The sequence below is a fragment of the Curvibacter sp. CHRR-16 genome (assembly GCF_018474005.1).
GTDB lineage: Bacteria > Pseudomonadota > Gammaproteobacteria > Burkholderiales > Burkholderiaceae_C > Allorhodoferax.
Map to the genome: position 1 here is coordinate 1 of NZ_JAHCSH010000007.1, position 57,671 is coordinate 57,671.

The window sequence follows — 57,671 nt, forward strand, 5'->3', positions numbered from 1 at the left end:
CGAGTCATTGCAGATTGGATTGGTTTCTACAACCACCGGCGCCCACATCAGGCACTGGGGATGAAAACACCTGCTGAGGCCTACGCATTAGCAGCATGACCTGTGCAGTTTCCGCTGGGTCAATACACGATAGCCAAACCGCCTGCGCTCAAGCGTGGTCTGTCGGATTCTCTCCTCAAGGCTGGCGTTGAGTGCACTGGCCACGGGTGGGTGGCGGTAGCTGTCTCGGGATAGCCCCACAAGGCGGCAGGCGTTGCGTTCTGAGAGGTGGTGCTCCAGCACCATCATGCGCACTGCCTCACGCTTGTCTTGTGGGGCTAACGCTTTACCCCGAAGACGCTCTTGAGCGCATGGATGTCCAAGTGCGCCTCGGCCAGTAGGCGCTTGAGTTTGGCGTTCTCCGATTCAAGTTCGCGCAGGCGCTGGGCGTCCGAGACCTGCATGCCGCCGTACTTGGCACGCCACTTGTAAAACGTGGCCTGACTGAAGCCACCGCTGCGGCACAGCTCGGGGATGACCATGCCCGCTTCGGCTTGGCGCAGAAAACCAATGATTTGCTCTTCGCTGAATCTGCTCTTCTTCATGTCCGTCATTCTCCTGGGTTGACGGACTTCTCTCGTTTACCGTGGTAAGGCTGGCAGGGGGCAGGTCAAAACCTGTCGCGGCCATGGAGTTAGCGAGCCTACCTATTACAAATGGAAAAGCCAGTTCTCGGGCATGACGGTGCCGCACCTGTCACAACTGCGTGAATTGCAGGATGAAAAAGTCCGTCTCAAGCGCATGTACGCTGAGCTAGCCTTGATGCACAACGCCTTAAAGGATGTTGTGTGCGAAGCGCTAGCCAAAGCTCTGACCCCGCAGCGTCGCGAGATGGTTGTCCAATCACTGATGGCCGACCACGGTATGAGCCAGGACCGAGCCTGCAGTGCCAGCGGCATTGCCCGCTCCACGCTGCGCTACCAGCCTGTACCACGCGACGACTGCGGGGTTATCACCTTCATTCAGAACCACATGGCACTGAACCCGCGCCATGGATTTGACCTGCTCTATGACAGCGCCCGCCACCAGAAACAGCTTTGGGGCAAGACAGTGCTGTGACGCGTGTACTGCCGAACCTGCCACGATGCGGCAAGAAGCGCCTGCCTGCACGAATCAAGCAGCCTCTGGAGACAGCGAGCCAGCCGAACCAGGGCTGGAGCTGCGACTTCATGTCCGATGTGCTGTGGTCAGGGCGGCGCTTCAGGACGTTCAACGTCATTGATGAATACAACCGGGAGGGGCTGCGTATTGAAATCGACACAAGCTTGCCAGCAGCGAGAATGATACGTGCATTGAATGAATTGGTCAAAGTACGTGGAGCGCCGCAGTCCATTCGCTAGGACAACGGCCCCGAGTTCATCGCCCATGCATTGTCTAAATGGGCGCAATCCTAGGGCATTGCTCTCAACCATATCCAACCCGGAAAGCCTACGCAGAACGCCTATGTCGAAATATTCAACAAGACCTACCGAACTGAGGTGCTGGACTGCTACGTGTTTGATTCCCTGCAGGAAGTGCGTGATATGACCGAGGTCTGGCTGCACTGATACAACCACCAGCGACCCCATGAGTCGCTGGGCCGTATTCCGCCGATCGAGTACCGTGTGAAACAATTGCCAAACCTCTAGTTCTGACTAGTTCAGGAATTCGAGGGGGCTTCACCGGGGCGATTCAGATTTCAAACCGCTCAGTTTATTCTGCTTTGAAACCATGGGGATTCATGGACTGCCAGCGCCATGTATCACGCATCATTACCTCTAGGTCACGCTTAGCCTTCCAACCCAGTTCACGCTCTGCTTTGCTTGGGTCTGCATAGCAAGTAGCAATATCACCTGGCCGACGCGGAGCCACACGATAAGGCACTGGTCGGCCACTGGCCTTTTCAAAAGCACGCACTGCGTCCAGCACGCCATAGCCCCGCCCTGTCCCCAGATTCCATACGTGGGCACCGATATAGGTATGTAAGGCCTCCAAGGCACACAAATGACCTTCTGCCAAATCCACCACGTGGATGTAGTCGCGCACTCCAGTGCCGTCTGGCGTGGGGTAGTCGTTACCGTACACAGCCAATTCCGGCAGTTTGCCGACAGCCACCTGCGCAATATAAGGCAGCAGATTATTGGGAATATCATTCGGATCTTCGCCGATGAGGCCACTTTCATGGGCACCCACTGGATTAAAGTACCGCAGTATGGCAATACGCCACTGGGAATCGGCCGCCGCTAAGCCCCGCAGTATGTCTTCCACCATCAGTTTGCTGCGACCATAGGGATTGGTGGGCTGGCTAACGGGACAAGTCTCTGCTACGGGCATTTGCGCCTGCTCACCATACACCGTGGCCGATGAGCTAAACACAAAGTTGAACACCCCCGCCTCAGCACATGCCTGCAGCAACACTTGACTGCCGTGGACATTGTTGTCGTAGTAGATCTGCGGTTGCGTCAAGCTTTCGCCTACCGACTTGAGGGCCGCAAAGTGCAGCACGGTATCTATCGCATGGTCTGCCAACAAGCAGTCTAGTAGTACACGGTCACGAATGTCTCCGTGCACAAAGATCGGTGCCCGACCTGCCAGACGCGCAACCCGCGTGAGAGACTCGGCTGTGCTGTTGCAAAGGTTGTCCAACACAAGCACCTCAAAACCGGCTTGCAGCAGAGTAAGTGTCGTGTGAGAACCGATGTAGCCAGCACCGCCAGTGACAAGTATCATCTTTCTATCAGAGAATAATTAAGCAAATTAATTATCACATCCTAGACGATCATATGGCTGTTTCGCAAATAAATGAGGGCGTCATGCCAAGCCTTCATCGCCTGCATAGGGGTTTTGCTCTTAAGTGAGGACTGTGCTGAAGCCCCCTCGAAAACCTGAGCCAGCCGGAAGTAGAGAATTCCAACCAACGCAGTCTCTACATGAAGAAATCCAGATTCAGTGAAAGCCAGATTGTTGCCATCCTCAAGGAGGTCGAACTGGGAGCAAAGGTCGGCGAAACCTGTCGCGGCCATGGAGTTAGCGAGCCTACCTATTACAAATGGAAAAGCCAGTTCTCGGGCATGACGGTGCCGCACCTGTCACAACTGCGTGAATTGCAGGATGAAAAAGCCCGTCTCAAGCGCATGTACGCTGAGCTAGCCTTGATGCACAACGCCTTAAAGGATGTTGTGTGCGAAGCGCTAGCCAAAGCTCTGACCCCGCAGCGTCGCGAGATGGTTGTCCAATCACTGATGGCCGACCACGGTATGAGCCAGGACCGAGCCTGCAGTGCCAGCGGCATTGCCCGCTCCACGCTGCGCTACCAGCCTGTACCACGCGACGACTGCGGGGTTATCACCTTCATTCAGAACCACATGGCACTGAACCCGCGCCATGGATTTGACCTGCTCTATGACAGCGCCCGCCACCAGAAACAGCTTTGGGGCAAGACAGTGCTGTGACGCGTGTACTGCCGAACCTGCCACGATGCGGCAAGAAGCGCCTGCCTGCACGAATCAAGCAGCCTCTGGAGACAGCGAGCCAGCCGAACCAGGGCTGGAGCTGCGACTTCATGTCCGATGTGCTGTGGTCAGGGCGGCGCTTCAGGACGTTCAACGTCATTGATGAATACAACCGGGAGGGGCTGCGTATTGAAATCGACACAAGCTTGCCAGCAGCGAGAATGATACGTGCATTGAATGAATTGGTCAAAGTACGTGGAGCGCCGCAGTCCATTCGCTAGGACAACGGCCCCGAGTTCATCGCCCATGCATTGTCTAAATGGGCGCAATCCTAGGGCATTGCTCTCAACCATATCCAACCCGGAAAGCCTACGCAGAACGCCTATGTCGAAATATTCAACAAGACCTACCGAACTGAGGTGCTGGACTGCTACGTGTTTGATTCCCTGCAGGAAGTGCGTGATATGACCGAGGTCTGGCTGCACTGATACAACCACCAGCGACCCCATGAGTCGCTGGGCCGTATTCCGCCGATCGAGTACCGTGTGAAACAATTGCCAAACCTCTAGTTCTGACTAGTTCAGGAATTCGAGGGGGCTTCAGTTGGTCTTGGGCGTTCGAGACTGTGTCAGGCGGCGCTCAATGCCCAAGACCTGACAAGAGTTGGTCAAACTCATGATTGCCCGTAGCTTGGCGTGCACAGCTTACAAATAGCCTGTTATTAAACTCCTTGCCGTTGTCGGTGAGTATCTTCTATATCCGTATAGAACAAGCCTTGTGCAGAGCATTCAAAAACAAACGTACAGCTTCGGCTATCTCATGGCTTTTGACCTGCACAAACACCCAGCGTGTAGCCTTATCAATGGCCGCAAACAGATAGCGCCTGTTGGTTTCATCTGGCATCTGACGCAGATAGTTCACATCCACGTGCATAAAGCCTGGTTCGTAGCTATTGAAAGCTTGATAGGGGTCTTTAGGCTTGAGGGAGTTGAGGTTATCCATTCCGTCCTCACAACAAAAACGGCCCCGAAGGGCCGTTTTACATGGCTAGCCAAGAAGCAACTCAGGCCACGGTCTTGGCGGTTTCTGCATACTCCTCGATCTGGTCGAAGTTCATGTAGCGGTACACACTGGCCTTGTCGGCGTCGATGATGCCCATTTCCTTGAGGTATTCCTCTTTGGTGGGCAAGCGACCCAAGCGCGATGCGATGGCAGCCAACTCGGCAGACCCTAAGAACACATTGGTGTTCTTACCCAAACGGTTGGGGAAGTTGCGGGTCGAGGTGGATATGACGGTGGCCCCTTCACGCACTTGGGCTTGGTTGCCCATGCACAGGCTGCAACCAGGCATTTCAGTGCGCGCACCAGCGGTGCCGAATGCAGCGTAATGGCCTTCTTTGATCAGCTCACTTTGGTCCATCTTGGTCGGTGGAGCGACCCACAGCTTGACCGGAATGTCACGCTGGCCGCCCAGCAGTTTGGCGGCGGCGCGGAAGTGACCGATGTTGGTCATGCACGAGCCGATGAAGGCCTCGTCGATCTTGGTGCCGGCGACGTCGGACAAGAACTTGGCATCATCCGGATCGTTGGGACAGCAGACGATGGGTTCCTTGATGTCAGCCAAATCGATCTCGATGACGGCTGCGTACTCGGCATCCTTGTCGGCTTCCAGCAGGTCGGGCTTGGCCAACCAGGCTTCCACCTTCTCGATGCGGCGCTGCAAGGTTTTGGCGTCGGCATAACCGTCGGCGATCATGTTCTTCATCAGCACGACGTTGCTGGTGAGGTATTCCTTGATCGGCTCGGGGTTGAGCTTGATCGTGCAGCCTGCAGCAGAACGCTCGGCCGATGCGTCGGACAACTCAAACGCTTGCTCAACCTTCAGGTCTGGCAGACCTTCGATTTCCAAAATACGGCCCGAGAAGATGTTCTTCTTACCCGCTTTGGCCACGGTCAAAAGACCGGCTTTGATGGCGTACAGCGGAATGGCGTGCACCAAGTCGCGCAGTGTCACACCGGGTTGCAAATTACCCTTGAAGCGCACCAAGACCGACTCGGGCATGTCCAGAGGCATCACGCCTGTTGCCGCGCCAAAGGCCACCAAGCCAGAACCGGCGGGGAACGAGATACCGATGGGGAAACGGGTGTGGCTATCGCCACCAGTGCCCACGGTATCGGGCAACAGCAAACGGTTGAGCCAGCTGTGGATCACGCCGTCACCGGGGCGCAGGGCCACGCCGCCACGGTTGGAGATGAAAGCAGGCAGCTCGCGGTGGGTTTTCACATCCACAGGCTTGGGGTAGGCGGCAGTGTGGCAGAAGGACTGCATCACCAAGTCAGCGCTAAAGCCCAAGCAGGCCAAGTCTTTCAACTCGTCACGGGTCATGGGGCCTGTGGTGTCCTGCGAGCCCACGGTGGTCATCTTGGGTTCGCAATACGTGCCGGGGCGAATGCCTTGGCCTTCGGGCATGCCGCACGCACGGCCGACCATTTTTTGTGCCAAGGTGAAACCCTTGCCACTGTCCTTGGGGGCCACAGGCAGGCGGAAAGCGGTAGAGGCTGGCAAGCCCAGGAATTCACGGGCCTTGGCGGTCAACGAACGGCCAATGATCAGGTTGATACGGCCACCAGCGCGCACTTCGTCCAGCAGCACATCGCTCTTGAGCTGGAACTCGGCGATGGTTTGACCGGCTTTGACGACCTTGCCGTCGTAGGGCAACACGTCCACCACATCACCCATTTCGAGCTTGCTCACATCCACTTCAATGGGCAAAGAGCCAGAATCTTCTTGCGTGTTGAAGAAGATGGGCGCGATCTTGCCGCCCAAAGTCACACCGCCAAAGCGCTTGTTGGGCACAAAGGGGATGTCTTGGCCAGTGGCCCAGATCACGCTGTTGGTAGCGGATTTGCGACTGGAACCGGTGCCCACTACGTCACCCACATACGCCACCAAGTGGCCTTTTTTCTTCAGGTCGTCGATGAACTGCATGGGGCCGCGCTTGCCATCTTCCTCGGGCTTGAAAGCCGCGTCGGGACGGGTGTTCTTGAGCATGGCCAAGTAGTGCAGCGGAATGTCGGGACGGCTCCACGCATCGGGTGCGGGAGACAGGTCGTCGGTATTGGTTTCACCGGGGACTTTGAAGACCGTGATGGTGATGCTCTTGGGCACTTCGGGACGGGTGGTGAACCACTCGGCATCGGCCCAGCTTTGAATCACTTCTTGGGCCTTGGCATTGCCTGCCTTGGCCTTGGTGGCCACATCGTTGAAGTAGTCGAACATCAGCAAGGTCTTTTTCAGACCTTCAGCAGCCACAGAGGCCACCTCGGCATCGTCGAGCAGCTCGATCAGGGGGTGCACGTTGTAGCCACCCACCATGGTGCCCAGCAGCTCAGTGGCTTTGGCCTTGGAAACCAAGCCCACCTGAATGTCACCGTGAGCGACAGCAGCCAAGAAGCTGGCTTTGACTTTGGCCGCATCGTCCACACCGGGAGGAACACGATGCGTCAGCAAGTCCAGCAAGAAGGCGTCTTCGCCAGCGGGAGGATTTTTGATCAGTTCGATCAGCTCGGCTACTTGCTTGGCATCCAGCGGCAGCGGTGGAATGCCCAATGCAGCGCGCTCGGCGGCATGTTGGCGGTAGGCTTGCAGCATCATTTTCTCCTTACAAAAAATCGGTCTTCAATCGTTTTTACGCGAAATAACTCTGGGCATGTGCGGGCATCACGCGTCCGCCATGGTGGGCGCGTTGCAGCACATGCCAAAAATAGCGGTAACTGGCCCTGTCATGCAGGCGACCCTGCACGGCAATAGGCGCCCAATCTGCCGCCTGCGCTATGCGCAGCACGTCAGCCGCTTGGGCAATCTCATCGTCACTGGGCGCAAAGGCCTGAACGATGGGTTCTATCTGGTCGGGATGGATGCTCCACATGCGGCTATAGCCCAATGCCCTATGGGCATGGCTGGCAGCGGCACGCAGCACATCGGGACGGCGAAACTCGGTCACCACGCAGTGCGACGGCACCTTGCCATACGCGTGGCAAGCACTGGCAATCTCCAGCTTGGCGCGCAGCACCAGGGGGTGGTGGAATTGATCCAGATCGGTCGAACCCAACCCCGCCACGCCCATGGCCGACTGGGGAATGGCTCCACCGTGGGCCGACACAAAATCCATCAAACCAAAGCTGACCGATTGCACGCGGGGATGGGCGGCAATCTCCCACACATGGCGCACTGCCAGCGGGGACTCGATCAGCACATGCAGGGGCAAAGGCGCTGCCAAAACGGCACCTGCTGCAATCACAGCGGCATCGATATGCGCCACTGCCGTTTGCACGTCGCGCACCGACTCCACCTTGGGCACCATGACGTAGGCCAAGTGCCCGCCTACAGCCCCGACAATGGTCTGTACATCATGGGCAAAGGCCGGGTGATCCAAGGCGTGCACCCGCACACCAATGCGAGGCACTTGCTCAATTGCTACAAATTCAGGAGCAGTCACAGCAGACTGGATAAGCTCTACAACGGTTTTTGCATGCCTAAGCTCATCCCCTACCGGCGCACCATCTTCGCAATCGAGCGTGACATCGAACACGCACACGCCCATGCGGGCCGCCCACTGCGCCTGCAATTGCAGGCTTTTTTCCATGCGCGCCGGAACGCCGCTGTAGTGGTCGCACACCGGCAAGACATGCGAGCCGCCTTGGGCTTGTAGCAGTACGTCTTGCGGATGGGTCACGCCAGCGGCTCCGGGTTGCTAGGGCTTACAGCAAGTGCTTGACGCCGTCTTTTTCGCCTTCGAGCTCAGCCAAAGTCTTGTTGATGCACTCTTGGCTGAAGGCATCGATAGGCAAGCCTTCGACGATTTTGTACTCGCCGTTGGCGCAGGTGACGGGGTAACCAAACATAACTTCCTTGGGAATACCGTATTCGCCATTGGAAGGAATGCCCATAGTGACCCACTTGCCGTTGGTGCCCAAGGCCCAGTCGCGCATGTGGTCGATGGCGGCGTTGGCAGCCGAAGCAGCCGAGGACAGACCACGTGCAGCGATGATGGCGGCGCCACGCTTGCCGACGGTGGGCAAGAAGAAGTCGCGGTTCCAAACGTCGTCGTTGATGGTTTCTTTGACCGACTTGCCGTTCACAGTGGCAAAGCGGTAGTCAGCGTACATGGTGGGAGAGTGGTTGCCCCAGACAGCCAGCTTCTCGATATCGCCCACAGCGCAACCAATCTTGGTGGCGATTTGGGACGCAGCGCGGTTGTGATCCAAACGCAGCATGGCGGTGAAATTCTTGGCTGGCAGATCGGGGGCCGACTTCATGGCGATGTAGGCGTTGGTGTTGGCAGGGTTGCCGACCACCAGCACCTTGACGTTGCGCGAAGCCACGGCATTGAGCGCCTTGCCTTGGGCGGTGAAAATTTGGGCGTTGGCGGCCAACAAGTCAGCACGTTCCATACCGGGACCACGGGGACGGGCGCCGACCAGCAAAGCGTAGTCAGTGTCTTTGAAAGCCGTCATGGGGTCGCTGTGCGCCTCGATGCCAGCCAGCAGCGGGAAAGCGCAGTCTTCCAATTCCATGATCACGCCCTTCAAGGCGTTTTGGGCTTTTTCATCGGGAATCTCGAGCAGTTGCAGGATGACGGGTTGATCCTTGCCCAGCATCTCGCCAGAGGCGATACGGAACAGCAGGGCGTAACCGATTTGACCAGCAGCGCCAGTAACGGCAACACGCACGGGTTTCTTGCTCATGATGAACTCCAATGAATGAGTAGTAGGAATAACAGCGTAGAAGTGTACCTGCGAACGAATAACAGCGTCAATTTATCTTATGTCTGATATAAGATATGATTCCAGTGACCCCTATCCTCTACAGACATGGCCAGCACACCCCCACCCTCCCACAACGCCAGCAACCCTGTTGCTGCAGGGGATGCTTTGCCAGCCAGCAGTGGCTTGGGCACCCCTGCATTCAGCCCTTTGTACCAACAAATCAAGGCGCTACTGTTACAAAGCTTGCAAAGTGGTGAATGGAAACCCAGCACCGCTATCCCGAGCGAAATAGAACTGGCTGGGCGCTACAAAGTCAGCCAAGGAACAGTGCGCAAAGCCATTGATGAACTGGCCGCCGAAAACCTGCTGGTGCGCCGCCAAGGCAAAGGCACATTTGTAGCTACCCATGCCGAGCAGCACGTGCGCTACCGATTTCTGCGCCTGATTGCCAACAATGGCGACACCGAAGGCCCGGCCGAGCGCCGCATCGTGGACTGCAAGCGCCTGCGTGCCAGCACTGAAATAGCCAAGGCACTGGCTATCAAACCCAGCGACAGCGTGCTGCAAATCCGCCGCGTACTCTCTTTTGCCGGACAGCCCACCATTTTGGAAGACGTTTGGCTGCCCGCAGCCCCCTTTAAAGGCCTCACTGCCGAGCGCTTGACCGCCTACCAAGGCGCGATGTACGAACTGTTTGAAAAAGAATTTGGCGTGCACATGGTGCGAGCGGAAGAAAAAATCCGCGCCGTACTGCCCGATGCGGAGCAAGAAAAACTGTTACATATCAACAGCCCAACCCCCTTGCTCAGCGTAGAACGCATCGCCTATACCTACAACGATGCGCCCATGGAATTCCGCCGCGGTCTTTACCTGACTGATACGCACTACTATCGCAACGAATTGAGCTAGCGGCATGCAATAAAATTTTGCCCCGTTGCCATGCGCAATTACCTATCAGTTACATAAACCCTGAAAGTACTTCATGTCCGAAACCACTCTTGCAACCAAGTCTTCCCGACCTGAGTTCCGCAACATCAACGCCCTGAAGGATTTGCCGACTTACCGCTTTCCAGCGGCCAGCATCGTCTCCATCCTGCACCGCATCAGCGGCGTCATCATGTTTGCATTGCTCCCTTTCATCATCTGGATGTTCGACACCTCGGTGTCTTCCGAGATTTCGTTCATGCGCTTTACCAGCCTGTTTGCTGCAGGCGTGGGTTTTGTGCCCGGCTGGTTCTTCAAGCTGGTGGCTTTGGCCATCATCTGGGCTTACCTGCACCACCTGATTGCTGGTTTGCGCCACCTGTACATGGATGCGACCCATTCCGTGAGCAAAGAGTTTGGTCGCTCCTCGGCCATCGTTGTATTGGCCAGTAGCCTGCTGCTTACCGCCTTGCTGGCGCTCAAGCTCTTTGGCGTGTATTAATTCGAAAGGGATTCCCAATGGCTGTTAATTACGGATCCAAGCGCACCGTTGTCGGTGCAGGTTACGGCATGCGCGACTGGTTGGCTCAGCGCGTGACCGCGGTGCTCATGGCCCTCTTTACCGTGCTGGTATTGGCCCAATTGCTGTTTAGCCGTGGCCCTATTGGCTACGACACATGGGCTGGCATCTTCTCCAATCAATTCATGAAGACCGTGACTTTCGCGGTGATCGTCGCCTTGGCCTACCACGTGTGGGTGGGCGTGCGCGATGTCTGGATGGACTATGTCCAGCCTGTGGGCATCCGCTTGGCATTGCACGTGCTGACCATCGTCTGGCTGCTGGGCTGCGCAGGCTGGGGCGTGCAAGTTTTGTGGCGCCTCTGATCCCCTTCACCCGACCCATTTACGGACACATCTCTCATGTCGCAAAAAATCTCCAAACGCAAATTTGACGTCGTGATCGTCGGTGCCGGTGGCTCAGGCATGCGCGCCTCGCTGCAACTGGCACGCGCTGGTCTGAACGTCGCCGTTCTCTCCAAAGTATTCCCCACCCGCTCCCACACCGTGGCTGCGCAAGGTGGCGTGTCGGCATCTTTGGGCAACATGTCCGAAGACAGCTGGGAATACCACTTCTATGACACCGTCAAGGGCTCCGACTGGCTGGGCGACCAAGACGCCATCGAATTCATGTGCCGCGAAGCACCCAAGGTGGTGTACGAGCTGGAGCACATGGGCATGCCGTTTGACCGCAACCCTGACGGCACCATTTACCAGCGTCCGTTCGGCGGCCATACCGCCAACTACGGCGAAAAACCCGTGCAACGCGCTTGCGCAGCCGCTGACCGCACGGGCCACGCCATGCTGCACACGCTGTACCAAGCCAACGTATCGGCCCGCACCTCGTTCTTGGTGGAATGGATGGCGCTGGATCTGATCCGCAACCCTGCAGGCGATGTAGTGGGCGTGACCGCGCTGGAAATGGAAACCGGCGACGTCTACGTGCTGCAAGCCAAGACCGTGCTGCTGGCCACTGGCGGCGCAGGCCGCATCTACCAATCGTCCACCAACGCCTTCATCAACACCGGTGACGGCTTGGGCATGGCTGCCCGCGCAGGCATCCCGCTGCAAGACATGGAATTCTGGCAATTCCACCCCACTGGCGTGGCCGGTGCTGGCGTGTTGCTGACCGAAGGTTGCCGTGGCGAAGGCGCGATTTTGCTCAACAGCAACGGCGAGCGCTTCATGGAACGCTATGCCCCCACACTGAAGGATTTGGCACCGCGCGACTTCGTATCCCGCTGCATGGGCCAAGAAATCTTGGAAGGCCGTGGCTGTGGCCCCAATAAAGACTACATCCACATGAAGCTGGATCACTTGGGTGCCGAAACCATCCACAAGCGCCTGCCCTCGGTCTACGAAATCGGCATCAACTTTGCCAACGTCGACATCACCAAGCAGCCTATTCCCGTGGTGCCCACCATCCACTACCAAATGGGCGGTATTCCGACCAACATCAATGGCCAAGTGGTTGAGCGCTCGGGTGGCGAAGACAAGCCCATCAATGGCCTGTATGCCGTGGGCGAGTGCTCCTGCGTGTCGGTGCACGGTGCCAACCGTTTGGGCACCAACTCCTTGCTGGACTTGCTGGTGTTCGGCAAAGCCGCTGGCAACCACATCGTGGCCAACGTCAAGCCTAGCCAAGAACACCAAGACTTGCCCGCCAACGCGGCCGACTTCACCCTGTCACGCTTGGCCCGTTTGGACAACTGCAAAAACGGCGAGTACGCGCAAGACGTGGCCAACGACATGCGTGCAGCAATGCAAGTTCACGCAGGCGTGTTCCGCAGCCAAGAGTCTATGGATGAAGGCGTCAAGAAGATCGCCGCCCTGCGCGAGCGCGTGGCCAATATCGGGCTGAAAGACAACTCCAAGGTGTTCAACACCGCGCGCATTGAAGCGCTGGAAGTAGAAAACCTGATGGAAGTGGCACAAGCCACCATGGAAAGTGCCGCAGCCCGTACCGAATGCCGTGGTGCCCACTTGGTGCGCGACTACGAACACGACATCAACCACGCCACCTGCCCACTGGGTCGTAACGATGCTGAATGGATGAAGCACACCCTCTGGTACTCCGAAGGCAACCGCCTGGACTACAAGCCCGTGCGCAGCAAGCCTCTGACCGCAGAGACTGTTCCACCCAAGCCCCGCACATTCTGATCGCAGCGCGACGCAAAGGATTTACAAAATGGAAAAACGTACCTTCCACATCTACCGCTACGACCCCGATAAGGACGCCAAGCCCTACATGCAAACCATCGAGTTGGAGCTCGAAGGCAACGAACGCATGCTGCTGGACGCACTGATCAAACTCAAGGCTGTAGACCCCACCTTGTCGTATCGCCGCTCCTGCCGTGAAGGCGTGTGCGGATCGGACGCCATGAACATCAACGGCAAGAACGGTCTGGCCTGCTTGACCAACTTGCGCACGCTCAAGGGTGATATCACCCTCAAGCCACTACCAGGCCTGCCCGTGGTGCGCGACTTGATCGTGGACATGACCCAGTTCTTCAAGCAGTACCACTCGATCAAGCCCTACCTGATCAACCAGACTCCTGCGCCCCAGAAAGAGCGTCTGCAGTCCCCCGAAGAGCGCGACGAGCTCAACGGCCTGTATGAGTGCATCTTGTGCGCTAGCTGCTCTACCAGCTGCCCTAGCTTCTGGTGGAACCCCGACAAGTTCGTCGGCCCGGCTGGTTTGTTGCAAGCCTATCGCTTCATTGCCGATAGCCGCGACGACGCCACCGGTGAGCGCTTGGACAATCTGGAAGACCCCTACCGCTTGTTCCGCTGCCACACCATCATGAACTGCGTTGACGTATGTCCCAAGGGGCTCAACCCCACCAAGGCCATCGGCAAAATCAAGGAACTGATGGTGCGTCGCGCCATCTAACAAAGGCTACGCGATATGACTGCTGTGCTGGATGAGCAAGACATCAATAGGCTGCGCTGGCGCTGCCGCCGCGGCTTATTGGAGAACGACATCTTCATTGAGCGTTTTTTTGCCAACCATGCACAGCAGCTCACTCGCCCACAGGCCGATGCCCTGCTGGCACTGATGGAGCTTAGTGACAACGACCTGCTGGACTTGCACCTGGAACGCAAAGCCCTGCAGGACGTGGCCCCGCAGCTAGATCACTCCGACGTCCGAGATGTTCTAACAAAGTTGAGACAACCACTTCTAACCTGAAAGGCACCTATGAAACTCGCTGACAACAAAGCCACCCTGTCATTTAGCAACGGAAGCCCCAGTGTCGAATTGCCGGTGTACCAAGGCAATATCGGCCCCGACGTGATCGACATCCGTAAGCTTTATGCCCAGACAGGCATGTTCACTTACGACCCTGGCTTCTTGTCCACAGCGTCGTGCCAATCGGCCATCACCTACATCGACGGCGACAAGGGCGAGTTGCTCTACCGTGGCTATCCCATCGAGCAACTGGCGACCCAGTGTGACTTCATGGAAACCTGTTACTTGCTGCTCAAAGGCGAGTTGCCCAACGCCACCCAAAAAACCGAATTCACCAAGACCGTGACCATGCACACCATGGTCAACGAGCAAATGCAGTTCTTCCTGCGTGGTTTCCGCCGCGATGCCCACCCCATGGCCGTGTTGACCGGCCTGATCGGTGCCATGTCGGCCTTCTACCACGACAGCACGGACATCAACAACGCCGAACACCGTGAGATCGCTGCTATCCGCCTGATCGCCAAGCTGCCCACCTTGGTAGCCATGGCGTACAAGTACGGCATTGGCCAGCCTTACATGTACCCCCGCAACGACTTGTCCTACTCGGGCAACTTCTTGCGCATGATGTTTGGCACACCGTGCGAAGACTACAAGGTCAACCCCGTGATTGAGCGTGCGATCGACCGCATCTTCATCTTGCACGCAGACCACGAGCAAAACGCCTCTACCTCCACCGTGCGTTTGTGCGGCTCTTCTGGCACCAACCCGTTTGCCGCTATCGCCGCTGGCGTGGCTTGCTTGTGGGGCCCTGCCCACGGCGGTGCCAACGAAGCCTGCCTGAACATGCTGGAAGAAATCCAAGCCATGGGTGGTGTAGCCAAGGTGGGCGAATTCATGGAAAAGGTCAAGGACAAGAACTCCGGCGTCAAGCTCATGGGCTTTGGTCACCGCGTGTACAAGAACTACGACCCCCGCGCCAAGCTGATGCAAGAAACTTGCAACGAAGTGCTGGCCGCTCTGGGCTTGGAAAAAGACCCACTGTTCGCATTGGCCAAGCAGCTGGAAAAGATCGCGCTGGAAGACGACTACTTCGTCCAACGCAAGCTCTACCCCAACGTAGACTTCTACTCCGGCATCGTGCAACGCGCCATTGGCATCCCTGTAAACCTGTTCACCGGTATCTTTGCCTTGGCCCGTACCGTGGGTTGGATTGCCCAACTCAACGAAATGATTGCCGACCCCGAGTACAAGATTGGCCGTCCACGCCAGCTGTTCGTGGGCTCCGTCAAACGCGACGTCACCCCCATCGGCAAGCGCTAATCCAGCGCGCCATCGGCTCCCAGCCCCACTGCCTCGGCACTGGGGCTTTTTTATTCCACACTCCCCCAATCCGTGCATTCAGACCCTTCCTTGCGCCCCGTCATGGTCGCTGCCATGGGCGTAGCCCTGTTCTCGGCACTCGATGCCATGATGAAAGCCATCGCCAGTACCTATCCCCTGGCGCAGTCCACTGGCATGCGCTACTGGGCTGGGGCCTTGGTGGCTGCAATGTTCTACCGTTGGACCAGCAAAGAGTGGCCCAGCCAACAAGCGCTGGTGCGCAGCATCCCCCGCGCCATCGTCAACCTGATGGCGGGGACAAGTTTCTTTCTAGCGGTCTCTCGCCTGCCCTTGGTCGATACGATTGCCTTGACCTTTTTATCGCCCCTGTTTTTGGCTGCGTGGGGGCGGATTTTTCTGCACGAACACTTGCACCCCCAAGCGTTACTGGCCATGCTGGTGGGCTTGGTCGGCGTGGGCGTGGTGGCGTATGGACAGGGTGCTGGGCAAGGGGCCATCCAAGGGCAGCCACTCGACCTGCTGGGCCTAGGTGCGGCGATTGCCACGGCGGCCCTGTACGCCCCCTTTCCTTGGTCATGACCCGGGGTCACAGCAGCCAAGACTCTTTGGGCACCTTGGTGCTATTGCCTTACCTAGTAGGGGCACTCCTGACCACGCCTACTATGCTGCTGGCGTGGCAACCCGTCCCGCTGGAGCACGTGGCACTGTTGGTCGGTATAGGCGTAGTGGGCACTGCAGGCTTTGCATGCATGGCATGGGCATACTCCAACGCGCACGTCAACCGCTTGGGCTTGCTGGACTACACCGGTTTGGTGTGGGCTTTGGTCTGGGGCTATTGCTTTTTCGCAGAACTGCCATCCCTCTGGACACTGGCTGGTGCAGCCTTGATCATGGCAGCTTGCGCCTCCACCCTGAACCTTGCCAAAACCACCGATTGAGCAGCAGACTGGCCCACCACCAAGCCACGGCCTACTAGCCACGACTGGAAAATAACGAAGAAAGCCATCGTCAAATGCGAATGCAAAATCCATCACTTAGTTGGAAAATAGCAAAATACATCGCCATTTACGATGACTACGACCCGCAACCTCAGCCGCCATCTGGATCTCACGACGCTGCAGCTCTTTGCTGCCGTGTGTGAGCTGGGCAGCATTGGCAAAGCGGCGGAGCGGGAGCTGATCGCCCCGTCGGCCCTGAGCAAGCGGCTCAGCGATTTAGAGGCCACGCTGGGCACCCCGTTGCTGGAACGCCATTCACGTGGCGTGCACCCTACCCCTGCCGGGCACAACCTGCTGCACCACGCCCGCAGCATGCTCTTTAGCCTAGAGCGCATGCAAGCCGAACTGAGCGAGTACGCCCATGGCGTGCGCGGCCAGGTGCGGGTGCATGCCAGCATTTCGGCCACGGTGCAGTTCTTGCCCGAAGACTTGGGCACTTTTGTGCAGGTGCACCAAGGCATCAAGATCGATTTGGAAGAACACCTGAGCAGCGAAGTCCTGCGCGCCGTGCAAGAAGGGGCAGCCGACTTTGGCGTGTGCAACACCGCCGACGGCGTGGGCGAGCTGCAAACCCGCCCCTACCGCCAAGACCAGTTGGTGCTGATTGCCCCCAGCGCACACCCGTTGGCGCAACAAGAGCGCATCGCCTTTGCCGAGGCACTGGCGTACGACCACGTGGGCTTGCACTCCAACAGCTCCATCTACCTGGCCATGCGCCAAGCCGCCACCGCCTTGGGCCAGACCATCAAACTGCGCATCCAAGTCACGGGCTTGGATGCCATGTGCCGCATGATCCACAACGGCTTAGGTCTAGGCGTGATGCCCCTGCAAGCCTTTACCCTCATGCACAGCACCAGCGACCTGCGCGCCATAGCCCTGACAGACAGCTGGGCGACCCGCCGCATCGACCTCGTCGCCCGCGACTTCCATACCCTGCCGCGCTCGGCGCGTTTGCTGGTGGAACATTTGACCGCCATGACGCCTCCAAGCAGCAGCAGGGGGTAACACCCGCCTCTCCTACAATCGATTTGCAACAAGGAAAACCATGGGACGCACCCTCTACGACAAACTCTGGGACGAACACGTCGTCCACACCGAGGAAGATGGCACCGCCATCCTCTACATCGACCGCCATTTGGTGCACGAAGTCACCAGCCCGCAGGCTTTTGAAGGCCTGCGCCAAGCCGGTCGCAAGGTCTGGCGCGTCAGTTCCATCGTCGCCACGGCTGACCACAACACCCCCACCACGGGCTGGGAACAGGGCTACGACGGCATTGCCGACCCCATCAGCAAAGAGCAGATCACCACACTGGACAGCAACATCGCCGAGTTCGGCGCGGCGGCTTTCTTCCCCTTCATGAGCAAGCGCCAAGGCATCGTGCACGTGATGGGCCCAGAAAACGGTGCCACCCTGCCCGGCATGACCGTGGTCTGCGGCGACAGCCACACCAGCACCCACGGTGCATTTGGTGCGCTGGCACACGGTATTGGAACCAGCGAGGTGGAACACGTCATGGCCACCCAAACCCTGCTGGCCAAAAAAGCCAAGAACATGCTCGTCAAGGTGGAAGGCCAATGCGCCCCCGGCGTGACGGCCAAGGACATCGTGCTGGCCATCATCGGCAAGATCGGCACCGCAGGCGGTACGGGCTACACCATTGAGTTTGCTGGTTCGGCCATCCGCGCCCTGTCCATGGAAGGCCGCATGACGGTGTGCAACATGGCCATCGAAGCCGGTGCCCGTGCGGGCTTGGTGGCCGTGGATGACAAGACCATCGACTATGTAAAAGGCCGCCCCTTGGCCCCCGGCTACAACGCACCCAGCGCAGAGGCCGCCGCACTGGAATGGGAGCAAGCCGTGGCCCACTGGCGCACCCTGCACTCTGACGCAGACGCCCACTTTGATGCCGTAGTGGAACTGCGCGCCGAGGACATCGTGCCGCAAGTCACTTGGGGCACATCGCCCGAGATGGTGCTGGGCGTCGATGGCCGAGTGCCCGACCCCGACAAAGAGAAAGACCCCGTCAAACGCGGTGCCATGGAGCGCGCCCTGCAGTACATGGGCTTGGAACCGGGCAAAGCGCTGAACGACATTTTTGTGGACAAAGTGTTCATCGGCTCGTGCACCAACAGCCGCATCGAAGACATCCGCGAAGCCGCTGCCGTGGTGCAAAAGCTGGGCCAACGCGTGGCAGGCAACGTCAAGCAAGCGCTGGTGGTACCTGGCTCCGGTTTGGTCAAAGAGCAAGCCGAGCGCGAAGGCTTGGACGCCATCTTCAAGGCCGCTGGTTTTGAATGGCGCGAACCCGGCTGCTCCATGTGCTTGGCCATGAACGCCGACCGCTTGGACAGTGGCGAGCGCTGCGCATCGACCAGCAACCGCAACTTTGAAGGCCGCCAAGGCGCGGGTGGTCGCACCCACTTGGTCAGCCCCGCCATGGCCGCAGCCGCTGCCATCCACGGGCATTTTGTGGATATCCGTCGTTTCGCCTGAATGGGCTTTAAGCACTAGGAGTTTGGTATGAAATCCCTGTTGACTGTCGTATGCGCTGCAGCCCTGCTGGCTTTGGCTGGCTGCAACACCATGAAAGGCATGGGCCAAGACATCCAAAAGGCCGGCGAAAAAATAGAAAACGCAGCGAGCAAGAAATGAAACAATTCACCGTAGAAAAGGGGCTTGTCGCCCCCATGGATCGGGAAAACGTCGATACCGACGCCATCATCCCCAAGCAGTTCCTCAAATCCATCCGCAAGACCGGCTTTGGCCCCAACTTGTTTGACGAATGGCGCTACTTGGACGCGGGCTACCCCGGCCAAGACCCCGCCTCGCGCCGTCCCAACCCGGACTTTGTGCTCAATCAGCCGCGCTACCAAGGTGCCAGCATTTTGCTGGCGCGCCAAAACTTTGGCTGCGGCTCCAGCCGCGAGCACGCCCCCTGGGCGCTGGACCAGTACGGCTTTCGCGCCATCATCGCGCCCAGCTTTGCCGACATTTTCTTTAACAACTGCTTCAAGAACGGCCTGCTGCCCATCGTGCTGAGCGAGACACAGGTGGACGCGCTGTTCAACGAATGCGCCGCCTTCCCCGGCTACCAGTTGACGATCGACTTGGAGCGCCAGCTCATCGTCAAGCCGTCCGGCGACAGCATCCCGTTTGAGGTGCAAGAGTTCCGCAAATACTGCTTGCTCAATGGCTTTGACGACATTGGCCTGACCCTGCGCCAAGCCGACAAGATCAAAGCATTCGAAGCCCAACGTTTGGCACAAAAACCCTGGCTAGCCCGCACCATGCAAGCTTGACAAGCTATCAAAACCATAGCAAACACATTATGAAAATCGCAATTTTGCCGGGTGACGGCATTGGTACAGAAATCATGGCCGAGGCGGTCAAGGTGCTCAAGGCGCTGAACCTGCCGCTGGAAATGGAAACCGCCTTGGTAGGCGGCGCTGCCTACGAGGCGCACGGCCACCCCCTGCCCGAGTCCACCCTGAACCTGGCCAAGTCGGCCGACGCCGTGCTGTTTGGCGCGGTGGGCGACTGGAAATACGACAAGCTGGAGCGCCACCTGCGACCCGAGCAAGCCATTTTGGGCCTGCGCAAGCACATGGGCCTGTTTGCCAACTTCCGCCCCGCCATTTGCTACGAGCAGCTGGTGGGTGCTTCCAGCCTCAAGCCGGAGCTGATTGCGGGCTTGGACATCCTCATCATCCGCGAGCTGACGGGCGATATTTACTTTGGCACCCCACGCGGTCGCCGCACAGCCACCGACGGCCTGTTCCCCGGCACCGAGGAAGCGTTTGACACCATGCGCTACAGCCGCCCCGAGATTGAGCGCATTGCCCACGTGGCCTTCCAAGCCGCCCGCAAGCGCAACAAAAAAGTGACCAGCGTGGACAAGAACAACGTGCTGGAAACCTCGCAACTGTGGAAAGACGTGATGGTCGAAATCGGCCAGCAGTACCCCGATGTGGAGCTGGAGCACATGCTGGTGGACAACGCCGCCATGCAACTGGTCAAAGCGCCCAAGAAGTTCGACGTGCTGGTGACTGGCAATATGTTTGGCGACATCCTGAGCGATGAAGCCTCCATGCTGACAGGCTCCATTGGCATGCTGCCCAGCGCCAGTCTGAACAGCAAAAACCAAGGCCTGTACGAGCCCAGCCACGGCAGCGCACCGGACATCGCAGGCAAAGGCATTGCCAACCCACTGGCCACCATCCTGTCCGCCGCCATGATGCTGCGCTTTAGCCTGAACCAAGAGGCTGCCGCCCAGCGCATCGAAGCCGCTGTGCAAACGGTGCTGCAACAAGGCCTGCGCACCGCCGACATCTACAGCGAAGGCACCACCAAAGTCAGCACCAGCCAGATGGGTGATGCGGTGGTGAAAGCGCTAGCAGCCTGAAACTTTTAGGGTACTACCGTAACAAGGCAGAATGCAGGCCCACAGGCTTGCTTCTGCCTTTCTTGTATCTGCACCATGAAACGTTGGTTCACACTCCCCAAAATCATTCTGGCCGTGGTCGTCATGGCCATCGCAGCGGTACTGCTGCAACGCTGGTTAGCCCCAGCCCCCAATGCGCCCCAAGTCAATACCTCTGCGGTGGACAAAGGCAATTTGGAAGAAACCGTGCTGGCCACTGGCACGTTTGCCGCCATCAAGCAGGTGAACGTGGGGGCCCGTGTATCGGGGCAGATCAAAACCCTGCGCGTGAAGCTGGGTGATGCGGTGAAAAAGGGGGATCTGATTGCCGAGATCGACTCCACCACCCAGGAAAACACGCTGCGCGACGCGCAGGCCTCGCTGCAAAGTGCGCAAGCTGTGCTCAAGGTCAAGCAAACCACGCTGCGTCAAGCAGAACTCACCGCCAAACGCCAACGCGATCTGCTAGCGGCACAAGCAGGAACCCAGGCCGATGTAGAGACAGCCGAAGCCGCGCTGGACACGGCTAGGGCCGAATTGACCGCGCAAGAAGCCACAGTCCAGCAAGCGCGCATTACCGTGGACACGGCGCAAGCCAACTTGGCCTACTGCACCATCACCGCGCCCATGGATGGCACCATCGTGGCGGTAGCGATTGAACAGGGACAGACCGTCAACGCCAACCAGTCCTCACCCACCATCGTCAAACTGGCGCAACTGGGCACCATGCTCATCAAAGCCAAAATTTCAGAAGCCGACATTCCCCGCGTAAAGCCGGGCATGCGAGCCACCTTCTCCCTGCTGGGCGACCCCGATAAGCAATGGAACACCAAGGTCTACGCCATAGAACCGGGCGACACCACCACCACCGATACCAGCACCACCACGACCAGTAGCTCCTCCAGTAGTTCTGCCATCTACTACAACGCACTCTTCCAAGTAGCCAACCCCGAACAAGACTTGCGCATCAACATGACCGCGCAAATAAGCATTGTTCTGGCCGAAGCCAAGGAGTCCCTGCTCATACCCAGCACGGCACTGGGCAAACCGCTTGGCAATGGGTGGTATGAGGTGAAAGTACAGACCAACGACCAGCAGCTGCAAATGCGCAAAGTGCGTATTGGCCTGAACAACCGAGTGCGCGCCCAAGTGTTGGAAGGCCTGCAGGCGGGCGAGAGGGTCGTCACGAGCGAAGCCAAGGCGGGTAACAAAAGCACTAACCAACGCGGCGGCCCACCCGGATTCTTCTGAGCATGAGCGATCTTCTCGTCTTATCCGACCTGTGGCGTGAATTCCCCGCAGGCGACAGCACCGTGGCGGTGCTGCGCGAAGTGAACCTGACCATACGCGCAGGGGAAATGGTGGCCATCATGGGGCCATCGGGTTCGGGCAAATCCACGCTCATGAACATTCTGGGCTGCTTGGACAAACCCAACCGTGGCACCTACCGCGTCGCGGGCAAAAACACGGCGGACATGCAGCCCGATGAGCTGGCACAACTGCGGCGTGAATACTTTGGCTTCATCTTCCAGCGTTACCAACTATTGGGCGATATGACGGCTTTGGGCAATGTGGAAATGCCTGCCATTTACGCTGGCTTATCCGCACCCAATCGCCACGCGCGTGCCAAAGCCTTGCTGGAGCGCTTGGGTTTGGGCGAACGCCTAGGGCACCGCCCAGGCCAACTATCAGGGGGGCAGCAACAGCGGGTATCGATTGCCCGTGCCTTGATGAATGGCGGCAAGGTCATCCTGGCTGATGAGCCCACAGGCGCGCTCGACCAAGCCAGTGGCCGGGAAGTCATGACCATTTTGAAAGAGCTGCATGCGCAGGGCCACACCATTATTTTGGTCACGCACGATGCGCATGTAGCGCAGCACGCTGATCGCATCATCGAGATTCGCGATGGCCGCATCGTGGCCGATCAACGCAAGGAATCGAGCACTACCACAGCCACAGCGATCCGCACACCCGACACATCTCCGCCACCTGCACAGGGTAGTGCCCCCCGCCCTTGGTGGCAGCACTGGGGAAACTGGTGGCAATCCCAAGCCTTACTGGAAGCAGCACAGATGGCAGTGCGCGCCATGCTGGGCCACAAGTTGCGCACCCTGCTCACCATGCTGGGCATCATCATTGGCATCGCCTCGGTGGTGTCGGTGGTGGGCTTGGGAGAAGGCTCCAAGCAAAAAGTGCTCTCCAACATCAGCTCCTTGGGCACCAACACCATCAGCATCATGCCAGGCAAAGGCTTTGGCGACCGCACGGCAGGGCGCATCCGCACCCTGCGCAATCGCGATGCCATCGCCATACGCCAGCTGGACTATGTAGACAGCGTGACCCCGGTAGTCACCATCAGCAGTGGTCTGCGCTACCGCGATACCGATGTATCGGCTTCCATCAGTGGCGTGGGTGAAGACTTTTTCCGTGTGCGCGGCTACACCTTGGAGCAAGGCCAAGGCTTCTCTACCGAATCGGTGCGCCGCCAAATGCTGGAGGCCGTCATCGACAGCAATACCTACAAAAGCCTCTTTCCTTACGGCGACGAGGCTTTGGGTCAAGTGATTGTGGTGGACACAGTGCCCGTGGTCATCGTGGGTGTCACCGCCCCCAAAAGCAGCCCCATGGGTAACGATGACTCGCTCAACATCTGGGTGCCCTACACCACGGCCATGTCGCGCATGACAGGGCGCGACTACCTGAGCAGCATCACGGTGCGCATCAACAGCAAGGCATCCAGCGCTGCCGCTGAACAAGGCATTTACGATCTGCTGGCACAACGGCACGGCAAGGTGGACTTTTTCTTGATGAACAGCGATAGCATTCGCCAAACCATCGAAGAGACTTCGATGACCATCACTTTGCTCATCTCCGCCATTGCCTTCATTTCCTTGCTGGTGGGTGGCATTGGAGTGATGAACATCATGCTGGTGTCGGTGACCGAACGAACCGGCGAAATTGGCATTCGCATGGCAGTGGGTGCACGGCAAAGCGATATCCTGCGTCAGTTCCTCATTGAAGCCACGCTGGTGTGCATCATCGGCGGCACCATGGGCCTGCTGTTGGCCTTGGGTGCTGGACTGGCGTTCGCCTATTTCTCGAGCAACAATTTCAGCATGGTGATTTCCACCACCGCAGTGGCAGGAGCTCTGGGCGTTTCCACAGCAATTGGAATGATTTTTGGCCTACTGCCAGCCCGCAGTGCCGCCAAACTCGACCCAGTCGAAGCCCTCGCTAGGCCTTGATGCATGGGGGCCGAGAGGCGTTTTGCGAATCCCCCGCTACAATGGGGGCATGTTTGCCGTGAGCCCCCTCTCCCCTAAGACCAGCAAAATAGCTTGCTTGGCTGTGGCTCAGTGCGCAACCATCTCCAAAACCACGACGATTAAGGGCTAGCTCAGCCTGGTTCGTCGTGCGCCCTCCCCGGCCAGACGAGCCGGGCAAGCAGGCCCCTTACGTGGACTGTTTTTAACTTGAAAGGGCGTTGATATGAGCAAGTTGGTAGGTTTGGTCGGCTGGCGTGGCATGGTCGGCTCTGTGTTGATGGATCGCATGGCCGCCGAGCGCGATTTCGATCTGATTGAACCGGTTTTCTTTTCCACTTCCAATGCAGGCGGCGCAGCCCCCGCAATGGCCAAAAACGAAACCAAGCTGCAAGATGCGCACGACATCAACGCCCTCAAGCGCTGCGACATCATCATCAGCTGCCAAGGCGGTGACTACACCACCGAAGTATTCCCCCAACTGCGCGCAGCAGGCTGGAATGGCCACTGGATTGACGCTGCATCGACCCTGCGCATGAAAGACGACGCTGTCATCGTGCTCGACCCCGTGAACCTGAATGTCATCAAAGACTCTCTGTCCAAAGGCGGCAAGAACTGGATTGGCGGCAACTGCACCGTGAGTTGTATGCTGATGGGCGTGGGTGCTTTGTACAAGGCCGGTCTGGTGGAGTGGATGTCCACCCAAACTTACCAAGCGGCGTCTGGTGGTGGTGCGCAGCACATGCGCGAACTGCTGACCCAGTTCGGCACCCTCAACAGCGAAGTCAAAGCCTTGCTGGACGACCCCAAGAGCGCCATTTTGGAAATCGATCGCAAGATCATCGCCAAACAACGCAGTCTGAGCGCCGCTGAAACCGCCAACTTCGGTGTGCCACTGGGTGGCTCTTTGATCCCTTGGATCGACAAGGACATGGGCAATGGCGTGAGCCGCGAAGAATGGAAGGGCATGGCCGAGACCAACAAGATCCTGGGCCAAGGCGAAGGCTTTAACAGTGCAGCCATTCCAGTGGATGGTTTCTGCGTGCGCATCGGCGCCATGCGCTGCCACAGCCAAGCATTGACCTTCAAGCTCAAAAAAGACGTGCCCGTGGCTGATATCGAAGCCATGATCGCCGCCGACAACCAGTGGGTCAAAGTGGTGCCCAATACCCGTGAGGCCACCGTCCAAGACCTGACACCTGTAGCAGTCACTGGCACTCTGACAATCCCCGTTGGTCGTGTACGCAAAATGGCCATGGGCCCTGAGTACGTTGGTGCCTTCACCATCGGCGACCAGTTGCTGTGGGGGGCCGCTGAACCCCTGCGCCGCATGTTGCGCATTTTGTTGGACGCGTAATCTGGCACATCCCTAACCGTGCTTGTGCGTTGTCACAGGACAACATTGCAAGCACGGCACACCAACAATCCCCGCCTTGCCAGACATAAAGTCCTGCCTTAGCTTGTCAAGCTAAAACATTGCTGTTATGGTACTTTTGGTATGTATTTACTCAAGCCCCGGAGCATCTATGCGCCATTTAATCCACAGGCTTGAGGCTGTCGGAGGCTTTTAAATTGAATTCCATGTCCCCTCGTTGGCAAAAAAGTGCTGTCGCCATCGCGACTTTCATGGTTCTGGGCCTTCCCAATGCGCATGCACTGTCTTTGGGCAGATTGACCGTGCTTTCTGGCTTGGGCGAACCTCTGCGCGCAGAGATTGACATCGCAGAACTCAGTCCCGAAGAAGCCGAAACCCTCAAGGTAGGGCCAGCTTCTCCCAACGCATTTGTTGCTGCAGGCATGGAATACAACCCAGCCATGACCAACTTGCAGGTTTCCTTGCAACGCAAGGCAGATGGCAAACCATACTTGCGGCTGAGCAGCGACAAAATGGTCAACGAACCTTTTGTGGATTTGTTGCTGGAAACTACTTGGGCCTCTGGGCGCATCGTCAGAGACTATGTGATGCTGTTTGACCCCCCGCATCTGCGAGCCAATGCTGCACCAACCTTGGCACAAGCCACCACCGCTGCACCCCCTGCAACAAGCAGTGCAGGTGCAGCCAAAGACAACGGCAAGCCCAACAACAGCACCGCCAACGCCAGTGCGACAGCACGTGCAAATACCAACAGCAAACCAGCTACAGCCAAGAGCCCTACCGCATCTGATACGCCACCAGTCAATAGCAAATCGGCCCCTGCCAGCAGCGGTGATGCGGTGACGGTAAAAAATGGTGACACGGCCATCAAGATTGCCGAACGAACCAAGGCTGATGGTGTTTCTTTGGATCAAATGTTGGTTGCACTGTTGCAAACCAATCCCAATGCCTTTGTTGCATCCAACCTCAACCGTTTGCGCAGTGGCGCTGTACTGAACATTCCCAGCAGTGAAACCGCACAGTCTGTCAGTCCTGCTGAAGCCCGCAAAATTGTGGTGGCGCACAGCAAGGACTTCGACAGCTACCGCCAAGGTGTGGCAGCCAAGGCTTCCGAGGTTGCTACGGAGTCTGCTGGGCGCGAAGCTTCCGGCACTATCAAGTCGCAAATAGAAGACAAAAAGTCAAACACGACCCCCGACAAACTCACCTTGTCAAAAGGCTCTGTACAAACACAAGCAGCGGACAAAATTGCCAAAGAAAAAGAAAGCAAACAACTCAACGAACGCAATTCTGAGCTCAATAAAAACATTGAAGAGTTGAACAAAATCAGTGCTGCTGCAGGCACCTCTGCACCTGCCAAAGCACCAGCCCCCCCCACACCCGCTCCTGCACCAGCGGTAACAGCAAGCCCAGCACCTGCCCCAGCTGAGCCACCTCCTGCGCCAGCGGCACCCCCTGCACCCGTTACCCCTGAGGCAGCTCCGACACCACCCAAAGTAGTAGCGCCTCCTCCGCCCCCTCCTGCTGAGGAACCATCCCTTGTAGACACATTGCTAGAAGATCCATTGATCCCCGCTGCAGGCGCAGGTCTGCTGGCGTTGATCGGTGGCTATATTGCTTTTCGCATCCGCCAAAAAAAGAAAAGTGAGCAAGGCAATGACAGCTCCTTCCTAGAAAGCCGTCTTCAACCCGACTCCTTCTTTGGTTCCACTGGTGGTCAAAAAATTGACACCAACCAAGAGGCAGCAGCCTCGTCCATGGTTTATTCCCCCAGTCAATTAGATGCCGCTGACGATGTGGATCCTGTGGCTGAAGCCGATGTGTATTTGGCCTATGGCCGTGACTTGCAGGCCGAAGAAATCCTCAAAGAAGCTGCACAAACCCAACCCGGCCGCATCGCCGTCTACACCAAACTGATGGATATTTATGCCAAACGCAAAGATGTCCAAAGCTTGGAAGCAACGGCTCGCGAATTGCTCAAGTACACAGGTCAACAAGGCGATGATTGGGCGCATGCCTGCAAACTGGGTCTGTCGGTGGACCCCAACAATCCGCTGTACCAAACCACCGATGTCGACACCATCGACATCGATGTCCCCCCCGCACTTGACGCAGATGAAGGATTCAGCAGTACCAAAGGCAATACCGGCTCAGCGCCACTGAGCTCGGTGGATTTGGATTTGGATTTGGACTTTTCACCTGAAACCGCCGCCAAGAGCAGCGCAGCCCCCAGCAACCAAGTGGAATTCACTATGGATGCGCCCGATATCCTCTTGGATGAACCGGAAGAACCCAGCCCAGCATCAAACGATAGCAAGTCCACATCGCCAATCGAGTTGCCATCTACCTTCATGGATCTAGACATGGCCGGCATGTCGCTGGATCTGAACAGCGCGCCAGCCCCGTTGGCATCAGCACCAGACTCCGTGTCCGACAACCCACTGGAAACCAAACTGGCTTTGGCCGATGAATTCATGTCCATCGGCGATGAAGATGGTGCCCGCGCATTGATCGAAGAAGTGCTGGCGGAAGCCTCTGGGGATATGCGCAGCAAAGCCCAACAAGCGTTGGCCAACCTCAAGTAACACTGCGTGAGGGTTGCGTTAGGAGTTAGCTACCAAGGCCAGGCATACAGGGGTTGGCAAAGCCAACCCAATGTGCCGACGGTGCAAGATGCACTGGAAAAGGCTTTGGGTCGTTTCACATCCACCAAAATCGGTACCCTGTGCGCAGGGCGTACCGATGCGGGCGTGCACGCCCTGATGCAGGTGGTTCACTTCGATACCGACTGCGAACGCACTCCCTATTCGTGGATACGCGGCACGAATGCCAACTTGCCTCGGGACATAGCGGTGCAATGGGCCGTCATCACCAACGAAGGCTTTCATTGCCGTGCCAGCGCACTGTCTCGCCGCTATGCCTATGTGCTACTGGACTCTCCCATTCGCCCCAGCATGGAGCAAGGTCGAGTCGGCTGGACCTTCAATCCACTGGACGCCGAAGCAATGCGCCAAGCAGCCCAACACTTGCTGGGTGAGCACGACTTCAGCTCTTTCCGGGCCGCCGAATGCCAAGCCATCAGCCCCATCAAAACCATGCTGGAAATCAGCATAGACAAACGCGGCGCCTACTGGCGGTTTGAGTTTGAAGCCAATGCCTTTTTGCACCACATGATCCGCAACATCATGGGGTGTTTGGTCATGATTGGCCAAGGCAAGCGCCCCCCCAGTTGGATGCTGGAGGTACTGCAAGCCCGTGACCGCAAAGTGGCAGCCCCCACCTTCTCCCCCGATGGTTTGTACTTCCTAGGCCCGCGCTACGCCCCCGAATGGGACATGCCAGAGCGCACCCCGGCTTTTGACTACCTGCCATAAAAACGCCAGAACACACACCATGACGCAGCGCACCCGTATCAAGATTTGTGGCTTGACCCGTGAAGCCGATGTGGACGCAGCAGTTGCGGCAGGGGCCGATGCACTGGGTTTTGTGCTCTACGCCAAAAGTCCCCGCGCAGTCAGTTTGGAGCGCGCCCAAAAATTGGTACGCCGCCTGCCACCCTTCGTCACTCCCGTACTGCTGTTTGTGAACGCCTCAGTGGATGAAGTACAACAAGCCCTGCAGGCGATACCCCACGCTTGTTTGCAATTCCACGGTGACGAAACACCAGCGGACTGCCAAGTGCTGACAAACCAGTACCGCCATCCCTTCATACGCGCAGCCCGTATTCCGTTGGGCGATGCGGCCAGCGGCTTTAACCTCGTACAATTTGCGCAAGATTATTCGCATGCACAAGCCATACTGCTCGACGCCTTGGTAGACGGGTACGGTGGCGGTGGAAAGACATTCAATTGGTCACTGCTTCCAACAAACGTGGACGCTCCCCTCGTCTTGAGTGGTGGGCTCACACCTGCAAACGTGGGCGATGGCATAGCCCAGCTCAAGCCACGCTGTAAAGCGCTGGCTGTGGACATCAGCTCGGGCGTAGAAGCCACAGACGCTGATGGCAAACCCCTCAAAGGCATCAAAGATGCCAGCAAAATTCACCAATTCGTAGCTGCCGTTCGCGCTGCCGACGCCTTGTAATCACCTAAGGCCGCAGTCCGTGCGTGCAGCCCTGCAGGAGTTGCACCATGTTTGAATACCAACAACCCGACCTCAAAGGCCACTTTGGCCCCTACGGTGGCAGTTTTGTCTCCGAGACACTGACACACGCCATCAAAGAGCTCAAAGATGCTTATGCGCGCTACCAGAACGACCCGGCATTCCTGGCCGAGTTCCAAGACGAGCTGGCGCACTTTGTAGGCCGTCCTTCCCCCGTGTACCACGCTGCACGCACCAGCCGCGAAGTGGGTGGCGCGCAAATTTTCCTCAAGCGCGAAGACCTCAACCACACCGGGGCACACAAGATCAACAACGTGATCGGCCAAGCCTTGCTGGCCAAGCGCATGGGCAAACCCCGTGTGATCGCCGAAACCGGCGCTGGCCAGCACGGTGTGGCCACCGCTACCATTTGCGCCCGCTATGGTTTGGAATGCGTGGTCTACATGGGCAGCGAGGACGTGAAACGCCAAAGCCCCAACGTGTACCGCATGAAACTCTTGGGCGCCACCGTCGTGCCCGTAGAAAGCGGCAGCAAGACGCTGAAAGACGCGCTCAACGAGGCCATGCGCGACTGGGTGGCTAATGTGGACAACACCTTCTACATCATCGGCACGGTGGCCGGCCCCCACCCTTACCCGATGATGGTGCGGGATTTCCAAAGCGTCATCGGCAACGAATGCCTAGTGCAAATGCCCGAGATGCTGGCGCGCGCTGGCTGCCAAACCGAGCAACCCGATACCGTGGTCGCTTGCGTGGGGGGCGGTAGCAATGCCATGGGCATTTTCTACCCCTATATCGGCCACGAGGCGACCAAACTGTACGGCGTAGAAGCTGCTGGTGAAGGGCTGGACAGCGGCAAGCACTCGGCCAGCATCCAGCGCGGTGCACCCGGCGTTTTGCACGGCAACCGCACCTATGTGCTGCAAGACGACAACGGGCAAGTGACCGAAACCCACAGCATCAGCGCGGGCCTCGATTACCCCGGCGTCGGCCCGGAGCACGCCTACCTGGCCGATATTCAGCGTGCCCAGTACGTTGGCATCACCGACCAAGAGGCGCTACAAGCCTTCCACTACCTGTGCCGAACCGAGGGCATCATCCCCGCGCTGGAAAGCAGTCACGCCGTGGCCTACGGCATGAAACTGGCCAAAACCATGCGCCCGGATCAGTCCGTGCTGATCAACCTATCTGGCCGTGGCGACAAAGACATCGGAACCGTGGCTGACTTGTCCAAGGCCGACTTCTACTGTCGCCCCAGCTGCCGTGGCCAATCGGTCAAAGGCGGCGAAGCCCCCATCACCATCGTGCCAGGAGCATCCGCATGAGCCGCATTGCCAACACTTTCCAAAACCTGCAAGCGCAAGGCCGCAAAGCACTCATCCCCTTTGTGACTGCGGGCTTTCCGTATGCCGACATCACGCCCGAACTGATGCACGCCATGGTGGCCGGTGGTGCTGACGTGATCGAGCTGGGTGTGCCCTTCTCCGACCCCAGCGCTGACGGCCCGGTGATCCAGCAAGCCGGCGACAAAGCCTTGGCTTTTGGCATTGGCTTGGTGCAAGTGCTGGACATGGTGCGCCTATTCCGCCAAACCAATACCAGTACACCCGTGGTGCTGATGGGCTATGCCAACCCGGTAGAGCGCTACGACCAAAAACACGCGACAGCCGGTGTGCCTAGCGCCTTCGTGCGCGATGCAGCAGAGGCAGGCGTCGATGGCGTGCTGATCGTGGACTATCCACCCGAGGAATGCGAAGCATTCGCTGCCAACTTGCGCGCCCATGGCATGGATTTGATCTTCTTGCTCGCTCCCACCAGCACCGATGAGCGCATGGCCCAAGTGGCCCGCATCGCCAGTGGCTATGTGTACTACGTATCGCTCAAAGGCGTGACGGGTGCTGGCACCTTGGACACCGCAGCGGTGCAAGCCATGCTGCCCCGCATTCGCAAGCACATCCATATCCCAGTGGGTGTAGGTTTTGGCATCCGCGATGCGCACACCGCCCAGGCCATCGGATCGGTGGCCGATGCGGTGGTCATAGGCAGCCGCATCATCCAGTTGATTGGTGACAAAAACCGTGCAGAGGTAGCCCCTACAGCCCAGACGTTTATGCAGGGGATTCGCACCGCATTGGACAATGCATCGTCGTAAACCACTGAGCACCCCATCGTCTATGCCCAAGCCCACATTGCCACAGTCAGTACCAACATACCGCATGCGCTCCTGCTTTGGGGCTGTGGGCTTGGCTTGGGGGCTTGGGATAGCAGCACTTGGCTTGAGCGCCTGCGCCAGCCGTGCTCCGGCCACTTTGAGCGAGTCAGTGCCACAAGGCAGTGCCATTCCTGACCAGTTAGGCCCCGCCGACGGCCCCGTTGCCACCCTGAGCCCCACTGCATGGCGCGACATCGTGACCGATCCACGTTTGGTACAACTGGTCGAACAAGCCCTGCAAAACAACTTGGACTTGCGCACCGCAGCCCTGAACATCGATGCCGCCCGCGCCAGTTACCGCATCAGCGAAGCCAACCAGCTGCCTACGCTCAATGCCTCGGCATCGGTCACCCGCTCGGCTACCGGTGATGCATCGCCCACCAACCGCTACAACGTGTCCTTGGGCCTTGCCTCGTGGGAGATCGACCTGTGGGGACGCCTTGGCCAACTCAAGGCCGCTGCCTTGGCCAGCTACATGGCTACCGAAGAAACCAAGGCCAGTGTGCAAACCACCCTCATTACCGAGGTGGTGCAGGCTTGGCTGACCCTGGCAGCCGACCAATCGCTGGCACGCCTGTCCCAAGAAACCTTGGCAGCCCGCCAGTCCACCTTGGAACTCACGCAGCGCAAAGTGGACTTGGGAGCCGCCTCGCAATTGGATTGGGCCACCGCCCGCGCCAGTGTCGAGACCGCCCGCGCCTCCTTGGCATCGGCCCAGTCCCAAGTGGAACAAGACCGCAATGCCCTGCGTTTGCTGCTGGGCAGTGAGCCCGCAGCCAAACTGCTGCCCACCGACCATGAAGACACCCAGCTCGTGGCCCTGCCACCTGTGCCAGCCAACTTGGCATCCACCGTGCTGCTGCGCCGCCCAGATGTGCGCTCTGCCGAGCGCAGCCTGCAAGCCCAGCAGGCCAACTTGGCCGCTGCACGCGCCGCGTTGCTGCCCACCATCAGCCTGACCAGTTCGATAGGCCAATCCAGCAGCACACTGGAAGACCTGATGAAAGACAGCGCCCGCACTTGGAGCATTGCCCCATCCATCAGCTTGCCGATTTTTGATGGCGGTACCAGCCGCGCCAACGTTCAAGCAGCTGATGTGAAGCAACAACTGGCGCTGACCAGCTACCAAAAAACGCTGCAAAACGCCTTCCAAGAAACCGCCGATGCCTTGGCCGTGCGCCGACATCTGGGCGAACGCTTAGCCGCGCAGCAAGCCCAAGTGCAAGCTTACGAGACCGTGCTGCGCCTGACCGAGAAGCAGCGCGAACTGGGGGCGGCATCCACCGCCGCTGTGCTGACCGCCCAGCTCAACCTGTTTTCCGCCCAGCAAAGCCTGATCAGCCTGCGCCTGACCGAACAGAGCAACCGCCTCACGCTCTACAAGGTCATGGGCGGCGTCTAAAAGCCATGCGGCATAATTCGCCCCTTCCGATTGCAACGGGCGCAAGGTGCCCAGCACTTCCAGGAGTACCTATATATGAGTTGGCTTGAGAAACTGCTTCCCCCCAAAATCCAACACACCGATCCGGCTGACCGCCGGGGTGTCCCCGAGGGGTTGTGGATCAAGTGCCCCAGCTGCGAGAGCGTGCTGTACAAAACCGACCTGGAGCAAAACCAGAACGTCTGCCCCACCTGCTCGCACCACCACCGCATTGGTGCCCGCGCCCGTTTGGACGCCTTTTTGGACGCTGAAGGCCGCTACGAAATCGGCCAAGAGGTGCTGCCAGTGGATGCGCTCAAGTTCAAAGACAGCCGCAAATACCCTGAGCGCCTCAAAGAGGCCATGGACAACACCGGCGAGACCGACTCCCTGATCGTGATGGGTGGTGCGGTGCACGGCATCAGCTTGGTGGCGGCGTGCTTCGAGTTCGAATTCATGGGCGGCTCCATGGGCTCGGTAGTGGGTGAGCGTTTTGTACGGGGCGTGGAAACCGCCATCGAGCAAAAAGTGCCCTTCCTGTGCTTTACCGCAACAGGTGGCGCGCGCATGCAAGAAGGTCTGCTGTCCCTGATGCAAATGGCCAAAACCAACGCCGCGCTGACGCGCCTGGCCAAAAAAGGCCTGCCCTACATCAGCGTGCTGACCGACCCCACCATGGGCGGCGTCAGCGCGGGCTTTGCCTTTGTGGGGGATATCGTGATTGCCGAGCCCAAGGCCTTGATCGGCTTTGCGGGCCCGCGCGTGATCGAGAGCACCGTGCGCGTGAAACTGCCCGAAGGCTTCCAACGCGCCGAATTCCTGCAAGAAAAAGGTGCCGTGGACTTTATTTGCGATCGCCGCGAACTGCGCAAAACCGTGGCCGACTCGCTGGCCATGCTGCAACGCCTGCCCGCCGACGCGGTGATGTAAAGCGATTTACCCATAAAAATGGGCCGCAAGGCCCATGCAATAAGCTGGAGCAGCTATAAAAACCATAGCACTCCAGTTTTTTTATGCGCCGTACTCGGCCCTATCAAGCCAAGCGCATCAGCACTTCGGCCTGCAGGTACTGCTGCACCAATAAGGCAATTTGCAGCAGTACCAGCAAGGCCAAGGGCGACAAATCCACTCCCCCCATCAAGGGCAGCACTCGGCGAATGGGGGCCAACAACGGTGCCACCAAACGCTGCAGCACATCTGTCCACGGCGACTGGGTGGGCACCCACGAGAGCACAGCGTGCATGAGCGTGAGCACCACCAAGCCAGTCAGTGCCAAGCGCAACAGCCCCATGAGGGCCAACCACGGCAGCGACACGGCGTGGGCCTGCAGGCCTTGGAGCAACCACAACACCGCATACTCGACCAACTGCGCCAAGAAAGCGGCCAGCAAGCTGGCCATATCCGAACGCCCCACGGCAGGGATCACGCGGCGCAGGGGCAGCACGATCCAATTGGTCAGTGCAAAGATCAACCCCGCCAAGGGATTGCCCGAGCGCACCGACAGCGGAATGTGCTGCCACTGCATGTACCAGCGCAGCAAGCACAGGGAGGTAAAGAGGCCGATGACCACTTCAAGCAAGAGATTGGCTATGGAGTACAGCATGGCTTAGCAAGCAAAACAGTGCATGGAAGGTTGCGCATCATACGGCGGCTGCGCACAGCCCCACTTACAATGGTGGGTTCGATTGCTAGTCCCTAGCCCCAACCTTTGTACACCGCCATGACCGATACCACACAGACCCCTGTTGTCGATGAAAACCAGCTGATCCACGAACGCCGCGAAAAACTCAAGGCCTTGCGCGAGGCTCAGGCTGCCGGTCAGGGCGTGGCTTTCCCCAACGACTTTGCGCCCACCCACAAAGCGCAAGAATTGTTCGAGGCGTGGAATGACAAAACCCCCGAAGAACTGACCGCCAGCTCGGTGAGCGTGAAAGTGGCTGGCCGCATGATGCTCAAGCGCGTCATGGGCAAAGCCAGCTTCTGTACCGTGCAAGACGCCTCCTTTGGCGTCAGCGGTGGTCGCATCCAGCTCTACGTACGCGGTGAAGACGTGGGCGCAGAGGTGTATGCCGCCTTCAAGCACTGGGATTTGGGCGACATCGTGGCCGCAGAAGGCACGCTGTTCAAAACCAAAACAGGCGAACTCTCCATCCACGCCACCAGCATCCGCCTGCTGACCAAAAGTCTGCGCCCCATGCCCGACAAGTTCCACGGCATGACCGATCAGGAGCAGAAATACCGCCAACGCTACGTGGACTTGATGACCGACGTGGACGCCCGCAAGCGCTTCGTGGCGCGCAGCAAGGCCGTGAGCGGCATGCGTGAATTCATGGTGCAGCACGGCTTTTTGGAAGTCGAAACGCCCATGCTGCACCCCATTCCCGGTGGAGCCAACGCCAAGCCCTTCATCACCCACCACAACGCGCTGGACCAAGAAATGTTCCTGCGCATCGCGCCCGAGCTCTACCTCAAGCGCCTGATCGTCGGTGGCTTTGACCGCGTGTTCGAAATCAACCGCAACTTCCGCAACGAAGGCATCTCGGTGCGCCACAACCCCGAGTTCACCATGATGGAGTTCTACGCGGCCTACTGGAACTACCGCGACCTGATGGATTTCACCGAAGCCTTGGTGCGCGATGCCGCACAAAAAGCCGTGGGCACCTTGCAGCTGACCTACGGTGGCAAGAGCGTGGATTTGGCGCAGCCCTTTGAGCGCCTGACCATCGTGGACGCCATCCGCAAGTACACCGAAGCGGGCGACAACGTGCTCAGCAGCGCATGGCTGATCGAGGCCCTCAAGAAACTGGGCATGAGCGAAGAGAAAGACCGCCTCTCCACCCGCAGCTTGGCCAGCCTGCAAGTGCTGTACTTTGAGGAAGTGGTGGAAGAAAAGCTGTGGCAGCCCACTTTCATCATGGAGCACCCCACCGAGATCAGCCCCTTGGCACGCGCCAACGACCAGCGCCCCGAAGTGACCGAGCGCTTTGAGCTCTACATCACCGGACGCGAATTCGGCAACGGATTCTCCGAACTCAACGATGCCGAAGACCAAGCCGCCCGCTTCCAAGCCCAGGTGGCTGCCAAAGACAGCGGCGACGACGAGGCCATGTACTACGACCACGACTACGTGCGTGCGCTCGAATACGGCCTGCCGCCCACCGGCGGCTGTGGCATTGGCATCGACCGCTTGATGATGCTCTTGACCGACAGTGCCAGCATCCGCGACATCATTTTGTTCCCTGCCCTGCGCCGCGAAGCCTGAAACTACCACGCAAACTGCATGGAGCCCTCTGCCGCACTGAGCAGACAAGCCGGGCCCGATAGACCAGACCTCCTGCGCCAGGAGGTACTGGCCGATATCTTCGAGACCACGGCTGCACGCTGCCCAGAACACACCGCTTTGCTGTGGCAAGGCCAAGCCCTGCGCTATGCCGAGTTGAACCAGCGCGCTGACCGCGTTGCCCACCATCTGCTGGCCGCAGGCGTGCAAGCCGGTGACGTGCTGGGCCTGTACCTGCAACGCGGTATCGACCTGCTCACGCTGCAGTTGGGCATTGCCAAAACCGGGGCAGCATGGTTGGCGCTGGATGCCGATACGCCCGCAGAGCGCATCCACACCTGCCTACAAGATGCCAACGCCCGGGCCTTGCTCAGCCACCATGCCCAACGAGACAAGCTACAAGGGGATAGCGCGCCCCTGCCCTGCCCCACTTGGTGGGCAGAAGACTTGCTAGCACCACCCCAGCCGCCAACAACACCGCTGCTGCGCCGCAATGGCAACCCATCCACCACCGTGCGGGGCCACCACCCGGCCTACCTGATCTACACCTCTGGCTCTACGGGCAAGCCCAAGGGCATTGCCATCAGCCAAGCCAGCATTTGCCACTTTCTGCGCAGTGAAAACAGCCAATTGGGCGTGCGGGCCGATGACACGGTCTACCAAGGCTTCTCGGTCGCGTTTGACATGTCGTTCGAGGAAATCTGGATCAGCTACCTCGTAGGGGCCACGTTGTGGATAGCCCCCAAAGACATCGCCACCGACGCACAGCGCCTGCCGCAAGCCCTGCGCGACAACGGTATCAGCGTGCTGCACGCCGTGCCCACGCTGCTGTCGCTGTTCCAAGACGATGTGCCCAACCTGCGCCTCATCAACCTCGGTGGTGAGATGTGCCCGCCAGCGCTGGTAGAGCGCTGGGCCCAACCGGGGCGGCAGATTTTCAATACCTATGGCCCCACCGAAGCCACGGTATCGGCCAGCTTGGCCCTGTTGCAAGCGGGCCAAGCCGTGACCATTGGCCAGGCGCTACCCAACTACGAGCTGTTGGTCATCCGCCACCCCATGCCCGAAAACGGCGTACCCACCCTGCTGCCCCAAGGTGAAGTCGGCGAGCTGTGCATCAGCGGCCCCGGTTTGGCGATTGGCTACGTAGGCCGCCCTGAGCTCACCGCCGAGAAGTTCGCCCTCAACCCCTTTGCTACTGGCGAGCACAACCAACGCCTGTACCGCACAGGCGACTTGGCCCGCTTGGTCGAGCACGGCCAAGTGCACTGCTTAGGCCGTACGGATGACCAAGTGAAGATACGCGGCTTCCGTGTCGAACTGGGTGAGATTGAGGCCGTGTTGGCCGCCCAAGCCGGTGTAGGCGCTGCCGCCGTGCAACTGCGCCGCGACAAGGACATCGAACTGCTGGTGGCGTTTGTGGCACTCGATGGCCAAGCAACAGCCCAAACAGCCCAGCTAACCCCAGCATGGCGGCGTGCTTTGGCAACCCAGTTGCCCAGCTATATGGTGCCCAGCCACTACGAAGTGCTGGATGTTTTGCCACGACTGACATCGGGCAAGATAGACCGCAACGCCCTCAAGCAATTGCCGCTACGCCCTGCCACCCCAGAGGACGACAACGCCAACGATGCTCCACACAGCGCAACAGAAGCGGCGTTGTTTGGCGTGCTGCACTCCCTCTTCCCTGGTCAAAGCTTGCGCCGCACTGCGGACTTTTTCGATGACTTGGGCGGTCACTCTCTGCTGGCCGCCCGCGTCGCTTCTGCGCTGCGGGCGCAGCCAGGCTTGGGCCATGTGGCCGTGCGCCATATCTACCAACACCGCACTCTGGGCGCTATAGCAGCTGCCATTGAGGCCAGTGCCCCCCCATATGCACCCGATGCAACAGCACCCGCAGGCCAAACCGGCAATGGCACCAGCTCGGCCCCAGAAGGCGCAGCAGCATGGCAACCCACCCGCGCTTTGGTGTGGCGTCGTGTGGCCTGCGGTGGCGGCCAGTTGCTGGTGCTGCCACTGCTGATTTGCTTGCGTATGGCGCAGTGGTTGGCGCCTTTTTTCACCTACCACATGTACACCGGTGACCCCGGTGACTCCACCCCACGCGCCATTGGCTTGGCGGTAGCAGCTTTTTTGGCCAGCACGCTGCTCGAATTCGGCGTGGCCATTGCCGCCAAATGGCTGCTGCTGGGACGCCTGCGAACTGGCCGCTACCCGCTGTGGGGGTGGTTGTATTTCCGCTGGTGGCTGGCAGACAGGCTGATCGAATCAGCGCCCGCCTATTTATTCAGCGGCTCCAGTTTGTACGCACTGTGGTTGCGTTTGCTAGGAGCCCATATTGGGCGCGATGTACTGATTGGCTCGGCGGTTGTGCGGGCACCAGATTTACTGCACGCGGCCGATGGTGTGAGCCTGGGCAATGCCGTGAGTCTGGAAAATGTGCGCGTGCACCACGGCGAATTCATTGTCGGCCCCATCGTGCTGGAACGCGATGCCTACGTGGGCTCTTATGCCGTGCTGCAAGAAAACACCCGCTTAGGCGAATCTGCCCATTTGCAAGGCCAGTCTTGCCTGCTCAGCGGTCAACGCATACCAGACCAACGGGTGTGGCAAGGCTCTCCAGCCCAGGACTGCGGTGCTTTTGACTTAGCCCAAGCCCCTGCCCGCCCAGACTGCAGCCCTGTACGCCGCGCACTGGAGGGGGCTTACTACCTGCTAGGCGCTTTGCTCATGGCCACGCTGTTTTTCATACCGGTTTTCCCCACTTTTGTGCTGATCGACTGGTTGGACGAATACGAGTTGCCCCTAGGCTGGCTCGGTGATGGCGTGAGCTACCAATTGGTGAAATACTTTGTGCTCTCCTTCCCGGCGGCTGCGGTACTCATCGTCTGCACGGCTTTGCTCTCGGCCGCCATTCGCTGGCTGGTCTTGCCACGCCTGCGCCCTGGTTGCTGGTCGGTGCACAGCAGCGTGTACCTGCGCAAATGGTTGGTGAACCAAATCCAAGAAAACAGCTTGAATGTGCTGCACGGCATTTACGCCACGCTGTACTCGCCATGGTGGTATCGGCTGCTGGGTGCCAAGGTTGGGCGCGAGGCGGAAATATCCTCCGCCTTGGGCTTGGTACCCGACATGCTGACGCTGGGCGATGAAACCTTTATTGCCGATGCCGTGATGCTGGGCGATGAAGAGATCGACCGCGGCTGGATGCGCATGCAGCCCACTGTCATTGGCCAGCGCAGCTTTGTGGGCAATGGCGCTTACATCCCTGATGGCACCACCTTGCCCGACAACGTGCTGGTGGGCGTGCTCTCCACCGCCCCCGCCAACACGCAAATGCGCAGCGGCCAAACATGGCTGGGCTCCCCGCCCATGCACCTGCCTGCACGTGAGCAAACCCAAGGTTATCCAGCACACCTGACTTTTGCTCCCTTGCTGTGGCGACGCCTAGCGCGTGGGGCCATCGAGGCTTTTCGCATCGTGGCACCGCATGCCATCGTGATATCGGTGGGCTACACCATGGTGCTGGATATTCTGCCCATTGCGGCCGATGGTGATTGGCTCACCACGCTGAGCTATCTGGCTGCATGTGGTTTGCTATATGGCTGCGGCGCTCTCATTTTTGTAGCAGCGTTGAAATGGATGCTGATCGGGCGCTACCGCCCACGCAATGCGCCCATGTGGACGCTTTTTGTCTGGATTTCAGAAGCCATCACCAGCTTGTATGAAGGCTTTGCCATCCCCAACTTCATGCGCTATCTGCGTGGCACCCCATGGCTGCCATGGGCCATGCGCATACTGGGGGTGCGCATTGGCAAGCATGTGTACATGGACACGACGGATATCACCGAATTCGACTGCGTACAAATCGGCGACTTCAGCGAGCTCAATGGCCAGTGCTGCCCCCAAACGCACCTGTTTGAAGACCGTGTGATGAAAGTCGATCACGTTCAGCTTGGCTCTTTTACAACATTAGATGCGCGCAGCATCGTGCTTTACGGTGCCCATGTGCAAGAAGGTGCCCACGTCGGGCCACTTACCTTGGTCATGAAAGGCGAAAGCCTGCCTGCCAATACACGCTGGCAAGGTTGTCCTGCAACCATCGCATAACGATATACGTTTAACGCTCGCATTCACTATGCGAATGCAATTCATTATTAAAAAAAAGTTACTGTCTTATACACCTGTCATGAAATAGCGCTACATTTGCAAAAATACAAAATCCCAATTGACATATCACGCAATTGGGACATTCCCCTAACTTTCGTTGGATGCACTATGACTAACACCTTAGGCAATGGGAAAACAGCCCTTATTCTTGGCGGGGGAGCACCGAACTCCACCCTGATAGCAGGTGCATTGGCTGCGTTTGTCGACTACGAATTGGAGTTCGACGTCATTTCTGCATCGGGTGCCGGCGTCCTGATGGGCTTGCTTTACACAGCCCCCAAAGATGGCAACCCACGCGAAGCACTAGAGCGCTGGGCTGACGTTGGGGTTAGCGACAACCTCTACAAGCTATTCCCCGTTAATTACAAGGTTTTCCAAAAACCTGGCAACCAAGCCGAGGGGTTTCGCTCCGCTCTATCCCCGCTGATGGCGGGCCACAACACATCCCCCCTAGAGCACCCCATGTTGGGCATGCTGACCCAACCCATGCAAGCCATGGCCGGGGCTTGGAGTGACTGGGCACAGCTCATGTTTAGCGCCATGTCACCCAGCAACCTGAGCTCCAAAAGTTTGGGGCTGTGCGCACACTTGCCGTTCTTAGAGCAATCCGTCAACTTTGATGCAGTCTCCCGCATGGGGCCCGAGTTCTACATCAACGCCTTCAACATCGAGCAAGGCCAGATGACGATTTGGAACAAGCAAGAAATCACACCGCTCCACGTACGGGCGGCACTGTCCTTTCCTTTTTTGTACGCCCCCACTGAAATCGATGGTGAGCACTACATCGAAGGTGCGGCGCTCGACACCCTGAACTTTGAGCCCTTCACCACCGACGCCAAGGGCCAGCAACGCCACCCCGAAGTGGACACTTTGGTGGTGCTAGACATTCTGGGGGACCACCGCTTTATACGCAAACCCCGCAATCTGTACGACGCCTGGGTGCGTTCCATCATCACGCCGTTGGTGAAAATTTCCAAGGCTGAGCAGCGTTTGTTCGAGCTTGAACACAACCGTGATCCCCTTACGGGCAATAGCAAGCGCCAAATACTGCGCGTTGATTTGCTCGATCGCATTCCAAAAAAACACTGGCCTTCGGTATTGGACTGGTCGACATCCAATATGCAAACCCTCTTCCAAGTAGGCTACCAAGCTGGCTTGGACTTCTGCCGTGAGCACGGCTCCTCGCTCGGTGCCATCAACGCACCCCCTTCTTTGGCTGCATAACTTTTACATCTACAAAACTCGTTGGATTAGCCATGACCATTGTCAGAAAACTTGCTATTACCCTTCTCATAGCCCTTGCAGGCCTGCTGTTCGTAGGCTTGGATGGTTTGATCAAACTAAAAAATGCCGAACAGCGCTTGAGCCTGATCCAAGAACGCTTGATACCGAGCATGGAAACCATCAATGCCGCCAAAGGGTATCTGGCTGACACACGTTTGGCAGGGTATCGCCTCTCGGTGTTCTCCAACCTGCCCGACAAATCGGCCTTGGACAAAGCCTTGGCCGATGCCAACAAGGCACTCGATGACGCCATGGAGAAATACGAAAACGAGCGCATTTACGACGAAACCGATCGCAAATTGCTGCAAGAAGATAAAGCCAACATCGCGGCTTACCGCCAAGCGCTCATTCCCTTCTTTGCAGCAGCCCATGCCGGCGACATGGACGGGGTGCGCGCCACCCTGTTGGCCGGCACCCCGCTAGCCCTGTCTGCAGCAGCCGTGAAAAAAGGGTTTGACAAGCACGTGGAATACAACCGCAAGCTGATAGAAGAAGTGCGCCATGAGAGCCAAGAGGCCTACGACTTTGCCTTCAATACCTTGATTGCTTCTGTCGTATTGGCAATTGCCATCACCGGTGTGCTGGGCTACTCCATCCATCGCAACATCAGCACAGGCTTGAGCAGCATGCAAGCGGGGTTTGAGTACATTGGCCAGACCTTGGATTTATCGCGTCCCTTGGCCATTGATCGCATGGACGAGATTGGTCAGACCGCCAATGCATTTAACCAACTGCGCCAACGCATGATCGATGTCATCCACACGGTACGCAGCGGTTCTGACTCCGTCACTGTGGCAGCCAGTCAAATTGCTGCTGGCAATACCGATTTGGCGTCTCGTACCGAAGAGCAAGCATCGTCGCTAGAACAAACAGCCGCCAGTTTGGAGCAACTGACCGACGCGGTGCGTTTGAACACCGACAACGCACGCCAAGCCAATCAACTGGTGCAAGAAACATCCCAGCTAGCCTCACAAGGCGGCAATGCCGTGCGCCAGGTGGTGGAGACCATGAACTCCATCAACGTGTCATCGCGCAAGATTGTGGACATCATCAGCGTCATCGATGGCATTGCCTTCCAAACCAACATCTTGGCCCTGAACGCTGCGGTGGAAGCAGCCCGCGCAGGTGAGCAAGGTCGGGGCTTTGCAGTAGTGGCCAGCGAGGTGCGCAGCTTGGCGGGTCGCAGTGCAGTAGCGGCCAAAGAAATCACCGATCTCATCAACGACTCCGTTCACCAGATCGAAAGCGGCACGCAATTGGTCGAGCAAGCCGGTGTGACCATGCAAGGCATTGTGGATGGAGTGCAGAAAGTCACCACGGTAGTGGGCAAAATCCACACGGCCAGTGAAGATCAAAGCATGGGAATCTCTGAAGTGAACAACGCCGTCAAACTCATGGACCGTGTAACCCAGCAAAATGCTGCACTGGTCGAAGAAGCAGCGGCGGCAGCCAAAGCCCTGGAATCCCAAGCCACGACGCTGGAACATGCCGTTGGCGTGTTCAAAGTAGTCGCTTAAGTCGCCTAAGCCTGCCCAGTACATCTGGGGCAGGCTTAGTGCCACAAGAGGCTAGACCACTGGCATTGTTGTGTTGGGCGACAACAATGCCCCCATCAAAATGGATCCAAGGCTGCAGTGAAGCGGCCCGATCCATTGAGTGCCCCTAAGGTGTATTGCTGCCAACCCGGATAGGCTTCGGGCTCCCAGTACAGCACACCCAAACCATTGCCCCCCAAGGCTGAAACGCGGCTAATCAGGTCTGTGATCATGGATTTGGCAGCCGCTGCTTGCTGCCAGTCCATGCCCGTTTCAGCCACCACCACCGGCTTGCCGTAGCGCGACACCATATCGGCCATATTGGTAGAGAGCGACGCATTCAAGCTCGTCCAGTTACTGGCGGTGGGGTAATGGGACATGCCAATAACGTCGTACTTGGCACCATTGGTTTTCATGCCATCAAAAAACCAACGGAAAGTGGTGTTGTCGTGCCCGTTGGCCAAGTGCAATATCACCTTGGCACTGGGGAAAACCGCTTTGACGGCGTTGTAGCCACTGTTGATGAGTTGAACCAGATTGCCAAAACTCGATCCCGACGCCTTGCCTTCAGGCCACAACATGCCACTGTTGATTTCGTTGCCCACCTGTACCCAATCAACCGTCACACCATTGGTTTTGAGGTAATTCAAAATACCTTGGGTGTGTGAATACACATCGGTGGCGAGTTCACTGATGGTTTTATGACTACTCCATGCAGAAGGTTTGGTTTGGTGCCCGGGATCAGCCCACGTGTCGCTGTAATGGAAAGTGAGCATGATTTTTTGCCCCATGGCCAAAGCCCGCTTGGCTTTGTAGAGCGTATCAGCCCCATCACACCAGCCCCCCGAGGGATTGACCCACACGCGCAGGCGTATCACGTTCACGCCCAAATCGGCCAACAAGCGAAAGGGATCTGTCTTGACACCGGAAGCGTTGTAAAACGAATAACCTGCTGATTCCTGTTGACTGACCCAACTGACATCAGCCCCTTTGATAAAGGTCGCTGCAGCAGCGGGCTTGGCCACCAACAGGGCCGCTGCCGCTCCAGCATTAAAGCCAATCCAGTCACGGCGCGTCCAACTGCGCGGGGTTTTGCATGCATTGTGTTGTGCTGCCATTTCCCTTGTCTCCTTTCTATGTTGTGGAGGGAATGGCAGAAATTGTAGGCAGTGTAGATAAAACGTTTTATCAAGGGAAACGAGGATCTCGTTTACCCGGTATCGACGGGCGTTTACTGCCTTTTTCAGGGTTGCGTCCATCGGGCCGCGGCACTTTTTTGAAACGAATCGCACGATCCAATTCGATCGCTTCTTTGCGCAACTGCCGTTCGGCATCGAGTTTCTTGCCCTCAACCAGCCATTGGTCGAACTGCTCAGGCGTTTCCAGCGAAATGCGCCCCAAAAGTCCACTGCGAAAGTCGTGAATCAGCAGTTCAGCCGCTTTTTGCTCGTTGACCACCCCACCCGATTGCAAGGCTCCCCGGGCGCGGCCTACCGCTTGCAGCCAGTCTTCGTCTTTCCAGTCCATGCACTGCTCGGGGCTGACCTTGTAGCGCGCCTGTAGCTGCGGGGCGTAATGCACGCGCAGGTAGTTGAGCATTTCCAGCGCCACCTCTTGGTCGTCAAAAGCATTGCGTCCCACCGCGCCACTGGCGGCCAGGTTGTAACCACTTTGCGCCACGATGATGCGCGGCCACAGCACACCGGGGGTGTCAAAGAGGTAGAAATCATCGGCAATGGTGATGCGCTGCTCGGTGCGCGTCACCCCCGCTTCATCGCCTGTTTTGGCCGCACGGCGGCCTTTGAGGGTGTTAATGAGCGTGCTCTTGCCCACGTTGGGAATGCCACAAATGAGCACCCGCATGGGTTTGCTCATACCGCCCCGGTTGGGGGCTAGCTCAAAGCACGCGGCTGTCAGTGCCTTGGCCGGGCCCGCCATACTGGCATCGAGCGCAATGGCGCGCATACCGGGTTGGGTGTTGTAGTGGGCCAGCCAAGCCTTGGTGCGCTCCGGGTCGGCCAAATCTTGCTTGTTGAGCACCTTCAGATTGGGGCGGTCTTTGGTGACGTGCTTGAGCATGGGGTTGGCGCTGGAGCCAGGCAAGCGGGCATCCAGCATCTCGATCACCACATCAATGTGCTTGATGCGATCCTCAATCGCTTTGCGCGTGAGGTGCATATGTCCGGGGAACCACTGTACTGCCATGCCTACTGTCCTGTGCTACTGGCGCGGCGCGCCAAAAAAGGCGCTCATTGTCCCCTAATCAGCGTCGCACGCGCCCATCACCGCTGAGCATGGACAACTCCACAAACTTGGACGCCACGTGGTTGCTGCTGCTAAACCCCACAGCAAAACCGCCCACAGAGATGTTGTTGAGCGACTCCAAGCCGGCAATAAGCCCCTCGGGCGACAGCGGTTTGGCCAACTTCAAGCCTTCGATCAACACCCGCGCAGCGATATAACCTTCCATGCTGGAATAGTTGGGTTTGGCATCGCCCGCGTATTTGCGCAAAGCGTCTTGGTATTCCTTGACGATGGGCAAAATAGGCGCATACGGATAGGGCATGACTTGGGTGACCCGCACACCGGCTCCTTCTGACCCCAGTTCATCGGCCAGCGCCTGCGTGCCCACGAACGAGATATTGAAAAACACGCCGCCATACCCACCCTTGCGGGCCGCACGGATGAACTCGGCGCAGGCCTTGTACACACTGACCTGCACCACCGCATCGGGTTTGGATGCCAGCACATCCTTCACGGCTGCGGCCACATCCAAGCTGTTGCGCTCGACTCGGCCTATGCCCACAGGTGCCAATCCGCGTGCTTGCAAGGCCTTGGTCACACCGCTGAGCCCCGCTTCGCCGTAGGCGTCGTTTTGCATAAAAACGGCGATGCGCTTGAGGCCCAGATTGGTCAGTTGCTTGATGATTTCTTCGGTTTCCTGGTCATACGAGGCGCGCACGTGGAACACATTTTTGAGCCGTGGCTCGCGCAGCGACATAGCCCCTGTGAACGGCCCCAAAAATGGTTTACGGCTGTCTTTGATCAAGGGCAATGCGGCCACCGTAGTAGGCGTGCCCACATAGCCGAACAAGGCAAACACATCGTCTGCAATGAACTTGGCCGTATTGGCCTTGCAGCGCTCGGGGTCGTAGCCATCGTCCAAGGTGCGCAATTCAATCGTGGTGCCGTTGATACCGCCTGCAGCGTTGAAGGCATCAAAACAGGCTTTGGCACCCAGCGCCATCTGAATACCCAACTGAGCAGAAGGGCCGGACATAGCCGCCGATTGCCCCAGCACAATGCGCCCCCCTGAGGCACGACTGGCCCAAGGAAGCGCGAAACCTGTGGCTCCCAGCCACTGAAGAACTTGACGGCGATTACTCTGCATGCAGCACCTGTTTGTTATTGGTTAATAGTGGGGCAACGTTGCCCTTTAGAAAAGGCTTGCGCGGTTCAAGAATGTCAAGAACCATGCCAACGAACTGTTTCATCATAGCCATGCATCGGCAAAATACCAGAAGACTGAAAGTTTTTGCATATGCACACACAACGCTTCAAATTCCGCGCCCGTTTGACGGTAGGCGATGCCATCGCCCTAGGCCCAGGCAAAGTGGCGCTGCTTGAGGCGTTGCAGCAATACGGTTCCATCTCAGCGGCCGCCCAGTCTTTGGGCATGTCCTACCGCAGGGCGTGGTTGCTCATTGATGAACTCAATCGCTGCCTGCGCGAGCCAGCGGTGCAGTCTGCAACAGGCGGAAGCAAAGGCGGAGGCAGCCAACTCACCCCGACAGGTTTGGCCATCGTGGCGCTTTACCGTCGCATTGAAGCAACAGCCGAACAAGCCTGCACGGACGATATCGCCGCCTTGAAAGCCTTCATGCAGTCCTGAGATAGACCTGCATGCTGCCGTTGCGAGGCCTTTCGGCGCATGCGTTATATTCGCATAAATATTTCGACTTAGCCAAGGACTGCCATGCACGCTCCCACGACCAAAGTGCCCATGTACCGCCTACTGCGGGCCATACGGCAGCACTCAGACTGGTTCCGCATGGCGTGTATGGCATGCGCAGTCAGCTTGCCTTGGCTACTGAGCACCCATGTCTGGGCGCAGAACAACACGGCGTCTCGCAGCATCACCGTATCGGCGGCCGCCAGCCTGACCAATGCCTTCAAAGACTTGGCCGTTGACTTTGAAGCCAGCCATCCGGGTGTGAAAGTGCAATTGCAGTTCGCTGCCTCCGATGTGCTGCTGGCCCAAATCGCCAAAGGTGCTCCCGTGGATGCGTTCGCCAGCGCCGACCAAGACACCATGGACAAGGCCCAAGAACAGCAACTGCTGATGGCAGGCACACGCCGCACCTTTGCCCGCAACACGCTGGTGCTGATCACCCCCATCAATCCCAGCGTGGTCGTAAAAACCCCACAAGACCTGCAGCGAAATGCCGTGCAGCGCTTTGCCATGGGCAAGCCCGAGACCGTGCCCGCTGGCCGCTACACGCAAAACGCGCTACAAGCCAGTGGCCTGTGGCCCGCTGTGCAAGCCAAAGCCATCTACGCCCAAAACGTGCGCCAAGCCTTGGACTACGTAGCACGCGGCGAAGTAGAGGCCGGCTTTGTGTACGGCAGCGATGCCGTGGCCCTGCGCGACAAGGTGCAAGCCGTAGCCACCGTGCCCACGCCACAAGCCATCCTCTACCCCGTGGCGTTGGTCAAAAACAGTACCACCACCCCAGCCGCCGACCAAGCCCGCGCAGCACTGGCCCAGCAATGGCTGGACTACGTGACCAGCCCCAGCGCATGGCCCGTACTGCAGCGCTACGGCTTTAGCCGCCCTTGATCAACCCAAGCCCCACTGCAGGACGCGCTGTTGCTCTCCGCCTCTTCCGCCCTTACGGTCCTCTCTACCAGTAGCACCATCTGGCCCGCGCTGAGCCTGTCCCTGCAAGTGGCGCTGAGCGCCACTGCCATCAACCTGCTGCTGGGTGTGGCCGTGGGCTGGCTGCTGGCGCGCTACCGCTTTCGGGGGCGCGAACTGCTCGATGCACTGCTCACCCTGCCCATGGTGCTGCCGCCCACCGTGTTGGGCTACTACCTGCTGGTGCTGTGGGGCAAACAGGGCTGGCTGGGGCAGTGGCTGCACCAGTGGTTGGGCGTGCAGCTCATCTTCACCCGCAGCGCCGCCATCATGGCGGCCACGGTGGTGACCTTTCCACTCATCATGAAAGCCGCCCGCACCGCATTGGAGCAAGTGCCTGCCCCGCTGGAAAACGCTGGGCGTGTGCTGGGCCTGGGCGAATGGGCGGTGTTCTGGCGCATCAGTCTGCCACTGGCATGGCGCGGCATTTTGGCGGGCAGCTTGCTGGCACTGGCCCGTGCGCTGGGCGAATTTGGCGCCACGCTCATGGTGGCAGGCAGCATTGCGGGCCAGACGCAAACCCTGTCGATTGCCATTTACGAAGCCGTGCAGGCCGGGCAAGACGATGCAGCACACCTGATGGTGCTGGTCATTTCCGCCACCTGCGTGGCACTGCTCCTGCTGGCACGCCGACTGGCACCTGAGCGCCTGTAAAACCAGCCAACTCCCCCTGCGAGCCCTGCCCCATGCCCACCGACCACCCTAGTCCCGCCCCCCACAGCAGCGCTGCCCCCCCGGTGTGGCAAGTTGCCGTGCACGCCGATGGCGCGGCTGGCCTGCACAGCGCGCTGGATGTGGTCTTTAGCAGCCCAAGCCAGTGCACGGTACTGCACGGCCCATCGGGCGCAGGCAAAAGCCTGACCCTGCAAGCCATAGCCGGGCTACTGCCGCTCAAAGCACACCCAGCAAACAGCACCAGCCGCCCGAGCCGCATTGCCAGCCAAGGCCGCCTGCTGCTCGATAGCGCGCAGGGCCTGTGCCTGCCCGCACGCCAACGGCATATGGGCTATGTGTTCCAAGACTACGCCCTGTTTCCACACCTCTCGGTGCGGCAAAACGTGGCCTTTGGCCTGCCGGACAGGCTGCACCTGCTCAACCCCAGCCCACGCCTGCGCCACCCACAGGTAGAGCACTGGCTGGACACACTGGGCCTGCAAGACGTGGCCGGGCAATACCCAGCCACCCTGTCTGGCGGGCAGCGCCAGCGCACGGCATTGGCCCGTGCGCTGTGTGCCCAAGCGCGTGCGTTGCTGCTGGACGAACCCTTTGCCGCACTGGATGCCACCCTGCGCCAGCAACTGCGCGCCGAGCTGCTGGCCCTGCTGGATCGCACCGGCATACCGCTGCTGCTGGTCACCCACGATGCCGACGACCTGGCCTGCTTTGGCCAAACCCGGGTGCGGCTGGAACACGGGCGCGTGCAAGACATTGCCCACACGTCATAAAGCCTGCTATCAATTTGATAGCTGCCACAGCAATACCAGCAAGCTGTTGCGGCTTATTGTCAACATATCCGCAGTGGGCTACGTTACACCAACACCCTGCTTGGGCACCGCCCCACACCTGAACCAAAGGCCTGTATGCGTTCGTATCCGTCACTGCGTTTCTCTTTGCGCCTCACTGCAGGCGCTGTGCTCTGCGCCACCCTGTCCACGGCCCAAGCCCAAACCCAGCCCCCGGCGATCAACAGCAGCCAAGACGACCAGCACGCCCTGGCCATCACCATTTACAACGAGAACCTGGCCTTGGTGAAAGACCAACGCCAAATCCACCTGCCCAGTGGCACCAGCACGCTGGCGCTGGGCGATGTGAGCGCCCGCATCCGCCCCGAAACCGCGCTGCTGCGCCACCTGCAGCAGGCCGATGCCCTGCGCGTGCTGGAGCAAAACTTCGACTTTGACCTGCTCACCCCGCAAAAGCTGCTGGACAAATCGATGGGCCGCAGCGTGCGCGTGCTGCGCACCAACCCCGCCACCGGGGCCGACACAACGGAAACCGCCACCGTGCTCTCCACCCAAGACGGGCTGGTGCTGCAGTACGCCGACCAACGCATAGAAAACAGCCTGCCCGCCAACGCCCGCGTGGTGTTTGCCGACGTGCCCAGCACCCTGCGCAGCCGCCCCACCTTGTCCATGCTGGTGAACATGCAGGCCAATAACCGCGCCACCAATCAGGCCTACACCCCGCACACCCCGCAGGACGTGGAACTGAGCTACCTGACCAGCGGCCTAGGCTGGAAGGCCGACTACGTGGTCGAACTCAGCCCCGACACCCACGCCAGCGGGCCACAGCTCAACCTCTCGGGCTGGGTGACGCTGACCAACACCAGCGGCACCAGCTACCGCAACGCGCGCCTGCAACTGGTAGCGGGCGACGTGAACCAAGTCGCCCCACCCGAGCGCCAACTGCGCACCTTGGCCATGGCGGCGACCACCGCCAAAGTGGCCGATGGGGTGCGCGAAGAGTCGCTCTTTGAATACCACCTGTACTCACTCCAGCGCCCCACCACGCTGGAGAACAACCAAACCAAGCAAGTGGCCCTGCTATCGGCCAGCGGCGTGCCTGCGCGCAAGGTGCTGCTGCTGCAAGGCCAAGACTATTACTACCTAGACGGCGTGGTGGGCAATGCAGGCGCGAGCAACACCAACTTGGGCGAGCGGTTCAAGGTGAGCGCTTGGCTGGAGTTTGACAACACCGAACGCGCCCAGCTCGGGCTGCCACTGCCCAAAGGCGTGGTGCGCGTGTACCAACGCGATGCGGCGGGCAGCGCCCAATTTCTTGGCGAAGACCGCATAGACCACACCCCCGCCCAGCAGACCGTGCGCTTGCGCTTGGGCAACGCCTTTGACGTGACCGCCGACAAAAAGCAAACCGACTTCAAGAAACTGCCCGCCAACGCCGCTGGCAGCAAGTACCGCTACAGCTACGAGAGCGCCTACGAGCTGGTGCTGAAAAACGCAAAAAAAGAAGCCGTGACCGTGACCGTGCAAGAGCCCGTCCCCGGCGACTGGCAGATCATCCACAGCAACCTGCCCAGCACCAAGGGCAACGCCCACACCGCCACCTGGAGCGTGACCGTGCCTGCGCAAGGGCAGGCGACGTTGAGCTATCGGGTGGTAGTGAGGATGTGAGGCTTAGCTGCTAGTGCGGCTGCAACTCCAGGAGCCCGAATATGTGGTCGAGGAGATTGTGTTAGTCCACGTTCCAGAAGCACTGCCCACTTGGGTAAAGCTGCCAGAGAAAGTGGCCCCGGATGACGCAGCGCCAGACCCCGTAATCGAGGCAGTCCCTGTAGAACTGAGAGTGCCACTCACGGTAAAGGTGAAGTTAGAAAATTTGCTGCTGCTACCACTGCCCGAAACACTGCCATTGCTCACGGTCATGCTCACGGTGCCATTGTCCGTACCACTGTAGGTGCAGCTGTAGGTGCCATTCATCAAGGCTTTCAAGCTGCTTTGCAAATGGCTTGCAGCATCAGTGGCCGTAACCAAGGTAGAAGACGAATTCACTTTGCTGACCAAGGTTTGTGCATCTGTATCAAACGAGGCACTGCTGAAGTCCAAGGTATCGCTGCTCAAGGTGGTGCCCGAGGTGCCCAAGCCAATGCCATTGCTTGCATCACCGTCGGTGTCCAATGTCATCAAGAAACGAACAATGTTTTGAACGGTTGAGTTCGTCTCGTCTGATGCGCCAGACACCAAGCTAACTGGGGTCACCACCGCTTTGGCTGTGCTGCTACCCAAGGTGACACCGCCGACTTTGAACGTACAAGTACTGCCTGCAACGTAAGAAAAATTGCCGCTGGCATTGGTTTGACCACTTTGCGTCCCACAGGTGTAGCTCAGGCCTTGAACTTTGGCATCCACAAAAGTGCCCGTGAGGACATTGCTGGAACTGCTGCTATCGCCACCGCCACCGCAAGCAGTCAGTACAGCAGCCACAACTCCCAAAAGCGTAAAACGACTCCAATTCATCATTTCCCCCTAGCAAAAACCCTTATTCTATTTTAAATGTATCAAATTGGAATGTTTTGATACAAATGAAATCACAGTTAACGTCCGCCTCCAAGCCCTGTAGCGAACTGGTCGGGCTGCAGGCGGTTATCTAGGGCACGAGCCCCCTCGGACAAAGCGGTAAACGAAAATCTGTAGGCATTGGGATGCATCTGTGCAGTTCCAACTCCGGCATTTTTAGTGCCTTGGGTATGCCCAATGCATATCAACATAAATTGGGTTAGCACTTTTTATTAACAGTGATACACACTGGAACAGCTACAGGACTCACACGGCGCGAGTTGGCCGGCGCTGCAGCCGAGGTAAATGCTCGGCTACAGTGCGATAAATCCCATAGAGCCCTTATGCACATCAGTCACATCAGCCGCATGCGCCACTTAGCATTGGCCGGTATTTTGTTCTGCTTCGCCTCAGTAACTACCGCAGAGCCAGAGGGTGGCGCCAGCCTTCTTAAACGCGACCAGTCAGTCATCAATGCATTCCAAGTCATGTGCACGCTAGAGCTGCCCAAGTTTGAGACGATTGCAACTAAGGCTGAGGCCATGCAGATGCGACCTGTAACTGAGAACAAACTCCCCGCACCGGGGGGAGTCATCGCACGGCTCAAGGTATGGAGCAATGGCCTGACAACTGGAGCAGTTGTACTCACACTCGAGGAAGTAACCGGCCCCAAAGGAACCGTGACAAGCTGCGCCGTAGTAGCAGATATTCAAGACACAGAAGCTCTGCGAAATGAAGCGATCAACACCCTGAAACTAACCGCCATAAAGTCACCGGAATCAGATCGCGATGGCAGGCGTTCATTTATCTGGGAAGGTGCGTATGGATCAGAAACTACGGTGGTTATTCAAGACTTCAAGCCATCTGGAAAGCCGGGCATCATGCTCAAACTTGAATCAAGGCAAAAGCCATAACCCCCTCGAATCCAGACTGACTCACGCACGATGCACGTTGTCACCCTCTCCGCCCAAGATGCCCCGCGCTACAGAGCGCTGATGCTGCACGCTTACGAAGCGGCTGCCGATGCCTTCACATCCACAGCTGAAGAGAGAGCTACTGAGCCTGAATCGTGGTGGATCATGCGCCTTGCTGACCCCAAGGCCATGAGCGTTGCCTTTGGCGCTATAGACAATGGGAAATTAGTCGGCACCGTTACGATTGAATTTTCAAGCAAGCCCAAGACTAGGCACAAGGCGCACCTCATCGGCATGTTTGTCATGGAGTACGCCAGAGGCACTGGCGCAGGCAAGGCACTGCTTGCAGCCGCACTCGAAGCGGCCAAGGTCAGACCTGAGGTACAAGTCATCACCCTGACCGTTACTGAGGGCAACTTACCTGCAACGCGTCTGTACGAATCCGCAGGGTTCAAGGTGTTTGGTGTGGAACCCATGGCGGTTGCCACGCCGGGCGGATTCAAGTCAAAGGTGCATATGTGGCTTGAGCTGCCGCACTCCCCTCACGCCACCAAACTCTCCGGTGCCAGATAGTGCTGCAAATACTCGTCAAACGGCAGCGTGTCGGCGGCCTCTATGGCGCGCTGTTTCTCCAATGACTGCTCTGCGCTGGCTTGCCAGTGCGCCAGTTCGTCGGGGGCGAGTGCTGGCTCGGTCATGGCCGCATGCGTGCGGGCAGACTGGGCTTGCACCCACTCTGTGTGCGATGCGCCCTGCTGCTGCATGCCGGCTAGAACTTGGGCCGATGGCAGTTGCTCGGGCGTGTCCATCAGGCGGCTGGCGGCTTGCCATGCTGGCACGTAGCCCGCGTCCACACCCTCCATAGCCTGGGCCAGTGGCTGCAAGGCTTGCAGCACGCTGTGCGCCCAGTCGCGCAGCAGCACGCTCTGGCCGTTGCGCTGCAGGGTGAGCTGCGGGTCGCGCCCGCGCTCGGCCACGGCTTGCTGGTTGGCCAGCAGGTCGGCTATCTCTTGCGGACTGTCGGGTGCACTGGGCGTGGTGGCGCAGTGCAGCAAGAACAGGTCGATGAGGCGCAGCGCTTGCGCGTCTATGCCCAGTGGCAGCAGCGGGTTGAGGTCGAGCAGGCGCACCTCCACGTACTCCACCCCGCTTTGGCGCAGGGCGTGCAGCGGGCGCTGGCCCGGACGGGTGACGCGCTTGGGGCGGATGGTGCTGTAAAACTCGTTTTCTATTTGCAGCAGGCTGGTGGCCAGTTGCTGGTATTGGCCGTTGGCGTCTTGCACACCGTGTGCGGCGTAGGCCGCGTAAGGCCGGGTCAGCGCTTGCTCCAGGCTGTGGGCATAGCCTTCCAGACTGTTGTAGCTGACGCGCAGGCTGGCTTGTGCATCGCTCTGGTAGCCCAAGCGGCCCATGCGCAGCGACGTGGCGTGCGGCAGGTACAGGGTGGTGTCGGGCGCAGCCGGAAAAGGCTGCAGCACGTGCTGGCGTCCGGCCACAAAACTGCTGCACACAGCAGGCGATGCGCCCAGCAAATACAGCAGCACAAAGGCATGGCGGCGGAAATTGCGGATGAGGGCGAAATAGTCCGCACTGCTCAGGCCGGGCAAGGACCAGTTGTAGTGAATGCCCGATATGGTTTGCATGCGCCGCCCGTAGCGCAGACCCAAACCATGGCGGTACACGGTTTTGGAGCGGCCACTATTGGACGTGCCGTAGTAGCCCAGTGGTATTTGGTCGTCTGTTGGCAGGCAACAGGGCATGCTGGAGACCCATATCTGCTCGCCCTGAGGCAACTGCTGGCACACAAAGCGCTGCACGCGCTCCAGCTCGGCCAAGCACGACTCCACCGTGGGGTGCACACCGGTGATGAGTTCGAGCTGGGATTCGCTGAAGTCGGTGGTGATGTGCGGGTGCGTGAGGGCCGAACCCAGCGCCACGGGGTGGGGTGTTTGGGCCAAGGCAGGCAGCGGGCCGCGCGCGTCCACGCGCAGGCTTTCCTTCTCCAGCCCTCGGCGCATGCCGCGCAGGCGCTCGGTGGACAGCAGGCTTACATCGGGGGTGAATTCGGTAGGGGTCAGCATAGGGGGGCGAACGGTAACACCATGGGCACAACCTTGCCAGAGCAAGGTTTCGCGAAAGGCTTTAGCCAGCAGTTTGCCGTTTACGGGCTGTGGTAGCGGCGGCGGCCACACGCATGGCGGCTTGCAGTTCGTGCTGACCTTGCTCCATGCCTTGGCTGGGCACCATGTCTTGGGTCCGCTCCAGCACGTGGCTGAGCTGCTGTTGCAAGCGCTCGGGCGCGGCACCATCCATGCCTATCCATTGCCCTTGCGTGAGGGTGATATGCGCCGCCTCCACATGGCCAGCCCCGGCGCACAAGATGGTGCGCGTGGGCGCAGACGGTGCCAGCAGGGTGAGCACGGCGGGCACCACGGCTTCGGGCTGCAGGTGGGCCAGCATGGCCTCGGGCAGCAAGCCTTGGGTCATACCAGTAGCGGCAGTGGGGGCAATGCTGTTCACATGAATGTGGTGTTTGTGCCCCTCCAGTGCCAAGGTTTGCATGAGGCCGACCAGTGCCATCTTGGCGGCGCTGTAGTTGCTTTGGCCAAAGTTGCCATACAAACCGCTGGATGAGGTCGTCATGACGATGCGGCCGTAGTTTTGCGCCTGCATGATGGGCCACACGGCTTTGCAGCAGTGCACGCTGCCCATGAGGTGCACGTCGAGCACGAGGCGAAAGTCCTCCAACTCCATCTTGGCAAAGCTTTTGTCGCGCAATATGCCCGCGTTATTGACCAACATGTCCACCCTGCCCCAACGCTGCACCACTTGCTCCACCATGGCTTGCACGGCGGCGAAATCGGTCACCGACGCAATTGGGGCCATGGCCTGACCGCCTGCGGCTTCTATGTCAGCCACCACAGCATGGGCGGCATCGCCCACGTCGTTGACCACCACTTTGGCCCCTCGGGATGCTAGCGCCAGCGCATAAGCACGCCCTAGGCCTGCACCCGCGCCAGTCACAATGGCCACTTGCCCGGCAAAGTCGATACGATCACTGCGGTGTTCGCTTTGGGTATCGGTTATCACGCTTGTCACACAGATCTCCTTGTATTTATGCCTGCACACTGTAACCCCGACCACCACGGCAGCACCGCCACGGCCCCCATAGTTCCCCGGCTTGCCGCTAGCGTTGTGCTGCTGCGTGACAGCCCAGAGGGTTTGCAGGTGCTCATGCAACGCCGCCCCAACGATGCAGCTGTACTGGGTGGTATTTGGGTGTTTCCGGGTGGTAAGGTGGATGCGACAGACTGTGTAGGCGACAGCACCGCCAACGGCCTTGCCACTTTGGCCTGCGCAGCAGTGCGCGAACTGCAAGAAGAAGCCGGCGTTTTTTTGCCCGATACCAGCCCGCACAGTCTGCGCCCTTGGGCCCGTTGGGTCACACCTGAGCGGCCCACCATGGGATCCTATCGCTACGACACGCAGTTTTTTGTAGCACCTATGCCCACTGGGCAAGAAGCTGGTTGCGCCAACCATGAAAGCGAAGAAACGCGCTGGATCAGCCCACGCCAAGCACTGCAAAGCCATGACTCGGGCGACTTTGCACTGATGCCACCACAATATGTAATGCTGCTAGAGCTAGCAGCGCACCCCGACACCGCCAGCGCTTGGGCCCATGCCCTTATGCGGACTAGCTGGGCAAGTCAAGCCATCTTGCCAACCGCTGGCACCACTACCTGTGCAGTGGTGGTGCAAATGCCTGCTTGGCTGACTGCAATGCCAAGCATACCGACGGCACTGAGACTGCAACGCCAGGCTGATTATTGGCATATCACTGCATGCTTTGAAACAGAACTTTACGAAAATAGCATTAACGTTTTTTAACGTAATAAAGGATAAATTTAGCAATCACCGCACAAAACTCGCGAATCTTTGGCAGATACTGGCTAGAGTAAAAACAGAACAGTTGGAGATTGCATATGCTGCGCAACGCACGAATTGGCACCAAGTTGGGCTTAACCATGGGAGTGGTGATTGTGCTGGGATGGCTTAGCACAGCATTCAGCCTCTACCAACTGGTACAGATCAGTGATAACGCCCACACTATCTTGCAAGACCCTCTGAAGGTGGAGCGCTTGATCAGTGACTGGTATCGCAACACTTATGCAGGGGTCAAACGCACAGCGGCGATTGTCAAATCCAGCGACGACAGCCTGATGCAATACTTCGCGCAAGAGCAAGCAGAGTCCAGCAAGACCATTGATGAAATCCAAAAGGCCGTACAAGGCTTTATCAACACCCCAGCTGAAACAAAGCTCTACGAAGAGATTGCGGACAAACGCAAAGCTTATCTAGCAGCGCGCAACAGCATCTTGGCGCTCAAAAAAGAAGGCAAATTCGACGAGGCCAACCAAGTGTTCAACAGCCAGTTTGAGCCGTATTCCAAGGAATACATTGCCAAGGTGCAAGACTTGACCGAAATGCAACGGCAAACGGTCAACGACTTGGAGA

49 protein-coding genes and 5 pseudogenes (1 of these 54 running past the window's edge) are annotated in these 57,671 nt (G+C 58.6%); 41 read left to right on the forward strand and 13 right to left on the reverse strand.

All coding sequences use genetic code 11. The features are described from left to right. The first annotated feature begins 6 nt into the window (after positions 1 to 6). Positions 7 to 99 carry an integrase core domain-containing protein gene (locus KIK84_RS14880; protein WP_274754630.1) on the forward strand — a complete coding sequence of 31 codons (93 nt, stop codon included), beginning with the start codon at positions 7 to 9 and terminating at the stop codon, positions 97 to 99. 126 nt (positions 100 to 225) lie between these two features. Here KIK84_RS14880 and KIK84_RS14885 read toward each other — a convergent pair. Further along, positions 226 to 584: pseudogene (locus tag KIK84_RS14885) on the reverse strand (transposase); the annotation flags it as partial. 61 nt (positions 585 to 645) lie between these two features. On the opposite strand from KIK84_RS14885, the pseudogene KIK84_RS14890 reads away from it, so the two are divergent. Beyond that, positions 646 to 1,098: pseudogene (locus KIK84_RS14890) on the forward strand (transposase); the annotation flags it as partial. Between the two features lie 251 nt (positions 1,099 to 1,349). Then, positions 1,350 to 1,583: pseudogene (locus KIK84_RS17010) on the forward strand (integrase core domain-containing protein); the annotation flags it as partial. A gap of 148 nt (positions 1,584 to 1,731) precedes the next feature. Here the strand turns inward: KIK84_RS17010 and galE are convergent. Then, positions 1,732 to 2,748: a UDP-glucose 4-epimerase GalE gene (galE, locus tag KIK84_RS14905; RefSeq protein ID WP_214123905.1), complete on the reverse strand. Its 1,017-nt coding sequence runs from the start codon at positions 2,746 to 2,748 to the stop codon at positions 1,732 to 1,734. 200 nt (positions 2,749 to 2,948) lie between these two features. On the opposite strand from galE, the pseudogene KIK84_RS14910 reads away from it, so the two are divergent. Continuing rightward, positions 2,949 to 4,039 (forward strand): annotated as a pseudogene (locus tag KIK84_RS14910) (IS3 family transposase). A 33-nt stretch (positions 4,040 to 4,072) separates the two neighbouring features. On the opposite strand, the pseudogene KIK84_RS16675 reads toward KIK84_RS14910, so the two are convergent. From KIK84_RS16675 to KIK84_RS14930, 4 genes and pseudogenes are all read right to left on the reverse strand, one after another. After that, positions 4,073 to 4,475: pseudogene (locus KIK84_RS16675) on the reverse strand (DDE-type integrase/transposase/recombinase); the annotation flags it as partial. A 58-nt stretch (positions 4,476 to 4,533) separates the two neighbouring features. After that, complete coding sequence (gene acnB, locus KIK84_RS14920) at positions 4,534 to 7,122, reverse strand: bifunctional aconitate hydratase 2/2-methylisocitrate dehydratase (RefSeq protein WP_214123907.1); 2,589 nt, start codon at positions 7,120 to 7,122, stop codon at positions 4,534 to 4,536. 37 nt (positions 7,123 to 7,159) lie between these two features. Next, positions 7,160 to 8,206 carry an HpcH/HpaI aldolase/citrate lyase family protein gene (locus KIK84_RS14925; RefSeq protein ID WP_349815943.1) on the reverse strand — a complete coding sequence of 349 codons (1,047 nt, stop codon included), beginning with the start codon at positions 8,204 to 8,206 and terminating at the stop codon, positions 7,160 to 7,162. Between the two features lie 25 nt (positions 8,207 to 8,231). After that, positions 8,232 to 9,218, reverse strand: a complete 987-nt coding sequence (locus KIK84_RS14930; RefSeq protein ID WP_214123908.1) for a malate dehydrogenase — start codon at positions 9,216 to 9,218, stop codon at positions 8,232 to 8,234. Positions 9,219 to 9,344: 126 nt separating this feature from the next. Between KIK84_RS14930 and KIK84_RS14935 the strand changes: the two genes are divergently transcribed. The 24 genes from KIK84_RS14935 to accD all read left to right on the forward strand — a co-directional run bounded on the left by KIK84_RS14935 (position 9,345) and on the right by accD (position 33,972). Next, positions 9,345 to 10,148 (forward strand): GntR family transcriptional regulator, encoded by an 804-nt coding sequence (locus KIK84_RS14935; RefSeq protein ID WP_214123909.1) that lies wholly within the window; start codon positions 9,345 to 9,347, stop codon positions 10,146 to 10,148. 73 nt (positions 10,149 to 10,221) lie between these two features. After that, positions 10,222 to 10,665 (forward strand): succinate dehydrogenase, cytochrome b556 subunit, encoded by a 444-nt coding sequence (sdhC, locus tag KIK84_RS14940; protein WP_214123910.1) that lies wholly within the window; start codon positions 10,222 to 10,224, stop codon positions 10,663 to 10,665. Between the two features lie 17 nt (positions 10,666 to 10,682). After that, on the forward strand, positions 10,683 to 11,048 hold the full coding sequence (sdhD, locus tag KIK84_RS14945; protein WP_214123911.1) for a succinate dehydrogenase, hydrophobic membrane anchor protein: 366 nt from the start codon (positions 10,683 to 10,685) through the stop codon (positions 11,046 to 11,048). 36 nt (positions 11,049 to 11,084) lie between these two features. Next, the gene (gene sdhA / locus KIK84_RS14950; RefSeq protein ID WP_214123912.1) at positions 11,085 to 12,881 is read left to right on the forward strand and encodes a succinate dehydrogenase flavoprotein subunit; all 1,797 of its coding nucleotides are present in this window, start codon (positions 11,085 to 11,087) and stop codon (positions 12,879 to 12,881) included. A 28-nt stretch (positions 12,882 to 12,909) separates the two neighbouring features. Next, positions 12,910 to 13,614 (forward strand): succinate dehydrogenase iron-sulfur subunit, encoded by a 705-nt coding sequence (locus tag KIK84_RS14955; protein WP_214123913.1) that lies wholly within the window; start codon positions 12,910 to 12,912, stop codon positions 13,612 to 13,614. 15 nt (positions 13,615 to 13,629) lie between these two features. Next, positions 13,630 to 13,911: an FAD assembly factor SdhE gene (locus KIK84_RS14960; protein WP_214123914.1), complete on the forward strand. Its 282-nt coding sequence runs from the start codon at positions 13,630 to 13,632 to the stop codon at positions 13,909 to 13,911. 9 nt (positions 13,912 to 13,920) lie between these two features. After that, on the forward strand, positions 13,921 to 15,231 hold the full coding sequence (locus tag KIK84_RS14965; RefSeq protein ID WP_214123915.1) for a citrate synthase: 1,311 nt from the start codon (positions 13,921 to 13,923) through the stop codon (positions 15,229 to 15,231). Between the two features lie 102 nt (positions 15,232 to 15,333). Further along, on the forward strand, positions 15,334 to 15,831 hold the full coding sequence (locus KIK84_RS14970; protein WP_214123916.1) for an EamA family transporter: 498 nt from the start codon (positions 15,334 to 15,336) through the stop codon (positions 15,829 to 15,831). After that, the gene (locus KIK84_RS14975) at positions 15,828 to 16,190 is read left to right on the forward strand and encodes an EamA family transporter (protein WP_250208029.1); all 363 of its coding nucleotides are present in this window, start codon (positions 15,828 to 15,830) and stop codon (positions 16,188 to 16,190) included. The genes KIK84_RS14970 and KIK84_RS14975 overlap by 4 nt, the downstream gene beginning before the upstream one ends. A gap of 132 nt (positions 16,191 to 16,322) precedes the next feature. After that, positions 16,323 to 17,255 (forward strand): LysR family transcriptional regulator, encoded by a 933-nt coding sequence (locus tag KIK84_RS14980; protein WP_214123918.1) that lies wholly within the window; start codon positions 16,323 to 16,325, stop codon positions 17,253 to 17,255. A gap of 40 nt (positions 17,256 to 17,295) precedes the next feature. Further along, positions 17,296 to 18,744, forward strand: coding sequence for a 3-isopropylmalate dehydratase large subunit (leuC, locus tag KIK84_RS14985; protein ID WP_214123919.1), 1,449 nt, complete (start codon positions 17,296 to 17,298; stop codon positions 18,742 to 18,744). A gap of 27 nt (positions 18,745 to 18,771) precedes the next feature. Then, the gene (locus KIK84_RS14990) at positions 18,772 to 18,903 is read left to right on the forward strand and encodes an entericidin A/B family lipoprotein (RefSeq protein ID WP_214123920.1); all 132 of its coding nucleotides are present in this window, start codon (positions 18,772 to 18,774) and stop codon (positions 18,901 to 18,903) included. After that, the gene (leuD, locus tag KIK84_RS14995; RefSeq protein ID WP_214123921.1) at positions 18,900 to 19,550 is read left to right on the forward strand and encodes a 3-isopropylmalate dehydratase small subunit; all 651 of its coding nucleotides are present in this window, start codon (positions 18,900 to 18,902) and stop codon (positions 19,548 to 19,550) included. Before KIK84_RS14990 ends, leuD begins: the two co-directional genes overlap by 4 nt. A gap of 29 nt (positions 19,551 to 19,579) precedes the next feature. Then, positions 19,580 to 20,653: a 3-isopropylmalate dehydrogenase gene (gene leuB / locus KIK84_RS15000; protein WP_214123922.1), complete on the forward strand. Its 1,074-nt coding sequence runs from the start codon at positions 19,580 to 19,582 to the stop codon at positions 20,651 to 20,653. A 75-nt stretch (positions 20,654 to 20,728) separates the two neighbouring features. Beyond that, entirely contained in the window at positions 20,729 to 21,922 is a 1,194-nt protein-coding gene (locus tag KIK84_RS15005) for an efflux RND transporter periplasmic adaptor subunit (protein ID WP_214123923.1), read from the forward strand. A 2-nt stretch (positions 21,923 to 21,924) separates the two neighbouring features. Then, complete coding sequence (locus KIK84_RS15010) at positions 21,925 to 23,916, forward strand: MacB family efflux pump subunit (RefSeq protein ID WP_214123924.1); 1,992 nt, start codon at positions 21,925 to 21,927, stop codon at positions 23,914 to 23,916. A 244-nt stretch (positions 23,917 to 24,160) separates the two neighbouring features. Next, positions 24,161 to 25,291 carry an aspartate-semialdehyde dehydrogenase gene (asd, locus tag KIK84_RS15015; RefSeq protein ID WP_214123925.1) on the forward strand — a complete coding sequence of 377 codons (1,131 nt, stop codon included), beginning with the start codon at positions 24,161 to 24,163 and terminating at the stop codon, positions 25,289 to 25,291. A 224-nt stretch (positions 25,292 to 25,515) separates the two neighbouring features. Beyond that, complete coding sequence (locus tag KIK84_RS15020) at positions 25,516 to 27,894, forward strand: motility hub landmark protein FimV (RefSeq protein ID WP_214123926.1); 2,379 nt, start codon at positions 25,516 to 25,518, stop codon at positions 27,892 to 27,894. 6 nt (positions 27,895 to 27,900) lie between these two features. After that, on the forward strand, positions 27,901 to 28,683 hold the full coding sequence (gene truA / locus KIK84_RS15025) for a tRNA pseudouridine(38-40) synthase TruA (protein ID WP_214123927.1): 783 nt from the start codon (positions 27,901 to 27,903) through the stop codon (positions 28,681 to 28,683). Between the two features lie 19 nt (positions 28,684 to 28,702). Beyond that, the gene (locus KIK84_RS15030) at positions 28,703 to 29,392 is read left to right on the forward strand and encodes a phosphoribosylanthranilate isomerase (protein WP_214123928.1); all 690 of its coding nucleotides are present in this window, start codon (positions 28,703 to 28,705) and stop codon (positions 29,390 to 29,392) included. 47 nt (positions 29,393 to 29,439) lie between these two features. After that, positions 29,440 to 30,735 carry a tryptophan synthase subunit beta gene (gene trpB / locus KIK84_RS15035; protein ID WP_214123929.1) on the forward strand — a complete coding sequence of 432 codons (1,296 nt, stop codon included), beginning with the start codon at positions 29,440 to 29,442 and terminating at the stop codon, positions 30,733 to 30,735. Further along, positions 30,732 to 31,562 (forward strand): tryptophan synthase subunit alpha, encoded by an 831-nt coding sequence (trpA, locus tag KIK84_RS15040; protein ID WP_214123930.1) that lies wholly within the window; start codon positions 30,732 to 30,734, stop codon positions 31,560 to 31,562. Before trpB ends, trpA begins: the two co-directional genes overlap by 4 nt. 22 nt (positions 31,563 to 31,584) lie before the next feature. Beyond that, positions 31,585 to 33,024, forward strand: coding sequence for an efflux transporter outer membrane subunit (locus KIK84_RS15045; protein WP_214123931.1), 1,440 nt, complete (start codon positions 31,585 to 31,587; stop codon positions 33,022 to 33,024). A 75-nt stretch (positions 33,025 to 33,099) separates the two neighbouring features. After that, the gene (gene accD, locus KIK84_RS15050; protein ID WP_214123932.1) at positions 33,100 to 33,972 is read left to right on the forward strand and encodes an acetyl-CoA carboxylase, carboxyltransferase subunit beta; all 873 of its coding nucleotides are present in this window, start codon (positions 33,100 to 33,102) and stop codon (positions 33,970 to 33,972) included. A 103-nt stretch (positions 33,973 to 34,075) separates the two neighbouring features. On the opposite strand, the gene KIK84_RS15055 is transcribed toward accD, so the two are convergent. After that, positions 34,076 to 34,645 (reverse strand): YggT family protein, encoded by a 570-nt coding sequence (locus tag KIK84_RS15055; protein ID WP_214123933.1) that lies wholly within the window; start codon positions 34,643 to 34,645, stop codon positions 34,076 to 34,078. Between the two features lie 117 nt (positions 34,646 to 34,762). Between KIK84_RS15055 and lysS the strand changes: the two genes are divergently transcribed. From lysS to KIK84_RS15075, 4 genes are all read left to right on the forward strand, one after another. Continuing rightward, a complete protein-coding gene (gene lysS / locus KIK84_RS15060) occupies positions 34,763 to 36,304 on the forward strand; it encodes a lysine--tRNA ligase (RefSeq protein ID WP_214123934.1) in 1,542 nt (513 codons plus the stop codon). Between the two features lie 18 nt (positions 36,305 to 36,322). After that, positions 36,323 to 40,432, forward strand: coding sequence for a Pls/PosA family non-ribosomal peptide synthetase (locus KIK84_RS15065; RefSeq protein WP_214123935.1), 4,110 nt, complete (start codon positions 36,323 to 36,325; stop codon positions 40,430 to 40,432). Between the two features lie 168 nt (positions 40,433 to 40,600). Next, positions 40,601 to 41,716: a patatin-like phospholipase family protein gene (locus KIK84_RS15070; protein ID WP_214123936.1), complete on the forward strand. Its 1,116-nt coding sequence runs from the start codon at positions 40,601 to 40,603 to the stop codon at positions 41,714 to 41,716. A 32-nt stretch (positions 41,717 to 41,748) separates the two neighbouring features. Further along, complete coding sequence (locus tag KIK84_RS15075) at positions 41,749 to 43,293, forward strand: methyl-accepting chemotaxis protein (protein WP_214123937.1); 1,545 nt, start codon at positions 41,749 to 41,751, stop codon at positions 43,291 to 43,293. Between the two features lie 95 nt (positions 43,294 to 43,388). Here KIK84_RS15075 and KIK84_RS15080 read toward each other — a convergent pair whose 3' ends face one another. The 3 genes from KIK84_RS15080 to KIK84_RS15090 form a co-directional block, all read right to left on the reverse strand. Further along, positions 43,389 to 44,429 (reverse strand): glycoside hydrolase family 53 protein, encoded by a 1,041-nt coding sequence (locus KIK84_RS15080; RefSeq protein WP_214123938.1) that lies wholly within the window; start codon positions 44,427 to 44,429, stop codon positions 43,389 to 43,391. Positions 44,430 to 44,499: 70 nt separating this feature from the next. Next, positions 44,500 to 45,516 carry a ribosome biogenesis GTPase YlqF gene (gene ylqF / locus KIK84_RS15085; protein WP_214123939.1) on the reverse strand — a complete coding sequence of 339 codons (1,017 nt, stop codon included), beginning with the start codon at positions 45,514 to 45,516 and terminating at the stop codon, positions 44,500 to 44,502. 58 nt (positions 45,517 to 45,574) lie between these two features. Beyond that, positions 45,575 to 46,702, reverse strand: a complete 1,128-nt coding sequence (locus tag KIK84_RS15090; RefSeq protein WP_214123940.1) for an ABC transporter substrate-binding protein — start codon at positions 46,700 to 46,702, stop codon at positions 45,575 to 45,577. A 150-nt stretch (positions 46,703 to 46,852) separates the two neighbouring features. Here KIK84_RS15090 and KIK84_RS15095 point away from each other — a divergent pair, with 150 nt between their 5' ends. The 5 genes from KIK84_RS15095 to KIK84_RS15115 all read left to right on the forward strand — a co-directional run bounded on the left by KIK84_RS15095 (position 46,853) and on the right by KIK84_RS15115 (position 51,360). Continuing rightward, positions 46,853 to 47,203 (forward strand): winged helix-turn-helix domain-containing protein, encoded by a 351-nt coding sequence (locus KIK84_RS15095; protein WP_214123941.1) that lies wholly within the window; start codon positions 46,853 to 46,855, stop codon positions 47,201 to 47,203. A gap of 159 nt (positions 47,204 to 47,362) precedes the next feature. Beyond that, positions 47,363 to 48,151, forward strand: coding sequence for a molybdate ABC transporter substrate-binding protein (gene modA, locus KIK84_RS15100; RefSeq protein WP_214123999.1), 789 nt, complete (start codon positions 47,363 to 47,365; stop codon positions 48,149 to 48,151). A gap of 30 nt (positions 48,152 to 48,181) precedes the next feature. Beyond that, complete coding sequence (gene modB, locus KIK84_RS15105) at positions 48,182 to 48,883, forward strand: molybdate ABC transporter permease subunit (protein ID WP_250208016.1); 702 nt, start codon at positions 48,182 to 48,184, stop codon at positions 48,881 to 48,883. Positions 48,884 to 48,915: 32 nt separating this feature from the next. Beyond that, positions 48,916 to 49,674: a sulfate/molybdate ABC transporter ATP-binding protein gene (locus KIK84_RS15110; protein ID WP_214123943.1), complete on the forward strand. Its 759-nt coding sequence runs from the start codon at positions 48,916 to 48,918 to the stop codon at positions 49,672 to 49,674. Between the two features lie 135 nt (positions 49,675 to 49,809). Next, entirely contained in the window at positions 49,810 to 51,360 is a 1,551-nt protein-coding gene (locus tag KIK84_RS15115) for a DUF4139 domain-containing protein (RefSeq protein ID WP_214123944.1), read from the forward strand. Between the two features lie 3 nt (positions 51,361 to 51,363). Here the strand turns inward: KIK84_RS15115 and KIK84_RS15120 are convergent, their stop codons facing one another. Continuing rightward, positions 51,364 to 52,203 carry a hypothetical protein gene (locus tag KIK84_RS15120; RefSeq protein WP_214123945.1) on the reverse strand — a complete coding sequence of 280 codons (840 nt, stop codon included), beginning with the start codon at positions 52,201 to 52,203 and terminating at the stop codon, positions 51,364 to 51,366. A 383-nt stretch (positions 52,204 to 52,586) separates the two neighbouring features. On the opposite strand from KIK84_RS15120, the gene KIK84_RS15125 reads away from it, so the two are divergent. Together KIK84_RS15125 and KIK84_RS15130 are read left to right on the forward strand one after the other, a co-directional pair. Next, complete coding sequence (locus KIK84_RS15125; RefSeq protein ID WP_214123946.1) at positions 52,587 to 53,156, forward strand: hypothetical protein; 570 nt, start codon at positions 52,587 to 52,589, stop codon at positions 53,154 to 53,156. A gap of 30 nt (positions 53,157 to 53,186) precedes the next feature. Next, on the forward strand, positions 53,187 to 53,729 hold the full coding sequence (locus tag KIK84_RS15130; RefSeq protein WP_214123948.1) for a GNAT family N-acetyltransferase: 543 nt from the start codon (positions 53,187 to 53,189) through the stop codon (positions 53,727 to 53,729). Here the strand turns inward: KIK84_RS15130 and gshA are convergent. Both gshA and KIK84_RS15140 read right to left on the reverse strand, forming a co-directional pair. Beyond that, positions 53,699 to 55,237 (reverse strand): glutamate--cysteine ligase, encoded by a 1,539-nt coding sequence (gene gshA, locus KIK84_RS15135; RefSeq protein ID WP_214123950.1) that lies wholly within the window; start codon positions 55,235 to 55,237, stop codon positions 53,699 to 53,701. The genes KIK84_RS15130 and gshA overlap by 31 nt on opposite strands. Positions 55,238 to 55,298: 61 nt before the next feature. Further along, entirely contained in the window at positions 55,299 to 56,255 is a 957-nt protein-coding gene (locus tag KIK84_RS15140) for an SDR family NAD(P)-dependent oxidoreductase (RefSeq protein WP_349815944.1), read from the reverse strand. A gap of 18 nt (positions 56,256 to 56,273) precedes the next feature. Here KIK84_RS15140 and KIK84_RS15145 point away from each other — a divergent pair, with 18 nt between their 5' ends. Both KIK84_RS15145 and KIK84_RS16850 read left to right on the forward strand, forming a co-directional pair. After that, positions 56,274 to 57,044: an NUDIX hydrolase gene (locus KIK84_RS15145; RefSeq protein WP_214123951.1), complete on the forward strand. Its 771-nt coding sequence runs from the start codon at positions 56,274 to 56,276 to the stop codon at positions 57,042 to 57,044. A gap of 95 nt (positions 57,045 to 57,139) precedes the next feature. Beyond that, positions 57,140 to 57,671: the beginning of a methyl-accepting chemotaxis protein gene (locus tag KIK84_RS16850; RefSeq protein ID WP_214123952.1), read on the forward strand. Its footprint extends 1,157 nt past the window's final position; the window shows 532 of its 1,689 coding nt (coding positions 1-532); it begins with the start codon at positions 57,140 to 57,142; the stop codon falls past the right edge of the window.

What these genes read in the sequence shown, in the direction of transcription:
- galE (WP_214123905.1), bottom strand. Translation starts at nt 2,748, where the DNA reads ATGATACTTGTCACTGGCGGTGCTGGCTACATCGGTTCTCACACGACA.
- acnB (WP_214123907.1), bottom strand. Translation starts at nt 7,122, where the DNA reads ATGCTGCAAGCCTACCGCCAACATGCCGCCGAGCGCGCTGCATTGGGC.
- KIK84_RS14930 (WP_214123908.1), bottom strand. Translation starts at nt 9,218, where the DNA reads ATGAGCAAGAAACCCGTGCGTGTTGCCGTTACTGGCGCTGCTGGTCAA.
- KIK84_RS14935 (WP_214123909.1), top strand. Translation starts at nt 9,345, where the DNA reads ATGGCCAGCACACCCCCACCCTCCCACAACGCCAGCAACCCTGTTGCT.
- sdhC (WP_214123910.1), top strand. Translation starts at nt 10,222, where the DNA reads ATGTCCGAAACCACTCTTGCAACCAAGTCTTCCCGACCTGAGTTCCGC.
- sdhD (WP_214123911.1), top strand. Translation starts at nt 10,683, where the DNA reads ATGGCTGTTAATTACGGATCCAAGCGCACCGTTGTCGGTGCAGGTTAC.
- sdhA (WP_214123912.1), top strand. Translation starts at nt 11,085, where the DNA reads ATGTCGCAAAAAATCTCCAAACGCAAATTTGACGTCGTGATCGTCGGT.
- KIK84_RS14955 (WP_214123913.1), top strand. Translation starts at nt 12,910, where the DNA reads ATGGAAAAACGTACCTTCCACATCTACCGCTACGACCCCGATAAGGAC.
- KIK84_RS14960 (WP_214123914.1), top strand. Translation starts at nt 13,630, where the DNA reads ATGACTGCTGTGCTGGATGAGCAAGACATCAATAGGCTGCGCTGGCGC.
- KIK84_RS14965 (WP_214123915.1), top strand. Translation starts at nt 13,921, where the DNA reads ATGAAACTCGCTGACAACAAAGCCACCCTGTCATTTAGCAACGGAAGC.
- KIK84_RS14970 (WP_214123916.1), top strand. Translation starts at nt 15,334, where the DNA reads ATGGTCGCTGCCATGGGCGTAGCCCTGTTCTCGGCACTCGATGCCATG.
- KIK84_RS14975 (WP_250208029.1), top strand. Translation starts at nt 15,828, where the DNA reads ATGACCCGGGGTCACAGCAGCCAAGACTCTTTGGGCACCTTGGTGCTA.
- KIK84_RS14980 (WP_214123918.1), top strand. Translation starts at nt 16,323, where the DNA reads ATGACTACGACCCGCAACCTCAGCCGCCATCTGGATCTCACGACGCTG.
- leuC (WP_214123919.1), top strand. Translation starts at nt 17,296, where the DNA reads ATGGGACGCACCCTCTACGACAAACTCTGGGACGAACACGTCGTCCAC.
- KIK84_RS14990 (WP_214123920.1), top strand. Translation starts at nt 18,772, where the DNA reads ATGAAATCCCTGTTGACTGTCGTATGCGCTGCAGCCCTGCTGGCTTTG.
- leuD (WP_214123921.1), top strand. Translation starts at nt 18,900, where the DNA reads ATGAAACAATTCACCGTAGAAAAGGGGCTTGTCGCCCCCATGGATCGG.
- leuB (WP_214123922.1), top strand. Translation starts at nt 19,580, where the DNA reads ATGAAAATCGCAATTTTGCCGGGTGACGGCATTGGTACAGAAATCATG.
- KIK84_RS15005 (WP_214123923.1), top strand. Translation starts at nt 20,729, where the DNA reads ATGAAACGTTGGTTCACACTCCCCAAAATCATTCTGGCCGTGGTCGTC.
- KIK84_RS15010 (WP_214123924.1), top strand. Translation starts at nt 21,925, where the DNA reads ATGAGCGATCTTCTCGTCTTATCCGACCTGTGGCGTGAATTCCCCGCA.
- asd (WP_214123925.1), top strand. Translation starts at nt 24,161, where the DNA reads ATGAGCAAGTTGGTAGGTTTGGTCGGCTGGCGTGGCATGGTCGGCTCT.
- KIK84_RS15020 (WP_214123926.1), top strand. Translation starts at nt 25,516, where the DNA reads ATGTCCCCTCGTTGGCAAAAAAGTGCTGTCGCCATCGCGACTTTCATG.
- KIK84_RS15030 (WP_214123928.1), top strand. Translation starts at nt 28,703, where the DNA reads ATGACGCAGCGCACCCGTATCAAGATTTGTGGCTTGACCCGTGAAGCC.
- trpB (WP_214123929.1), top strand. Translation starts at nt 29,440, where the DNA reads ATGTTTGAATACCAACAACCCGACCTCAAAGGCCACTTTGGCCCCTAC.
- trpA (WP_214123930.1), top strand. Translation starts at nt 30,732, where the DNA reads ATGAGCCGCATTGCCAACACTTTCCAAAACCTGCAAGCGCAAGGCCGC.
- KIK84_RS15045 (WP_214123931.1), top strand. Translation starts at nt 31,585, where the DNA reads ATGCCCAAGCCCACATTGCCACAGTCAGTACCAACATACCGCATGCGC.
- accD (WP_214123932.1), top strand. Translation starts at nt 33,100, where the DNA reads ATGAGTTGGCTTGAGAAACTGCTTCCCCCCAAAATCCAACACACCGAT.
- KIK84_RS15055 (WP_214123933.1), bottom strand. Translation starts at nt 34,645, where the DNA reads ATGCTGTACTCCATAGCCAATCTCTTGCTTGAAGTGGTCATCGGCCTC.
- lysS (WP_214123934.1), top strand. Translation starts at nt 34,763, where the DNA reads ATGACCGATACCACACAGACCCCTGTTGTCGATGAAAACCAGCTGATC.
- KIK84_RS15065 (WP_214123935.1), top strand. Translation starts at nt 36,323, where the DNA reads ATGGAGCCCTCTGCCGCACTGAGCAGACAAGCCGGGCCCGATAGACCA.
- KIK84_RS15070 (WP_214123936.1), top strand. Translation starts at nt 40,601, where the DNA reads ATGACTAACACCTTAGGCAATGGGAAAACAGCCCTTATTCTTGGCGGG.
- KIK84_RS15075 (WP_214123937.1), top strand. Translation starts at nt 41,749, where the DNA reads ATGACCATTGTCAGAAAACTTGCTATTACCCTTCTCATAGCCCTTGCA.
- KIK84_RS15080 (WP_214123938.1), bottom strand. Translation starts at nt 44,429, where the DNA reads ATGGCAGCACAACACAATGCATGCAAAACCCCGCGCAGTTGGACGCGC.
- ylqF (WP_214123939.1), bottom strand. Translation starts at nt 45,516, where the DNA reads ATGGCAGTACAGTGGTTCCCCGGACATATGCACCTCACGCGCAAAGCG.
- KIK84_RS15090 (WP_214123940.1), bottom strand. Translation starts at nt 46,702, where the DNA reads ATGCAGAGTAATCGCCGTCAAGTTCTTCAGTGGCTGGGAGCCACAGGT.
- KIK84_RS15095 (WP_214123941.1), top strand. Translation starts at nt 46,853, where the DNA reads ATGCACACACAACGCTTCAAATTCCGCGCCCGTTTGACGGTAGGCGAT.
- modA (WP_214123999.1), top strand. Translation starts at nt 47,363, where the DNA reads ATGGCGTGTATGGCATGCGCAGTCAGCTTGCCTTGGCTACTGAGCACC.
- KIK84_RS15110 (WP_214123943.1), top strand. Translation starts at nt 48,916, where the DNA reads ATGCCCACCGACCACCCTAGTCCCGCCCCCCACAGCAGCGCTGCCCCC.
- KIK84_RS15115 (WP_214123944.1), top strand. Translation starts at nt 49,810, where the DNA reads ATGCGTTCGTATCCGTCACTGCGTTTCTCTTTGCGCCTCACTGCAGGC.
- KIK84_RS15120 (WP_214123945.1), bottom strand. Translation starts at nt 52,203, where the DNA reads ATGAATTGGAGTCGTTTTACGCTTTTGGGAGTTGTGGCTGCTGTACTG.
- KIK84_RS15125 (WP_214123946.1), top strand. Translation starts at nt 52,587, where the DNA reads ATGCACATCAGTCACATCAGCCGCATGCGCCACTTAGCATTGGCCGGT.
- KIK84_RS15130 (WP_214123948.1), top strand. Translation starts at nt 53,187, where the DNA reads ATGCACGTTGTCACCCTCTCCGCCCAAGATGCCCCGCGCTACAGAGCG.
- gshA (WP_214123950.1), bottom strand. Translation starts at nt 55,237, where the DNA reads ATGCTGACCCCTACCGAATTCACCCCCGATGTAAGCCTGCTGTCCACC.
- KIK84_RS15145 (WP_214123951.1), top strand. Translation starts at nt 56,274, where the DNA reads ATGCCTGCACACTGTAACCCCGACCACCACGGCAGCACCGCCACGGCC.